A 56144-nucleotide genomic window follows, 5' to 3' on the forward strand; every position below is an offset into this window, starting at 1 on the left:
GTTCGTGGTCGACATGATCCAGGGTGGTGCCGGTACTTCCACCAACATGAACGCCAACGAAGTCATCGCCAACATCGCGCTGGAGGCCATGGGCCACCAGAAGGGTGAGTACCAGTACTTGCACCCGAACAACGATGTGAACATGGCACAGTCGACCAACGACGCCTACCCGACGGCCATCCGCCTGGGCCTGCTGCTGGGCCATGACGCCCTGCTGGCCAGCCTCGACAGCCTGATCCAGGCCTTCGCTGCCAAGGGTAAGGAATTCGACCACGTACTGAAGATGGGCCGTACCCAGCTGCAGGACGCCGTGCCGATGACCCTGGGCCAGGAATTCCGCGCCTTCGCCACCACCATGACCGAAGACCTCAACCGTCTGCGTTCGCTGGCGCCTGAGCTGCTGACCGAAATCAACCTGGGTGGTACTGCCATCGGTACCGGTATCAACGCCGACCCGGGTTACCAGATGCTCGCCGTACAGCGCTTGGCACTCATCAGCGGCCAGCCGCTGGTACCGGCTGCCGACCTGATCGAAGCCACCTCCGACATGGGCGCTTTCGTGCTGTTCTCCGGCATGCTCAAGCGTACCGCGGTCAAGCTGTCGAAGATCTGCAACGACCTGCGCCTGCTGTCCAGCGGCCCGCGCACCGGCATCAACGAGATCAACCTGCCAGCGCGTCAGCCAGGTAGCTCGATCATGCCAGGCAAGGTCAACCCGGTTATTCCGGAAGCCGTCAACCAGGTGGCCTTCGCCATCATGGGCAACGACCTGGCCCTGACCGTCGCCGCCGAGGGTGGCCAGCTGCAGCTGAACGTGATGGAGCCGCTGATCGCCTACAAGATCTTCGACTCGATCCGCCTGCTGCAACGCGCCATGGACATGCTGCGCGAGCACTGCATCGTCGGCATCACTGCCAACGAACAGCGCTGCCGTGAACTGGTCGAGCACTCGATCGGCCTGGTCACCGCCCTGAACCCGTACATCGGCTACGAAAACGCCACCCGTATCGCCCGTGTCGCCCTGGAAACCGGCCGCGGCGTGCTGGAACTGGTGCGCGAGGAACAGCTGCTGGACGAAGCGATGCTCAACGACATCCTGCGTCCGGAAAACATGATCGCTCCACGTCTGGTTCCGCTGAAGGCGTAACCAGGCTGCTGCAAACAGTCTCACCAGGTTAAGGGACTAGACACCTCTCAACCTTTCAAGGCCCGAGCCTATGCCTCGGGCCTTTTTTTGCCTGATGAATTTGTGGCCGCTTGCCAGCCCCGGGTATCGGCACACAACTTGCTCCATAATGCATCCCAGTCCAACGGGATTACCCAGCATGCTGCACAGCCACCTGACCACACTCAACGCAGTTTCGCTGATCCTCAACGTCTTCCAGGCAGACGGTTGCGAAGCTTCGGCGCTGCTGGCCGGCAGCGGCATAGGCCCGGCAGACCTTGGCCACGCCGATGCGCGCATCACCACCCAGCAAGAGCTGCAGGTGTGCGCCAACGCCGTGGCCCGGCGCGAGGACATCGGCCTGGAGCTGGGTCGGCGCATGCATGTGTCGTGCTATGGCATGCTCGGTTACGCCCTGCTCTCCAGTGCCACTTTGGGTGACGCCCTGCGCCTGGCGCTGCAGTATCCGGCACTGCTGGGAACAGTTTTCAAGCTGCGCTTGCTCGACGATGGCCAGCGCGTCTGGTTCAGCGCCAGCGATTACCACGACAGCGCAGCGCTTGGCGCTTTCAACGCCGAATTCTGCCTGGTGTCGCTGAAAATCATCTGCGACGACCTGCTTGGCTGCCCGCTGCCGCTGCTGGGTGCGCGTTTCGAACACGCGCGGCCCGGCTACCACGCGCTTTATGACGGTGCATTCCAGTGCGCGATCGGTTTCGACGCAGAGGACAATGCCTTCGCCTTCGAGCGGCGCTGGCTGGACATGCCGCTGCCACTGGCCGACCCGATTACCCACAAGGCCATGAGCGAACGTTGCCGGCGGCTGAACCTTGAGTTCACCGGCCGCCAGGCCTGGCTGGGGCGTATTCGTCAATTGCTGGCGCAGCAACTGGACGCCGCACCTGGGCTGGAAGGGTTGGCGCGGCAGATGAATTGTTCTTCCCGCACGCTGCGGCGGCATTTGCAGGCATTGGGCAGCAGTTATCAACAGCTGCTGGATGAACTGAGGTTCGAGCGGGCCAAGCAGTTGCTGGCCGATGAGCAGATGCCGATCTACCGGATTGCCGAGACTTTGGGGTTCAGCGAGACGGCCAGTTTCCGGCATGCCTTCCAGCGCTGGAGTGGTGTGGCACCCAGCCACTTCCGCGGTTGACCTGCCCCGCCCCTTCGCGGGTGAACCCGCTCCCACAGGTATTGCACCAGCCTTGGGTGCGGCACCAAACCGTGTGGGAGCGGGTTCACCCGCGAAGAGGCCAGTACAGGTCAACAACAATCCGGCCACAGCGCTTGGCCACATCGATCCCCTTTTGGCCGTTTGCGTCGTTCTCCATAACTGACCGGCACATGACAATGGGCCCACGCCAGTACCCACCGGAGAACAACAATGCTGACGATCTATTCCGATGACCATCGCCTGCACCACGGCCGCTGCGAGCTGATCGACGGCAAGCTGATGCCCTGTTTCGAAATGCCTTCGCGCGCCGACCATGTGCTGGAGCAGGTGAAACAGCGCAACCTTGGTGATATCCAGGGCCCCACCGACTTTGGCCGCTCGCCCTTGTTGCGGGTCCACAGCGCAGATTATCTGGACTTCTTCGAAGGCGCCTGGACACGCTGGGCCGCACTCGGCCACGAGGGCGACCTGTTGCCGTTCACCTGGCCAGCACGCACCCTGCGCCAGGTAAAACCTACCGGCCTGCACGGTGAACTGGGCTATTACAGCTTCGATGCCGGCGCGCCGATCACCGCCGGTACCTGGCGGGCCGCCTACAGCGCTGCTCAGGTAGCCCTCACTGCCCAGGCGGCCATCGAGCAAGGCGCGCATTCGGCCTTCGCCCTGTGCCGCCCGCCAGGGCACCACGCCGCTGGCGAAGTCATGGGCGGCTACTGCTACCTGAACAACGCCGCCATCGCCGCCCAGGCCTTCCTCGACCAGGGCCGGAACAAGGTCGCCATCCTCGACGTCGACTATCACCACGGCAACGGCACCCAAGACATCTTCTACCAGCGCAACGACGTGTTTTTCGCCTCGATCCATGGCGACCCGCAGGCCGAGTTCCCGTTTTTCCTGGGCTACGCCGACGAGACAGGCGAAGGCGCCGGCGAAGGTTTCAACATCAACTACCCCTTGCCCGCTGGCAGCGACTGGGCGGCCTGGAGCGCTGCGCTGGAGCAAGCCTGCCAACGCATCGCCAGCTATGACGCCGACGTGCTGGTGATCTCGCTGGGCGTGGACACCTTCAAGGACGACCCGATCTCGCAATTCAAGCTGGACAGCCCGGACTACCTGGAAATGGGCAAGCGCATCGCCGAGCTCGGCAAGCCGACCCTGTTCGTGATGGAAGGCGGCTACGCTGTGGAAGAAATCGGTATCAACGCGGTCAATGTGCTGGACGGTTTCCAGCGCGCCCAGCCAGGAGCCCGGTAATGGTCCGACTCAAGCGTCTGCTCACCCCGTTCATCGCTGCCACCCTGTTCACCGGTGCCCTGCACGCTCAGGCCGAGCAGCGCACCCTGCGTGTATATAACTGGTTCGATTACATCACCCCGCAGACCTTGACCGACTTCAAGAAGGACAGCGGCGTCAAGCTGGTGTACGACATCTTCGACACCAACGAAGCGCTGGAAGCCAAGCTGCTGACCGGCAACTCCGGTTATGACGTGGTGGTGCCGTCCAACGTGTTCCTGGCCAAGCAGATCGAAGCCGGGGTGTTCCAGCCGCTGGACCGCAGCAAGCTGCCCAACTGGCAACACCTGGACCCGGCACTGATGAAGCTGATCGAGGCCAACGACCCCGGCAACAAATTTGCGGTGCCCTACATGTATGGCACCGTGCTGATCGGCTTCAACCCGGCCAAGGTCAAGGCTGCGCTCGGCGACAACGCCCCGGTGGACAGCTGGGACCTGATCTTCAAGGAAGAGAACATCGCCAAGCTCAAGCAATGCGGTGTGGCACTGCTCGACTCACCCTCGGAGATTCTGCCACTGGCTTTGCAGTACCTGGGCTTGCCGCCCAACAGCGACAAACCGGCAGACTACAAGCAAGCCGAGGCGTTGATGCTGAAGATTCGCCCGCATATCACCTACTTCCACTCTTCCAAGTACATGGCAGACATCGCCAATGGCGATATTTGTGTAGCGGTGGGCTACAGCGGCAGCTTCTCCCAGGCCGCCAACCGTGCCCGCGAAGCCAAGAATGGCGTGGTAGTCGATATGCGCCTGCCAAAGGAAGGTGCACCGATCTGGTTCGACATGCTGGCGATTCCGAAGAACGCGGCCAACCCGGAAGATGCCCATGAATTCATCAATTACCTGCTGCGGCCCGAGGTGATTGCGCCGATCAGCGACTTTGTCGGGTATCCGAACCCCAACAAGGATGCGACCGACAAGGTGAGCCCGGCGATTCGCAACAACCCCAACCTGTATCCGACGGCAGAGGCGATGGCCAAGCTTTATACCCTCAAGCCTTTGGCGCGGGATGCAGAGCGGGCCAGGACTCGGGCTTGGACGCGGATCAAATCCGGGACCTGAGTTGGATCTTCGCCGGTGAACACGCTCCCACAGGATCTGCGTCGCGTCTGAGGCCGGCGCAGTACCTGTGGGAGCGGGTTCACCCGCGAAGAGGCCGCCAAGCCTTGCGCAATTTCATCATGGCCTCGGCAATTTCCCCCTCCGGTACCGCGGCAAACCCGAGCACCAGCCCCGCGCGCTTATCCACAGGCACATCGCTGTTCGCCAACCAGAAATTGCTCAGCGGCGTCACCTCCACCCCCATCGCTTCCGCCTGGGCCACCAACTCCTGCTCCCGCGCAAAGTTATCCACATCAACCTTTACATGTAGCCCGGCCGCCACTTCCGGCATGCCGCCCAACCCCGGAATATCCTCAGGCCAACCCGCCTTGAGCACATTGCGCCGGCTCAACGCCGCCTTGCGCATACGGCGGATATGCCTCTGGAAGTGCCCCCTGGCCATGAACTCGGCCATTACACACTGGCTGCTGACCTCCGAATGCCGCACCGCCAGCGCTTTGCCCTGGCTGAATGCCTGCACCAGGCGCGGCGGCAACACCAGATAGCCCAGTCGCAACGCCGGGAAGGCGATCTTGCCGAAGGTGCCAACATATAAAACACGCCCATGTCGGTCGAGAGCCGCCAGCGGGGCCAAGGGAGCGCCGCTGTAACGGTACTCGCCATCGTAGTCGTCTTCGATAATCCAGCCATCGCTTTGCTCGGCCCATGCCAGCAACTGAAGACGGCGCGCCAGACTCATGGTGACCCCGGTCGGATACTGGTGGGCCGGCGTGACATAGGCCAGCCGGCAATCTTCAAGCTGCGCGAGCTGGCGACAGTCCATGCCGTCTTCGTCCACCGCCACGCCATGCAACTTGCCACCGACCAGCGCAAAGGCGTGTCCGGCCGCGCGGTAGCCTGGGTTTTCCACAGCCACCCCGTCGCCAGGCTGCAGCAGCAGCTGTGCACAAAGGCTGATGGCCTGCTGCGCGCCACTGGTGATCACAATTTGCTCAGCCGTGCAGCTCAGCCCCCGCGAACGGCGCAGGTAAGCCGCGATCAGCTCGCGCAACGCAGGCTCACCTGCCGGGTCACCGTAGCCCAGCTGCGCTGGTGACGGATTACGCCAGAAACCCGCCTGCAGCTTGGCCCAGACATCGAACGGGAACAGGTCGAACGCGGGGATGCCGACGCGAAAAGCACGCGGGGCAGCGCTTTTTGGCGGAGGTAAATGATGATTTTTCAGACGCTGCAATGGCTCGCTGATGCGTCTATTGCTGGATAAATACTCAGTATTTTTCGGGTTAAATGTGGATAACCCTGTTGATAAACCCAGGGATAACCCTGTGGATAGTTGTGTGGATAGTTTCGGCAGGCGGCTGACGTAAGTGCCGTCACCTACCCGGCTTTCAATGTACCCCTCGGCATACAGCTGGTCATAGGCACGCACCACGCTGTTGCGTGACAGCGCCAGCATCGCGGCCAGGTCCCGGCTGGCCGGCAGCCGCGTGCCGCTGCTCAGCCGCCCGTCCAGTACCCGCGCACGCAGCGCCTGGTACAACTGCTGGCTTAGCCCGCGGCGGCGATCCAAGGCAATCCCGGCAGGGTCGAAAGGCAGTATGAGGGGGCGCTCGCTCATGGCATTGGACCTATCAAAACAGGCAGTAATGGCTCTTACCCAGAACCAATAGCCTGCCTAGGATAGAGCCATTGGACAAGGGACTCGACACATGTACAACAGCAAGCCGCACCAGGAACACGACCTCGGTCGCCTGCACCAGCACATGCTGGACACCCGCCTGGCGGTTCTGGTCAGCCAAGGCGAACAGGGCCTGCTGGCCACCCACCTGCCGGTGCTGGTCGACACCGCCGAAGGCGAATACGGCACCGTCTATGCCCACCTGGCGCGGGCCAACCGCCAGTGGCAGGACCTGGCGCAGGGTGGCGAAGCCCTGCTGGTGTTCCCCGGTGCCGATGCCTACGTCAGCCCCGGCTACTATCCGAGCAAGGCCGAGAACCCCAAAGTGGTGCCAACCTGGAACTACCTGGCCGTGCACGCCTATGGCCCGGCCGAAGTGATCCATGATGCCGCGCCGCTGCTGGCTATCGTCAGCCGCCTGACCGATCGCCACGAACAAGGCCGCAGCGCCCCGTGGAGCGTCACCGACGCCCCTGCTGATTATATTGACGGCATGCTTCGCGCCATCGTCGGCATCCGCCTGCCCATCACCCGCCTGCAAGGTGCACGCAAGCTCAGCCAGAACCGCGCCGGGCAAGACATCGCCGGTGTACGCGAAGGCCTCGGCGCCAGCCCCGATCCACTGGACAACCAACTCGCGGCGCACATGCGCCAGCTCTGAAGGAATAGCCCCATGCCCAGCGTTACCCTGCGCCCCGTTACCGCCCAAGACCATGCTGCCTGGCTCGGCTTGTGGCAGGCCTACCTGCATTTCTATGCAACCGAGCTGGCCGATGAGGTCAGCCTGAGCACCTGGCAACGCCTGCTCGACCCGAACGAACCAACCCATTCGACCCTGGCCTGGGTGGATGGCAAGGCGGTGGGGATGGTCAACTTCATCTACCATCGTTCCAACTGGAGCATCGAGAATTCCTGCTACCTGCAGGACCTGTACGTGGACGAGACGCAGCGCGGCCTGGGTATCGGCCGCCAGCTGATCGAGCACGTCTACGCCACTGCCAAGGCCGACAGTTGCATCAAGGTGCACTGGCTGACCCACGAGACCAACGCCACCGCCATCAGCCTGTATCAGCAGGTTGCCGAGCGATCGGGCTTCATCCAATTCCGCAAAGGGTTGTAAGCCGAACATGACTGACGCATTGCACTGGAAACCCGCTGCCGTACCTCGAGCCGAGCCCATCGAGGGCCGCTTCATTCGCCTGGAAAAGCTCGACCCTGTGCGCCATGGCGACGACCTCTGGGAGGCGCTGCAGGGGCCGGCATCCGACCCTGTGCTGTGGGACTACCTGCCCTATGGCCCATTCGCCGAGCGTGGCGCCTTCGACCGCTGGCTGGAAGGCAATGCCGCCGGCCTCGACCCGCTGTTCTATACCGTCATGGACCGCGCCACCGGCCAGGCCCAGGGCATTCTCAGCCTGATGTCGATTGTGCCCGACCATGGCCGCATCGAAATCGGCCACATCGCCTTCGGCGCCGCCATGCAACGTACGCCCAAGGGCACCGAGGCGGTGTACCTGCTGGGCAAGCTGGGTTTCGAACTGGGTAACCGCCGGCTGGAATGGAAGTGCAACAACGCCAACGCCCGCTCCAAGCGGGCGGCGGAGCGGTTTGGCTTCGAGTTCGAGGGCGTGTTCCGCAAGCACCTGGTGGTCAAGGACCATAACCGCGATACGGCGTGGTATTCGATTACCGATGATGAGTGGCCGCAGGTGGCGGCAGGGTTCGAGCGGTGGTTGAGCGATGCCAACCAGCGGCCTGAAGGTCAGGTACACACCCTTGAGGCATGCCGGATAGGCTGATATTGACCACGGATCACGGGCCAGCAGGCCTGTGATCCGTATGAAGATACTACCTGACCTTGGTGGCGCGCCTGACCACGCCCATCTGTAAACCGAATGGCTTGAATACAGCGTTCAATGACTTGAGCGTGGGGTTACCATCCCCCTGCTCGATCTGAATCAGCGTACGCACTGAAACCTTGCACATCCGCGCGAACTGAGTCTGCTGCATTTTCGCCACCTCCACGCGTAGCCGTCGCACGGCTGCCCCCAACTCAAGGCTCCCCTCGGCGATACCTTCGCGCACGCCATCGATCAGCAGCCCGCGGGCGTCGATGGAAACCGTCATGCCAACCCCCACTCCGCCATTCGGCGCTCAAGCTTGCCCAGCGCAATCGCCGGGTGATTCATCACTGCATCCGGGAAAATTTCTGCATTTTAATGCAGATGTAAACCAACCATCAGTATCAAATCTGCAATAAAATGCATCAGCACGAAAAAAAAGGGGAGCATTCGCTCCCCAGAGGTAAACCGCTTGTAGATGAAGGCTTCTGTCAGCCCTCGATCTCGATCAGGATCTCACCCGGCGTCACACGGTCGCCCTTGGCCACGTGGATGGCCACAACCTTGCCGGCAATGGCTGCCTGCACTTCGGTCTCCATCTTCATGGCTTCGGTAATCAGCACGGCCTGGCCGGCCTTGACCGAGTCGCCTTCCTTGACCAGGACATCGACGATGTTGCCTGGCATGTTGGTGGTCACATGGCCCGGGGCGCTGGCCTGCTTGCGCTTGCTGCCGCCGCCGCCGACGAATTCGTTGAGTGGCTCGAACACCACTTCCTCCGGCATGCCGTCGATCGACAGGTAGAAGTGACGCTTGCCTTCGGCCTTCACGCCCACACCGGTGATGTCGACGCGATAGGTTTCGCCGTGCACGTCGATGACGAATTCGGTCGGCACGCCTTCACCGCCCGGGGCAGCCACCGCGCCAGCTTCCGGAATCGGCAGCAGGGCTTCCGGGGTGAGGGTGCCGGCTTCGCGTTCTTCGAGGAACTTGCGGCCAATGTCAGGGAACATGGCGTAGGTCAGCACATCCTCTTCACAACGGGCCAAGGCGCCGATATCGCCGCGCAACTTGGTCATTTCCGGCTTCAGCAGGTCGGCCGGGCGCACATCGATCACTTCTTCGCTGCCGATCGCCTGACGACGCAGCTGTTCACTGACCACGCCAGGAGCCTTGCCGTAACCGCCTTGCAGGTACAGCTTCACCTCGTTGGTGATGGTCTTGTAGCGCTCGCCCGCCAGCACGTTGAAGAACGCCTGGGTACCGACGATCTGCGAAGTGGGGGTAACCAGCGGCGGGAAGCCGAGGTCTTCGCGAACGCGCGGGATCTCAGCCAGCACTTCGTTCATGCGGTTGAGGGCGCCCTGCTCCTTGAGCTGGTTGGCCAGGTTGGAAATCATCCCGCCCGGCACCTGGTTGACCTGCACACGGGTGTCGACAGTGGTGAATTCACTTTCGAACTGGTGGTACTTCTTGCGCACGGCATAGAAGTACAAGCCGATTTCCTGCAGCAGCTCCAGGTCCAGGCCGGTGTCGAACTCGCTGCCCTTGAGCGCGGCAACCATCGACTCGGTACCCGGGTGGCTGGTGCCCCAGGCGAAGCTGGAGATAGCGGTGTCGATGTGGTCGGCACCGTTTTCCACCGCTTTCAGCTGGCACATGGCAGCCAGGCCGGCGGTGTCGTGGGAGTGGATGAACACCGGCAACGATTGCTCGGCTTTCAGCGCCTTGACCAGTTCACCAGTGGCAAATGGTGTCAGCAGGCCGGCCATGTCCTTGATCGCGACCGAATCGCAACCCATGGCTTCCATCTGCTTGGCCTGGTTCACGAAGGCGTCGATTGTGTGCACGGGGCTGGTGGTGTAGGCGATGGTGCCCTGGGCGTGCTTGCCGGCAGCCTTGACGGCCTCGATGGCTACCCGCAGGTTACGCACGTCGTTCATGGCGTCGAAGATACGGAACACATCGATGCCGTTGACCGCAGCCTTGGCAACGAAGGCTTTGACCACGTCGTCGCTGTAGTGGCGGTAGCCCAGCAGGTTCTGGCCGCGCAGCAGCATTTGCAGGCGGGTGTTGGGCAGCGCCGCGCGCAGTTTGCGCAGGCGCTCCCATGGGTCTTCCTTGAGGAAGCGCACGCAGGCATCGAAGGTGGCGCCGCCCCAGACTTCCAGCGACCAGTAGCCGACCTTGTCGAGCTTTTCGCAGATCGGGAGCATGTCTTCGGTACGCATGCGGGTAGCCAGCAGGGACTGGTGGGCGTCGCGCAGGATCGTGTCGGTTACGTGAATTTTCTTGGACATTATGGGGTTCCTCACAGGCCTGCGTGGGCGGCGATGGCGGCGGCGATGGCCAGGGCCAGCTCTTCGGGTTTGCGCTTGATCGAGTAGTTGGTCAGTTCAGGGTGGCTTTCAACGAAGCTGGTGTTGAACTGGCCGCTACGGAATTCCGGATTGCGCAAGATTTCCTGGTAGTACGCGGCGGTGGTCTTCACCCCTTGCACGCGCATGTCGTCCAGGGCCCGCAGGCCGCGGTCCATGGCTTCTTCCCAGGTCAGCGCCCACACCACCAGCTTCAGGCACATGGAGTCGTAGAACGGCGGAATGGTGTAGCCGGTGTAGATCGCCGTATCGGTGCGCACGCCCGGGCCGCCGGGGGCGTAGTAACGGGTGATCTTGCCGAAGCTGGGCAGGAAGTTGTTTTTCGGGTCTTCGGCGTTGATGCGGAACTGCAGCGCATAGCCGCGGTGCTGGATGTCTTCCTGCTTCACCGACAGCGGCAGGCCCGAGGCAATGCGGATCTGCTCGCGGACGATGTCGATACCGGTGATTTCCTCGGTGATGGTGTGCTCCACCTGCACCCGGGTGTTCATTTCCATGAAGTACACCTCGCCATCGGCGAGCAGGAACTCCACGGTACCGGCGTTCTCGTAGTTGACCGCCTTGGCCGCACGCACCGCCAGGTCGCCGATGTAGGCGCGCTGCTCGGGGGTAAGCTGTGGGCTCGGAGCGATTTCGACGAGCTTCTGGTTACGGCGCTGGATCGAGCAGTCGCGCTCGAACAGGTGCACCACATTGCCGAAGCTGTCACCGAGGATCTGCGCCTCGATGTGTTTGGGGTTGACGATGCACTTTTCCAGGAACACTTCGGCCGAGCCAAAGGCCTTGGTGGCTTCGGATATCACCCGCGGGAAGTTCTGTTCCAGTTCTTCGCGGCTGTTGCAACGACGAATACCGCGGCCGCCACCCCCGGAGGTAGCTTTCAGCATCACCGGATAACCGATGCGCTCGCCTTCGCTGAGGGCTTCGTGGATGTCGGCAACGTTGCCTTCGGTACCTGGTGTAACCGGCACACCGGCGGCGATCATGGTGCGGCGTGCTTCGGTCTTGTCGCCCATGCGACGAATGACGTCGGCGGCCGGGCCGATGAACTTGATCCCGCGCTCGGCGCAAATCTCTGCCAGTTCAGCGTTTTCCGACAGGAAACCATAGCCAGGGTGCAGGGCATCACAGCCGGTTTCCACAGCCAGGTTCACCAGCTTGCGCGGGTTCAGGTAACCGGCCAGCGGTTCTTCACCAATGCTATGAGCTTCGTCGGCGCGCTTGACGTGCAGGGCGTGCCGGTCGGCGTCGGAATAGATCGCTACCGAGCGAATGCCCATCTCGGCGCAGGCACGCACGATCCGAACTGCAATTTCACCTCGGTTGGCGATCAGGATTTTTTTTATCACTGGAGTCTTCCCAAAGCCGTAGGAACAGTCGAGCCGGTTCTACCGGTCGGCGCGTGACCAAGCATTGCTGGCCAGTCGCGTATTCACCCTAGCGCTGTAGGTCGATAAACAAAAATCAATATTTGTTAGGGGCTGTATTAGCAAAAGCTTATAGTTCGGTAACAGGGTGTTGCCAATGAGCTGAAAAAAATGCGTAAGTCCTTGATGCGTATGACATTGCGTCAATTGCAGATCTTCAACGAGGTGTGCGATTTGCGCTCATACAGCCGCGCGGCGGAGGAAATGGCGCTGACACAACCCGCCGTCAGCCTGCAGATCCGCCAGCTTGAAGAGCTGATCGGCCAGCCGCTGTTCGAGTACATCGGTAAAAAGCTTTATCTGACGGAAGCGGCCGAGGCCCTGCAGCGCGCCAGCCGCGACATCTTCGGGCGCCTGGAGAGCCTGGACATGCAACTGTCGGACATGCAGGGCTCACTGCAAGGGCAGCTGAAGCTGGCGATCGAGTCCAGTGCCAAGTACTTCGTGCCACACCTGTTCGCCGCCTTCAAGCAACGTCACCCGGAGGTCAACCTGACCTTGACGGTGGTCAACCGCGCCCAGGCCATCCGCCGCCTGTCCGACAACCGCGACGACCTGATCATCATGTCCATGGTGCCGCAGGACATGGGTCTGGAATTTTTGCCGTTTCTGAATAACCCGATCATTGCCGTGGCCCCGCCCGAGCACCCGCTCTGCAAGCTGGAGCAGCTGCGCCTGCAGGACCTGGAGCCTCATACCCTGCTGGTCCGCGAGCAAGGCTCGGGCACACGCAAAGCCTGCGAAGAGTACTTCAAGGACAAGCGCGTGCACTTCACCCAGACTCTGGAAGTGGCCTCGGCCGATGCCCAGCGCGAGTGCGTGATCGCAGGCCTTGGTATCGCCCTGCTGACCCGCCATGCGGTCAACCTGGAACTGGCCACCGGGGCGCTGAAGGAGCTGCCGGTGGAAGAACTGCCGCTGTACCGCAGCTGGTGCGTGGTACAGGCCAAGGCCAAACGGCAGTCACCGGTGGCCTTGGCTTTCCTGGCATTCATCCGCGGCGAACGTGCATTGATCAGTGCGCTTGTTGAGCGTTTTTCGGGGAAGTTGCTGCCGACGCCTGCCACACAGTGAGCTCTTGCAGCTCAGGGTAGTCCACCAGGTCGCGCAGCAGTTGACGTTGGTCGCAATAGCTCTCGATCGCCCGGCGGTATTCCATGCGGCGCTGATCCTTTTCCTGCTGCTTGCGAGCCTTGGCGTTGGGTTGGTACGTACCGTCGAAGTCACGAGCCATTGCCTGTCTCCCAGATAGGGTGCGGAGGCTTCAGACTGGCAATGGAGGTTGACGTTTTGGCTGTGAAATGGTGACAAAACAGTGAAATCTGCCTTGCCGGGCCATTGATCAGTCGTCGGTAGCCTTGATCGACTTGGGCGACAAACGCAGGCTGCGCAAGCTGCGCTTCACGCTCTTCAGGTGGTTGACCAGGCTCGGCCCGCGCGCCATGGCCACGCCCATGGCCAGCACGTCGATTACCACAAGGTGGGCGATACGCGAGGTCAGCGGGGTATAGATTTCGGTGTCCTCGTGCACGTCGATTGCCAGATTGACGGTCGACAGCTCGGCTAGAGGCGTCTGGCTGGGGCAGAGGGTGATCAGGTTGGCGCCACTCTCACGTACCAGGTTGGCAGTGATCAACAGGTCCTTGGACCGCCCCGACTGGGAAATGCACACCGCTACATCGCCCGGTTTCAGGGTAACCGCCGACATCGCCTGCATGTGCGGGTCGGAGTACGCTGCCGCGCTGAGCAGCAAGCGGAAGAACTTGTGCTGGGCGTCGGCCGCCACCGCACCCGATGCGCCAAAACCATAGAATTCCACACGCTGTGCCTGGGCCATGGCACTCACCGCCAACTGCAGCGCCTGCGGGTCGAGGTGCTCGCGCACCTCCATCAGGGTGTGCAGGGTGGTGTCGAAAATCTTCAGGCTGTAGTCGGCGACCGAGTCGTCTTCATGGATGGCGAACTGGCCGAAACTGGCCCCGGCGGCCAGGCTTTGCGCCAGCTTCAGCTTGAGGTCCTGGAAGCCCGAGCAACCGATAGCCCGGCAGAAACGCACGATGGTCGGCTCGCTGATACCCACGTTGTGCGCCAGGTCGGCCATCGAGCTGTGCATGACGGCAGCCGGGTCCAGCAGCACGTGGTCGGCCACTTTCAGTTCCGATTTGCGCAGCAGGTGGCGCGATTGGGCGATATGTTGCAACAGATTCACGGGCTGGACTCGGTTATGATCGGCTGGCCGGGTTGTAGCTTTCTTGTAGTTATACTACATGGACGCCAACCCGCCCAGTTAAACGAACGTGGAGAGTGGCGGTTTGACTATTCCTTGCGACATTCTGGTCTTCGGCGGCACCGGCGATCTGGCCCTGCACAAACTGCTCCCGGCGCTCTACCACCTGTTTCGCGAGGCCCGTCTTGACCCTGCCGTACGCATCATCGCGCTGGCTCGGCGCAACCTGCCACGCAACGACTACCTGAAGCTGGCCGAGCGCCACTGCCGGGCGCAGATCGCCCGCAGTAACTTTGAAGAAGACGTCTGGCAACGGTTTTCCGCACGGCTCGACTATTTCCCCATGGATGCTTCGCAAAGTGCCGACTTCGGGCGCCTGGCACGCTACCTGGGCGAGCCCGGCGGGCTTACGCGCATCTTCTACCTTGCCACCGCCCCGAACTTGTTCGTCCCTATTGCCAACCACCTGCGTAACGCCGGCCTGGCCGATGCCGAGGCGCGCATCGTGCTGGAAAAGCCGATCGGCCACTCGCTTGAATCTGCCACTGCCATCAACGAAGCAATTGGCGCAGTATTCGAAGAAAATCAGGTGTTCCGCATCGATCATTACCTGGGCAAGGAGACCGTACAGAACCTGATGGCGCTGCGCTTTGCCAACGCCTTGCTGGAGCCGGTGTGGCGCAACAACCAGGTCGATCATGTGCAGATCAGCGTCTGCGAAACGCTCGGTGTAGAGAACCGCGGCGGCTACTACGACCGCGCCGGGGCGATCCGCGACATGCTGCAGAACCACCTGCTGCAGCTGCTGTGCCTGGTGGCCATGGAGCCACCCTCACAGTTCGAGGCCGAAGCGGTACGCGATGAAAAAGTAAAGATATTGCGGGCGCTCAAGCCGATCACTGGCCAGGACGTGCAGGACAAGACCGTGCGCGGCCAGTACGGCGCCGGGCGCATCGGTGGCCAGGAAGTGCCGGCGTATTACTTCGAAAAGGATGTCGACAACGACAGCGACACCGAAACCTTCGTCGCCGTCGAAGCGCACATCGACAACTGGCGCTGGGCGGGTGTGCCTTTCTACTTGCGCACCGGCAAGCGTATGGCGCGACGCTCGTCGCAAATCGTCATCCAGTTCAAGCCTGTGCCCCATGAACTGTTCAGCGGGGCACAGGTCAACCAGCTGCTGATCCAGCTGCAACCGGACGAACGCATCAGCCTGCGCATGATGACCAAAAGCCCAGGCAAGGGCATGCGCCTGGAGCCGGTGGACCTGGACCTGAACCTGGCCCAGGTCTTCAGCCAGACCCGTCGCTGGGAAGCCTACGAACGCCTGCTGCTGGATGTGCTGGATGGGGATTCGACACTGTTCATGCGTCGCGATGAAGTGGAGGCCGCCTGGGCCTGGGTCGATCCCATTATCAAGGGCTGGGAAGAACATTTCCAACCTCCACGTAACTATGGCGCGGGAAACAACGGACCTGAACAGGCCAGCGCGCTGCTCGCCCATCAAGGCAGACACTGGTACAGCTGAACCCTTTCTGACTGCATGGCCCTGGGTTACGCGCGCAATCATGTGCTCACGCGATATTCCGTCGCGCTAACCTGGAGAATGAGCAACATGTCTATCGAAACGAATGGTTGGGTAGCACAGCAGGACAGGATGCCGGGAAATGCAAATTTCCGTGTCTATGGCAATGTCATGGTCGGCCACCCCGGCATCAGTCCGCGACTGAGCATACGCAAGTTGCAGGACAAGTCTCACGCGCTGGCACTTGAGCTGACGCAGGAGACCGAGGGAGGTATCTACCCTCAGGTAGTTACCGAAAAGCCGGTGAGCTTCCGGATGCCGGGGGATCACAGCGCTATTCCGAAAGTGGACATCTTCCATGACGACAAGCTGATTGCCAGCATCACCGAGATCATGATCACAGACTGATCAGCTTTCCGCTAAAACAGCTTGGCCGACAATGTCCTGACTGCAATATTGTCAAAACCATTACAGCTCAGGACATCTGACCAGAAGTTCGGCCCCGTCCCACGCTCGTGGCACCCTGGCGATGAATGGTGCGAACCAGGTGAATATTCATACAGTAGGCGTTTGCCCGTTCCTGCGCGGCACCCTAGAATGGCCCGATGCGCACAGACGACCTCTCCTTCCTGCTGAATTCCCTCAACGATGCCCAACGTCAGGCCGTAGCGGCCACGCTCGGGCGTCAACTGGTGCTTGCCGGCGCCGGTTCCGGTAAAACCCGCGTGCTGGTGCACCGCATCGCCTGGCTTATCCAGGTGGAGCAGGCATCGCCGCACTCGATCCTGTCGGTGACGTTCACCAACAAGGCTGCGGCAGAAATGCGCCAGCGGATCGAGCAGCTGCTGGGGATCAACCCGGCGGGCATGTGGGTCGGGACCTTCCACGGCCTTGCCCATCGCCTGCTGCGGGCTCATTGGCAAGAAGCGCGACTGGTACAGAACTTCCAGATCCTCGACAGCGACGACCAGCAGCGCCTGATCAAACGGGTAATGCGCGAGTTGGGCCTGGACGAGCAGAAATGGCCGGCACGCCAGGCCCAGTGGTTTATCAACGGGCAGAAGGACGAGGGCCTGCGCCCGCAACATATCCAGGCCGGGGGCGACCTGTTCCTGTCCACCATGCGCGACGTGTATACCGCCTACGAGCAGGCCTGCGAGCGCGCCGGGGTCATCGACTTTTCCGAGCTGCTGCTGCGCGCCCTGGACCTGTGGCGCGACCACCCGGGCCTGCTGGAGCATTACCAGCGGCGCTTCCGCCACGTGCTGGTGGACGAGTTCCAGGACACCAACGCGGTGCAATACGCCTGGCTGCGCCTGCTGGCGCGCGGTGGCGACAGCCTGATGGCGGTGGGCGACGACGACCAGTCGATCTACGGCTGGCGCGGCGCCAAGATCGAGAACATCCACCAGTACACCGCCGATTTCCCGGACGCCGAAATGATTCGCCTGGAGCAGAACTACCGCTCCACCGGTGGCATCCTCAAGGCGGCCAACGCCCTGATCGCGAACAACAGCGGGCGCCTGGGCAAGGAGCTGTGGACCGACATGGGCGAAGGCGAACCGCTGACCCTGTACGCGGCCTACAACGAGCACGACGAAGCGCGCTACGTGGTGGAAACCATCGAAAGCCTGGTCAAGCAAGGCAATGCGCGTAACGAAATCGCCATCCTGTACCGTTCCAACGCCCAGTCGCGGGTACTGGAAGAAGCCCTGCTGCGCGAACGGATCCCGTACCGCATCTATGGTGGCCAGCGCTTCTTCGAACGCGCCGAGATCAAGAACGCCATGGCGTACCTGCGGCTGATCGAAGGCCGAGGCAACGATGCCGCCCTGGAGCGGGTGATAAACGTACCGCCGCGCGGTATTGGCGAAAAAACCGTCGAAGCCATTCGCGAGCACGCCCGCCACAGCCAGCTGTCGATGTGGCAGGCGATGTGCCAGCTGATCGCCGGCAAAGCCCTGAAAGGCCGCGCAGCCAGTGCCCTGGGGGCGTTCATCGAGTTGATCGAAGGGTTGGCAGCCAAGGTCGTGGACATGCCGCTGCATACCATGACCCAGACCACCATCGAGCAGTCAGGGCTGATCACTTATCACCAGGAAGAAAAGGGTGAAAAGGGCCAGGCACGGGTAGAAAACCTTGAGGAACTGGTGAGCGCGGCGCGCAACTTCGAATCCACCGACGAAGACGCCGAGCTCTCGCCACTGTCGGCCTTCCTCGGCCATGCCTCGCTCGAAGCCGGCGATACCCAGGCCGACGAACATGAAGACAGCATCCAGCTGATGACCTTGCACAGCGCCAAGGGCCTGGAGTTCCCGTATGTGTTCCTGGTGGGCATGGAAGAAGGCCTGTTCCCGCACAAGATGAGCCTGGAAGAACCCGGCCGCCTGGAAGAGGAACGCCGCCTGGCCTACGTGGGCATCACCCGCGCCATGCGCCAGCTGGTCATGACCTACGCTGAAACTCGTCGCCTGTATGGCAGCGAAACCTACAACAAGGTGTCGCGTTTCGTACGCGAAATTCCGCCGGGGCTGGTGCAGGAAGTGCGCCTGTCCAATAGCGTCAGCCGTCCGTTCGGCGGGGTGAAGACCGCCACCAACAGTAACCTGTTTGCCAATGCGAGCATCCCGCAGACCGCATTCAGCCTTGGCCAGCGTGTGCAGCATGCGGTGTTTGGCGAAGGTGTGATCCTGAACTTCGAGGGGTCCGGCGCCCAGGCGCGGGTCCAGGTGAATTTTGCCGAAGGCAGCAAATGGCTGATGTTGGGGTATGCCAAGCTCGAGGCCTTGTAACACTTGGGCAAAGCTTAGGCAAAAGCTCGAAACATTATGTCGCTGGTCATGTGCACGGGAACCTGTGCAACATGACGCGCGTGCAATCCACAACAGGGGATATCCCATTTATGCAACGTTTTCTTAGCATCGCACTGGCGCTCTGCGTCGGCCTGACGCTGAGCCTGGACGCCAACGCCAAGCGCTTCGGCGGTGGCAAGAGCTCGGGCTCCGCGCCTATCCACCAGACCCGCCAGGCTACGCCAACCACGCCTGCCGCCGCACCGACCGCACCTGGCCGTGCACCGGCTGCTGCCAGCGGTGCTTCGCGCTGGCTGGGCCCATTGGCCGGTCTCGCCGCCGGTGGCCTGCTGGCGTCCATGTTCATGGGCGACGGTTTCGAAGGCTTCCAGATCATGGACTTCCTGATCGTGGCGCTCATCGCCTTCCTGGTGTTCCGCTTCATCGCCGCGCGCCGTCGCCAGCAGCAGCCGCAAATGGCCGCGCCAGGCCATGCGCCGATGCAGCGTGAGGCTCACGGCCAGCCTGCCCAGCCGTCGATCTTCGGTGGTTCGGCCGCACCTGCTGCCGCAGCTGCTCCGGTGATCAACGCCCCGGCCTGGTTCAACGAGCAGAGCTTCCTGGCCGCCGCTCGCAACCACTTCCAGTCGCTGCAGCAGCACTGGGATGCCAACGAAATGGACAAGATCGCCGAGTTCGTCACCCCGCAAATGCTCGAGTTCCTCAAGCGCGAGCGCGCTGAGCTGGGTGATGGCTTCCAGGCCACCTACATCGACAACCTCGAAGTGCAACTGGACGGTCTCGACGACCGCGCCGACCGCACCGACGCCACCCTCACCTTCCGTGGCCTGTCGAAAAACTCGCGCTTCGACCAGGGCGAAGTGTTCAGCGAAAGCTGGCACATGGTTCGCGCCCAAGGCGAGAACCAGCCTTGGCTGGTTGCCGGTATCCGTCAGAACGGCTAACCGCTGCGTGCTGCACAAAAAACCCCGGGCCTTGCCCGGGGTTTTTGCTTTTGCCAAAGTGGGCTACTAGGGTATAACGCGCAGCGTTGTCATCTAGGTCAGAGGAAGTGAACCGTGGAAGAAGTGATCGAACAACTCCGTGAAGCCAATGAGCCGGTGCCGGTGCCCCTGGAGCTTCCCGACGAGGACCAGCTGGTAGAGATTGAAGAACAGCTGTTCATCAACATTCCGTTCGTGTTCAAAGAATTTCTGCTGACCGTCAGCGATGTGGTCTACGGCTCCCTGGAGCCGGTCACCGTCACTGATCCGCAGTCGCACACCTACCTGCCAGAGGTGGCCTCCAACGCCTGGGATGCCGGGGTGCCGCGTGATCTTATTCCACTGTGCCAGGACGGCGACAACTACTACTGCGTCGAAGAAGACGGCACCGTGGTGTTGTGGGATGCCGAAGAGGAAATCGCCGGCGAGGAGAGCTGGGAATCGGTGTGGCACTGGGCGCGGGATGTCTGGCTGGAAAGCTGATTAGCACCTGTGAATTGATGCAGCCGGTGCCGGCCCTGTGTGTGGGGGGTTTACCCACCAACAGGGCCGCACTGGAGCTTTCACCCTCAGTGGGTATTCTCGCGGCTGTTCTCCAACGTCTCCAGCAAGGCAATCTGCATGCGCGTATGCACGCGGATAAACCAGCGCCATAGCAACGCCACCACCACCGCAGCAACCACGGCAATCACCAGCAGCAGCTCATTGGTCGGCAGAATGCTCGCCGACAACGCAGACAGCAGCAGGAAGATTACCAGCAGCGACAGCAGCGGGATCACCTCGGCAATTACCCGACGCACGCGCTGGGTATGTCGCCCGGCCATTTCCGGCTTTACGCCCATCTCTGCCAGCAACATCGAAAGCGCCTTGAGCTTGCGGTAGGCGGCAATCAGAAATGGCAACGACAGCAACAGTGCAGCGCCCCATATCACGGCTTTCTGCTGGCTGGCATCGCTGACCCATTCACTGAGCCAGTTGCCGATACGCCCTGCAAAGTAACCACCGCTGAAGAAAATGGCGATGACCAGCGCCAGGTTCACCCCCACTTGCAACAGGATGCGCCGGATCATCGCCGCCAGCATCGCGCTCTCGCCCTGCGGCTGGATGTTGCGCAGCCACTCGCCATACAACGACAGCACCCGTGCCAGGCGGCCGGGTACCACCCTACCGAGCTTCTGCGACAACGGGTCGGCTGCCCGGATCAGGTAGGGCGTCAACAACGTGGTGATGGCCGATACGGCGACGGCCACCGGGTAGAGGAAGTCGCTGGTCACCTGCAAGGTCATGCCCAGCGCGGCGATGATGAAGGAGAACTCGCCGATTTGCGAAAGCCCCATGCCCACGCGCAACGACGTGCGCCCGTCATTGCCGGCGATGAACGCCCCCATGCCACAGGACAGCATCTTGCCCAGTACCACGGCCAGGGTGATGACCACGATCGGCCAGGCGTAATCGACCAGCACCTGGGGGTCGATCATCAGACCGATCGCCACGAAAAATATCGCGCTGAACAGGTCGCGCACAGGTTCGATAAGGCGCTCGATTTTCAGCAACTGGCGCGATTCGGCCATGATGGCGCCGATCAGGAACGCCCCCAGGACCATGCTGTATTCCAGCTTGACCACCAGCAGGCAGAAGCCAAAGCACAGGCCCAGCACGGTAATCAGCAGCATCTCGTTGCTTTCGAACTTGGCCACGTAGGCCAGCAGCCGCGGTATCAGCAGGATGCCGATGACCAGCGCAACGATCATGAACAGCGACAGCTTGCCGACGGTGGAGAACACCTCGCCGGAGCTGACCGTGCCGCTGACGGCAATGCCCGACAACAGGGCGATGATGCCGATACCAAGAATGTCCTCGACGATCAGCACGCCAAAGATCAGTTGGGCAAAGCGCTCGTTCTTCATCTTCAGGTCATTGAGCGCCTTGACGATGATGGTGGTCGAGGAAATGGCCAGGATGGCGCCGAGGAACAGCGAGTCCATGGTGTTCCAGCCGAACCAGCGGCCGATCTCGAAGCCGATCCAGATCATCAGCACGATTTCCAGGAAAGCCGCGATAAACGCCGTTGCACCCACCTTGAACAGCTTGCGCAGGCTGAACTCCAGCCCGAGGCAGAACATCAGGAAGATAACCCCCAGTTCAGCAAGGATCTTGATGGTGTCCTCGTCGTGAATCAGGCCAAACGGAGGGGTATGCGGGCCGATGATGAAGCCGGCGACGATGTAACCCAGCACCACGGGCTGCTTGAGACGGTGAAAGAGGATGGTCACCACGCCCGCGACCAGCATGATGACTGCCAGGTCCTGGATAAAGCTGATGGCATGCATGGCGTGATACTCCTTTTCTCGTCTTTGTCTGGATGCCTGGGCAGACCGCTCCTCTGCCAAGGCAACCCCGAGCGAGCAGCAAGTACACACGGTATTGAATGCGGGAAAGCCCATGTTGCATGGGCGTACTCAGGTTAACATCGCACCCCGCCGCAAAAAGCTGGTGCAATATGCAGAAACAGATCGGCCGTTAAAGCGCCTCCGATGGCATCATCAGCGTGACGACACGCCGCCTGCCAACGTCCCGTATCAGGAAGGCAAATTCAAAGAGGGGAAAGAAATGTCTGCAGAGTACAACCCCCACAAGCCCGATTCAGCGCAACCCGACCGTGAGCACACTATGGAACCTGGAAACGCCCAGCTGAGCATGACCGTCCTGATGACCCCGGACATGGCCAACTTTTCTGGCAACGTACATGGCGGCACCCTGCTCAAGTACCTCGACGAAGTGGCTTATGCGTGCGCCAGCCGCTATGCCGGCAGCTATGTGGTTACGCTGTCGGTCGACCAGGTGATCTTCCGCGAACCCGTGCATGTGGGCGAACTGGTGACCTTCCTGGCGTCGGTCAACTACACCGGCAACACATCGATGGAAGTCGGCATCAAAGTGGTGACCGAAAACATCCGCGAGCGCTCGGTGCGCCATTCCAATAGCTGCTTCTTCACCATGGTCGCGGTTGATGACAACCGTCGCCCGGTGCCGGTACCCCCGCGCCAGCCGCACAGCAGCGAGGAGAAGCGCCGGTTCCTGCAAGGCCAGCAGCGTCGGCAGATTCGCCAGGAGCTGGAAAAACGCTACCAGGACTTGAAAACCGACGGTATCTAAAGCGCCAGCGGTTGCGCCTCGAAGCGCACCCGTGGGTGCGCGATGCGGTCCTGGGCCCGCACCAGCTGCAATTCGTAGCTGGCGCAGGCCTGGGTTTCCAGCAGCACCTCGTGCACGGCCGCGGCGGTGAATTCAAACGCCTGCACCCAGCTATCGCCAAGCAGCACACGGGCCAGGAACAGGCCTGAGGTCAGGTCCCCCACCCCAACCGGCTGCCGCGGGAAGGCCAGCAGCGGACGGCGCAGATGCCAGCTGTGCTCGGCCGTTACCAGCAGCATCTCGAAGTGGTCTGCGGCACGCCCTGGGTAAGCCAGGTGCTTCACCAGCACAACCTGCGGCCCGCGCTGCAGCAGGCCGCGAGCCATGCTCACGCAATCTTCCAGCGATTGCGCACGGCGCCCACAGAAGCTGTCCAGCTCCAGCTGATTGGGGCACAGGATGTCCGCCCTCGCGACGGCCTCATCAAGCAGGAACTCGCTGACCTCCGGCGGCACGATGCAGCCCTTCTCAGGGTGCCCCATGACCGGGTCGCACATGTACAACGCCTTCGGGTTCACCGCCTTTATCCGTTCGAGGCCGGCCAGAATCGCCCGTCCTTGCTCGGCACTGCCCAGGTAGCCGGACAGTACCGCATCGCAGTGGCCCAGCTCGCCGATGTTGCAAATGCCTTGCACCAACGCAGGAATTTGCGCCGGGGCAAGCACTTCGCCCGCCCACTGGCCATACTGAGTGTGGTTGGAGAACTGCACGGTATTGAGCGGCCAGACATTGACCCCGATACGCTGCATGGGGAACACCGCGGCACTGTTGCCGGCGTGGCCGAACACCACATGGGACTGAATGGCGAGCAGGTGCGGGGTACGTTTCATGCGGAGATTTCCAAAACTGTTTCAAGAATTGTGCGCAACGCAGTATGAACTCGATTGCCACCTGTACGACAGGCCAGGGACGCAGTTAAGCTGGATCTACCTGTTTGGAGCATACGCAAATGTTGACCCTGGAGAACCTCTTCGTCCTGCTGCTGGTCGCGTCGGCAGGCGCCTGGTTATGGCACAACCACGGGTTGCGCGAAAAAGCCCTGGAGCGGGTCAAACAGCATTGCGCCAAGCTTGACCTCGAACTGCTCGACGATGCCGTCGCCCTCAAGCGCATCGGCTTAGTGCGTGATGCCAATGGCCGCAAGCGCCTGGCGCGTATCTACGCCTTCGAGTTCACCGTCACCGGCGAGCAACGCCACCCCGGTACCGTGACCCAGTTTGGCGCCCATAGCGTGCATATCGAACTGGCACCCTACCCGTTCGAAATCAAGACTCCACCGCGCACCGACAATGTCATCGAGATGCAGCAGTGGCGCCAGGAACACAACCGCTGGCGCAATTGATCAGCTGACGAGGCAATCGCTCAACCCCTTTTGTAATGCGGGTTGCGATTGCGGCTGAGCAAAAATCAGCTCGATACGAGTGTCCTTGCGCCAGTCACTGGGTTGCCATGCTGGCATATCCCCCGCCAAGCCATTGAACGACTGCCAACCGTCCACGCTGTGGATAACTCCTTTGGCGCGCATCCACGGCCAATTGCCCAGGAACGCCTGCAGCCGCTGTGGATAAAACTGCTGAGCCGGATGCCAGCGCCAACCAATACTCCATCCACCCTCTCCCTGCTGGGCAAGACAGATCGGCTGACTGGGATCAGTCCATAGCACCGCGGGCACTATTCCAAGATTGTCGACAATCCCATTATTCACAGAAGGGGTGTCGACAATCTTTGCAGAGCCCCCTGGAAGGGCCGAAAATGGGAGACGCCCCTGCACTACCCAATGAACGCTCTTGGTATGAAAATTATTAGTTATCAACAGCTTAGATCTTTCATCCACAAGCTCAGACTTGTTGAAAACTATACTTTCAGCCGCAGCAATAGCCTCCAGCTGCGGTTGCGGAATCGGTTCACTTCGAACGATGGACCGGGCATCCAAAACCACTAACAACGGCTGAATTGTCAGCACTCCGAGCCATGGAGCTTTATTCAGCTGAGCGAGTAATTGCACTGGATGACCCAGGCCTGAGGGCTCGATAAACAGCCGATCAGGGCGGGATTTGCGCAAGAGCCGGCCAAGGCCCACCTGGAACGGCATACCGTTGACGCAGCACAGGCAGCCCCCCGCGACCTCGCTCAGGGTGATGCCGTCCTCGTCACGGCTGAGCAGAGCTGCATCCAGGCCTATCTGGCCGAACTCATTGATCAATACCGCCCAACGCTCATTGGCCGGACGCTGGGCCAGCAGTTGACGGATAAGGGTGGTTTTGCCAGCCCCAAGGGGGCCGGCGATTACATGGGTGGGAATGTTCTGCAGCATGGGGTGGCTTCAAGGGAGTGATGCTTCACTATGCGCCGTCAGGCAAGCCAGTCAAGGCTGAGCAGCAGCCGCCCCTGCTGGCCCGGGGGTGAACGGTGCACCAGCCCCGAGCCCTCGTTGCCCTGCCATTTCTCGCCCTTGACCACGGCCACGTCGCCAGCATCCAGCTGCTGGATGTTATCCACAGGCACATCTTCTGTGTGTAACTTCCCACGCGGGGTCGCATGCTCAGGCAACCATTCGCTGCCCGGGCCCAGGTAAGTGGTGAGCAACCGCAACGGCACGTTATCCACATGGAAACGGGGGCACATCGGGCCGGCCAGCAGCCGAAGGCGCAAGCCGACCCGCTGCGCGCCCACCAGGCAGGTGTATGCCGCGACCAGCCAGGTCACATCGGCAACAAAAGCTTCATAGCCGTGCAGGTCCGCCGCTTCACGCAACAAATCGGGCATTACCGGCACGCGCTGCTCGTCTACATCGATTACGCGTTGGTCATCCAATGGATGACCAAGGCTGACCAACAATGCGGCAAAGTCCTCCAATTGCGGCGGCAGGCGCCGGCGCCACACCGCCAGGTTGATGCCATCCTGGAGCACTTCGGTGAGCACCTGTGGGGTATCACCGAACACCTGAAAGATATCCACAGGCTGCTTGTGCGGTTTCATGCTGCCGCCTCTTCGTGCCATGGGCCGAATGGATCGGGCAGACGCAGCCAAGCCATATGGCCCAAACGCATTTCTTCATCCGTCAACAAGCAGGCATCAAGGGCTGTGGATAATTTCTGGAAGTCGATATTTTGCCCAATGAACACAAGCTCCTGGCGGCAGTCACCGGTCTCGGCGACCCAGTGTTTCAAGATCGACGCAGTGTTATCCACATCCTGGGGCCACTGTTCGCGCGGCACGAATCGCCACCAACGGCCGGCCAGACCGTGGCGCATCATGCCTCCTGCCTGTGACCAGCTGCCGGCTTCCTGATACTTGCTGGCCAGCCAGAAAAACCCCTTGGAACGCAGTAGCCGGCCATTGCTCCAAGGCTTGTGGATAAAATCAAAAAAGCGTTGTGGATGAAGCGGTCGGCGGGCCTGCCAAGCTGTTGCTGCGATGCCGTACTCTTCACTTTCCGGCACATGCTCACCGCGCAATTCTTGCAGCCAGCCGGGCGCTTGCGCAGCCTGGTCGAAATCGAACAGACCGGTATCCAGGATCCGCGCCAGCGGCACCTGGCCCAGTACCATGGGTATGATCTGTGCCCGGGAATTCAGGCTGCGCAAAATTGCGACCAGCTCATCGCGGTCATGCTGGCTGATCAGATCAATTTTGCTCAACAGCAGCACATCGGCGAACTCCACCTGCTCGATCAACAGGTCACTGATCGACCGCTCATCTTCTTCGCCCAATGTTTCGCCATGGCTGGCCAGGCTTTCCGCCGCCTGGTAGTCGCGCATGAAATTGAGCCCATCGACCACGGTGACCATGGTGTCCAGCCGCGCCATGTCGGACAGGCTCCGACCCTGATCGTCACGAAAGGTGAAGGTCTCAGCCACGGGCAGTGGCTCCGAGATACCTGTGGACTCGATCAGCAGATAATCGAAACGCCCTTCTTCGGCCAGCTTCGCTACTTCTTCGAGCAAGTCCTCACGCAACGTGCAGCAGATACAGCCATTGCTCATCTCCACCAGTTTCTCTTCTGCACGATTGAGGCTGACATTGCGTTGCACCTCGCTTGCGTCGATGTTGATTTCGCTCATGTCGTTAACGATCACAGCCACCCTAAGGTTGTCGCGATTACGCAGTACGTGGTTGAGCAGAGTGCTCTTGCCGGCCCCAAGAAAGCCGGACAGAACAGTGACGGGGAGACGGTTGGGCATGGCGGAACCTCTTCAGGCGGGCGCATTCGAAATGATGCATTGCACAATGTTATAAAGTAACAATACAATTTCGCCAAGCCATTCGCGACGGACGAGTGCTCACAGGGGATGACAAATGAATGTGTCGCGCGCCGTGGTGCTGCTGCTGTTCAGCATGCCCACTTCGCTTTTAGCCATGCCACAGGGCAGCGCGTTGGCGCTGTGTACACGCAGCGCCACGCTGCTGGCCTGCCAGGATGGCAAGGGCAACTACTACAGCGTGCGCACCGAAGGCACCACGTTCTACCTGCGTGGCTACGACGTAAACAGCCGGCGCCTTTGGGCCCAAACCAACAACCGCTTCGGCATGTTCACCTTTTTCACCGGCGTTGCCACCGATGGCGAGGCATGGATGGGTTACAGCCGTCGCGTGGGCTGGACCACCCTCACCGTGTATCCAGTTCCACTGGGCAACGCTACAACCTGCATTGCAGTTTGATTGGCGGCTGCCGCTAATGCCTCTCTTCGTTTGGAAAGCCCGATGACCCAGCTCAAGCTCCCCGACATCGCTGCACAACATCAAGAACACGCCCTGCCATTGCACTGGGTGGGTATGTGCGGCATAGCGCTGCCAGTGCAATTCGATGGGCGCAGCACGGCGGCCAAAGCCGATGCTGGCGTAAACCTGATAGACGGCAGCTCACGTGGGATCCACATGTCGCGGCTGTACCTGGCTCTTGAGTCATTGGCGAATCAGCCACTGACGCCCCTCGCAATCCGCCAACTTCTGGCTGACTTCATGAGCAGCCATGAGGGCCTGTCTTCTGCCGCGTATCTACGCCTCAGCTTCGAGCATCTGTTGAAAAGGCCTGCATTGGTCAGCCCGCTTGCAGGCTGGAAAAGTTACGACGTAACCGTCGATGCGATGATCCAAAATGAAATGTTCCACGTGGAACTATTGGTTTCTGTTCCTTATTCATCGACCTGCCCGTGCTCGGCGGCGCTTGCGCGACAGCTGATTCAGCAACAGTTCCAAGCCAGTTTCAGCCAGCAGCAGATCAACAAAGCTTCGGTACTGGAGTGGCTAGGCAGCGCCCAAGGCATCCTGGCTACCCCCCATAGCCAGCGAAGTACTGCGAAAATTCAGGTGCGATTGCGGAGTAATCAGACAGTGCTGCCAATCACCGAATTGATTGATTGCGTGGAGGCGAGCCTGGGAACCGCGGTCCAAACTGCGGTGAAACGCGCTGACGAGCAAGCGTTCGCCTTGGCCAACGGCCAGAACCTGATGTTTTGTGAAGATGCCGCACGCCGCCTGCACAATGCGGTAAAGCAACTGGAATGGAGCACCGCTTTCAGGTTGCGTGTGGAACATGCAGAAAGCCTGCATGCCCACGACGCTGTCGCCACAAGTCAGTGGCAGTGGGATGTCAGCTGCGAGGCTTGACCGTACCGCAGTCGCTGCCCAGCCATACCGCACGGGTGTTCATGCTACCTTGCTGCTGCACACCCGACGCGTTGAACGTGCCATTGACCTGGGTAGTGAATTCTCGATCGCTGAGGAAGGTGGCCTGGCCGCTGCCCTGAGCCTTGGGGCAGCTGAACTCGAACTTCCAGACATTACCGGTACGGTCAGTGATTTTTTGCGTGCAACCTGACTTGGGGTCCTGCAGCGGAATATCGTTGGTTGCCACCTGCTCTGGGGTAAGGCACGAACGCACCCCGTTACCCCCGACGGTAACCCCCTGTTTTGCCAACACCCCCTCCATCATCGCACGCTGCTCCGGCGGCAAATTTTTTAACTGGCCGAGCATGAACCCCATGTCGGGTAACGGTTTGCCATCGACCTGCATGTTGCTGGTGGTCAGCTCCCACAAACCTGGCTGCAGCATCTGTGCATGCACAAGCGTGCTGCTCATGCCCAGGGCCAACGCCAACAGTGGCAGACGAATCTTCATGGACGAACGCTCCTGGAAAAAACCGGCGAAGTGCGCCGGGCTGAGGCTTAGACGCTAAATCCACCTGCGGGTTGCAAGGTGGCGGGGGAACGTGTTCTGTTACCTCAAGTGTACTCGGCCAAGCAGGATGCATATGGATTACCACAGCCCTTACTTCCTCGGTTACCTACTCGGCCTGATCCATCTGCTGGGTATGGTCGCCGCGCTGCACGCGCTGTTCACCGTGCGCACTGCCCAAGGCGCGATTGCCTGGGCCATGCCTTTGTTCTTCATTCCCTACCTTACCCTGATCCCCTACCTGGTCTTCGGTGCCCGGTCCTTCTATGCCTACATCAAGGCGCGGCGCCAGGCCAACCAGGAAATGCATGTAGCCATGGCCAACCTCAACTGGCGACCTTGGGTGGAAGAAGCCCTTACTGCCCGTGAGTCTGAGAGCTACGCGGCCCTGCGCGCCATGCCCAAGCTGGGGCGCATGCCGTGCCTGGCGAACAATCAGGTGAAGCTGCTGATCGACGGCAAGGCCACCTTCGACGCGATCTTTGCGGCGATCGAGAAAGCCCGCGAGGTGGTGATGGTGCAGTTCTTCATCATCCACGACGACACCCTCGGCAAGGCACTTCAGCAACTGCTGTTACGCAAAGCGGCCGAAGGGGTGCAGGTGTTCGTGCTCTACGACCGGGTGGGCAGCCATGCCTTGCCGGCAAGCTACAGCCAGGTATTGCGAGAAGGTGGCGTGCAGATCCATGCCTTCGCCACCCGTCGCGGCTGGTTCAATCGCTTCCAGGTGAACTTCCGCAACCATCGCAAGATCGTGGTGGTGGACGGCGTGCTGGGTTTCCTCGGCGGGCACAATGTGGGTGACGAATACCTGGGCGAACACCCACAGCTTTCGCCTTGGCGTGATACCCATGTACAGATCAGCGGGCCGGTCCTGGCTTGCCTGCAGGAGTCGTTCGCCGAAGACTGGTACTGGGCCGCGCGCCAGCTTCCACCGCTGATACTGCCCGATGCCTACCCGGACAATGGCGTGCTGTGCCAGGTGCTGGCCAGCGGCCCAGCCGACCCACAGGAAACCTGCGCGCTATTTTTCCTCGAAGCAATCCATTCCGCGACTCGAAGGGTATGGATAACCAGCCCCTACTTCATCCCGGACGAGGCTGTATTCGCCGCCCTGCGCCTGGCGGTTCTGCGTGGAGTAGATGTACGGGTGCTGATTCCGTCGCGGCCAGATCACCGCATCGTCTACGCCGCCTCCAGCCTGTTCGCCTTCGAAGCAGTGCGTGCAGGTGTGCGCATGTTCCGCTACCAGCCGGGGTTCCTGCACCAGAAAGTGGTGCTGGTGGATGATGATGTCAGCGCAATCGGCAGTGCCAACCTGGACAACCGTTCGTTCCGCCTGAACTTCGAGATCACCCTGCTGACAGTCGACCGCGGGTTCGCTGACCAGGTCGAGCACATGCTAGTCAATGACTTCGAACAGGCCAGGGAAATTACTGCGGAGGACAGCCTCGACACTCATCGGCTGCAGCAATTGGGGATGCGCATTGCCCGGTTGATTTCGCCGATTCTGTGACGGGCAAATCCACCCCGGGGTAGGCGCTGCAAGAGCGGGTTCACCCACTCCTGCAGGGGAGCCAGCTCGCTTCATGATTCAGCGATAGAGGTCCTCGCGGGTCCAAGGCAGGTCATGGTGTCCATCTGCGTATGGCTTCACGGCCAGGATCTGGTGGAGGTTGATCCAGCCCTTCTGGAACGCATAGGCACACCCAGCCAGGTACAGGCGCCAGATACGCAAGGTATGATCGGGCACCAGTTTCGCCGCCCTGTGCAGCTGGTTCTCCAGGTTCTCGCTCCAGTGGTGCAGGGTCTTTGCGTAGTGCAGACGCAGGCTTTCCACGTCCACGACCTCCAGCCCCGCTTCACAGATACTGGCGCTGATCATCGAAAGGTGAGGCAACTCGCCGTGGGGAAACACGTAGCGGTCGATGAACTCTCCTGCACCACGGCCGACAGGTCGGCCGTCGACATGCTTGGCGGTGATACCGTGGTTCATCACCAGCCCCCCTGCCCTCACCGCCCCGAACAGTTTCTGGCAGTACAGCGCCAGGTTGGCATGCCCGACATGTTCGAACATGCCGACACTGACCACCTTGTCGAAGCGCCCGTCCTGCGGCAGGTCGCGGTAGTCGAGAATCTGCAGGTCAACCTTGTCGCTCAGGCCCTCGGCCTTGACGCGCTGGCGACCGAGCTTCAGTTGCTCCTTGCTCAAGGTGATACCAAACACTTTGGCGCCATACTCCCTGGCGGCAAAACGCGACAGCCCGCCCCAGCCACAACCCACGTCGAGCAGGTAATCACCTGCGTCCAGGCGCAGTTTCCGACACAGGTGGTCAAACTTGTCCTGTTGCGCCTGATCGAGGGTATTGTCGGGCTCGCGGAAGTAGGCACACGAATACGCCATGTCCTGGTCCAGCCACAACTGGTAGAACGCATTGGAAACGTCATAGTGATAGGAGATGGCTTCGGCGTCTGTGCTCTTGTCGTGAGACACCCGCTGCGGCAGCGCTTCGGCTTCATCTGTCAGCAACGCTTCGCTCAGCTCATCGCACACGCGGATGGCCTCACCGATATCGCCTTCAAGGTCCAGTTTGCCTTCGACGAATGCCGCGCCCAGCTGGTCGAGGCTGGGGTGCGTCAACTGGCTGATCAGCTGAGGCTCTCTGACCAGAATCGTCACCTGCGGGCTGGGCCCTAGATCAAAGTGGTTACCGTCCCACAGTTTCAGGCGAAGCGGCAGATGCAAGCGCTGCAGTGCCGGTGGAAGTTGCCCAAGCATAACGACCCTCCTATCCGCAATTGGCCACGACGCCTGATATTTCGAACGTCGCCGGATCAGAGTAGTTCATTCGTGGGATGTTTCCTCTAAACCAGACCATGGTCTAGAACCAACTGATCTTATACGCGCAGCAGATTGTATACAATTTCAGCGTCTCAGCTTAACCTTATGCCCCTCTCGCGCTTCTACATCCTGGAGTTGAACCCATGAAATCCTATGACGTGGTGATCATCGGCGGTGGCCCTGGCGGCTACAACGCAGCCATCCGCGCTGGCCAGCTGGGCCTGAGCGTAGCCTGCGTGGAAGGCCGCTCGACGCTGGGCGGCACCTGCTTGAACGTGGGCTGCATGCCGTCCAAGGCACTGTTGCATGCTTCCGAGCTGTACGAGGCCGCCAGCGGTGACGAGTTCGCGCACCTCGGTATCGAAGTAAAGCCCAACCTCAACCTCGCCCAGATGATGAAGCAGAAGGACGAGAGCGTGACTGGCCTGACCAAGGGCATCGAGTACCTTTTTCGCAAGAACAAGGTCGACTGGATCAAGGGCTGGGGCCGCCTGGACGGCGTCGGCAAGGTCGTGGTGAAGGCAGACGACGGTAGCGAAAACGTGCTGCAGGCCAAAGACATCGTTATTGCCACCGGCTCCGAGCCCACCCCGCTGCCCGGGGTGACCATCGACAACCAGCGCATCATCGACTCGACCGGTGCGTTGTCCCTGCCACAAGTGCCCAAGCACCTGATCGTCATCGGTGCGGGTGTGATCGGCCTTGAGCTGGGTTCCGTGTGGCGTCGTCTGGGTAGCCAGGTCACGGTCATCGAGTACCTCGACCGCATTTGCCCGGGCACCGACGCAGAAACCGCAAAAACCCTGCAGAAGGCATTGGCCAAGCAAGGCATGGTGTTCAAGCTGGGCAGCAAGGTAACCCAGGCCAGCACCAGCGCCGAGGGCGTAAGCCTGACCCTGGAACCGGCCGCGGGCGGCAGCGCAGAAACACTGCAGGCCGACTACGTGCTGGTGGCGATCGGCCGTCGCCCCTACACCCAGGGCCTCAACCTTGAAAGCGTGGGCCTGGCAACCGACAAGCGCGGCATGCTCGACAACCAGCACCACCGCACTGCAGTGCCGGGTGTCTGGGTGATCGGCGACGTCACTTCCGGCCCGATGCTCGCGCACAAGGCGGAAGACGAAGCAGTGGCCTGCATCGAACGCATTGCCGGCAAGCCTCACGAGGTCAACTACAACCTCATCCCCGGCGTGATCTACACCCGCCCCGAGCTGGCAACCGTGGGCAAGACCGAAGAACAGCTCAAGGCCGAAGGGCGTGCCTACAAGGTGGGCAAGTTCCCGTTCACTGCCAACAGCCGGGCCAAGATCAACCACGAGACCGAAGGCTTCGCCAAGGTCCTGGCCGATGCCGAAACCGATGAAGTGCTGGGTGTGCACCTGGTGGGCCCAAGTGTCAGCGAGATGATTGGTGAGTTCTGCGTAGCCATGGAGTTCTCGGCTTCAGCGGAAGACATCGCCCTTACCTGCCACCCCCACCCTACTCGCTCCGAGGCGTTGCGCCAGGCAGCGATGAATGTGCACGGAATGGCGATGCAGATCTGATTCGGATCTGTCATGCGTTGGGTTCCAGCCCTTGACACGACACAAGGCCGCGCCTGCACGCAAATCACTTTCGCTTGCAGGCACGGCCTTGTGTGGGCACGGAGGCAATGGATTTAAAGAATTAAAACCGTCGCAACTCGCCTCCGGACTCCCTGGCCTTGAGCCTCCTTTGGATAAACCGCAAAACTGTCGCAACCTCCCCCAAAAAACCATTTACGCCCATGCTCTTGAGAATTGACTGTCGCCCCCAGAAACGACGCGCTTGCATGCCCAACCAGCGCTGAGGCCTTCGGCGTTTGCACTGGACATTGAGCAATCGTCTAGATTGGACAATGTACCCCCACACGAAGGAACGCTCCCATGTTCATTTTCCGCTCAATCACCGTCGGCGTTACCTGTCTCGCCCTGATCTGTGGCTCTCTGCCTGCAATGGCTGATCCCGGTAATGGCAATGGCAAGGGCCAGGGAAATGCCAAAGGGAACCAGTCGCATAACCAGGATCATGGCGGCAAAGGCAAAAAGTCAGGTGAGGGTGATTGGCACGGTGGCCCGAGTATCAATCATGCGAGCGTCCTGGGGATTGTCGATGGTTACCGGGATTACTGGAGCCCGGGGCCTGCGTTGCCGCCAGGGATTCAGAAGAACCTCGCTCGCGGCAAGCCGCTTCCGCCTGGTATCGCCAAGAAGCTCGATGGTCGACTGGTGGGCAGGTTGCCACACTATGACGGGTACGAGTGGCAGCAAGTTGGGACGGATTTGATCCTAGTGGCGCTGGCGACCGGGCTTATTTATGAAGTGCTGAATGGTGCGTTTGATTAGCTGTAAATCAGATTGATTTCCCATTGTGGGAACATGGCTTCGCCCCGTTCCCAGACTTGAACTGTGAGCCGGTGGGCCAGTTTAAACCATGGGATATAAGCCCCTTAGGCAAGCCACGAGTCTCGCTGCTGTCACGTCCTGTGCCCTAATGCTGGCAGCAGCTGGTCGGCTTAAGTACCGGCGGGGCGCTGCGCTTTTGAGTCTCTATTCGATACAAAGTGGATCGCGCAAAGCCCGCATGACCTCATCGTACATCGCATCCACAGCTCGAGAGCCCATTGAATCCCGGCTACGCATCAACACAACTTGAATCACCGGCAGCTCAGGCAACCCTTGCCGGGTATCCACCATCTTCAAGCTCGGTGGAAGGCTGCACCGGGTTAGTACCGCAATCGCCATGCCGCTTTGCGCGGCAGCGATCTGACCACAGACATTCGGGCTGTTATAGACGACACGGTACTCACGCTGCTGAGCGTCAAGCGCTGCCAGGATCTCGCTACGCAGGCGTCCGCCCAGTTCATGCACAGCAATAGGCAGGGGACTGCACTTCCAGATTTCGTGCTGCTCGGCCGCCCCCCATACCAGTGCCTCCTTGAACAACAGTTCTCCCCGCGAAGGTGCATCACGCGTGACCAGCGCCAGGTCGATCTCACCTCGATCAACCTTTGCCAGCAGCGCGGTAGACTCCTCGCACACCAACGTGACTTCGACCTCGCTGAAACGCGTAGCAAAGTGCCTGAGCACCGGCACCAGATAGGGCACGGCGTAGTCATCTGGAACGCCGAACGTCACTCGACCGGAAAGTGCCCCGCCATGCATCGCCAGCACCAGCGTTGAGTGGGATGCCAATAACTTGCGCGCGTGGCCCAACAGGTCGAAGCCAGCTGGCGTCAAGGACAGTTGCCGAGGCTCGCGGTTGAGCAGCGGGCGACCGATGCTGTCCTCAAGTTTCTTCAGCTGCATGCTAACGGCTGATTGCGAGCGCGATACCTGCCGCGCCGCCGCAGTCATCGAACCAGTATCGACCACTGCGACAAAAGTCCGCAGCCAGTCAATTTGCAGATCCTTGGAGTGCATAGCCAATCTTAAGCCATTCGACAATCGAATGGCCTTTATAACACTTATTCGCTTTTCTTGAGCGGGAGGAAGTCCTCAGAATGGCGCCTGAACAGCGGTACAAACCTGCGGTGGTGATGAGGTGTAATGGTGTTGAGTGTCGATGCAAGCTCGGTGGAGCTGAATAGAAACAAGATATGGAACGGCTTCAAACAACTGCTGCCCATCTCCATGTTCGTGATGGTGTTTGCCATCGCCTTCGGCCTAGCCGCCGCGCAAACAGGCCTGAGCGAAGCATCAACACTGCTGATGAGCAGTTTGGTTTTTGCCGGCGCTGCGCAATTTGCCGTACTCGACCTGTGGGGGCAGCACGTTCCGGTGGTGCCATTGATCGTAACGGTGTTCGCGATCAATGCCCGGCACCTGTTGATGGGCGCGACGCTGTATCCGTGGTTGCGCGAGCTGCCACGCGCCAAGCGCTATGGGGTGATGATGGTGGTTTCGGACGCCAACTGGGCGATGTCGATGCAGGCGTTCAGTAACGGCAAGGCCGGCATGGGTCTGCTGTTCGGTGGCGGCCTTGCGCTTTGGTCGGCCTGGACGCTTGGTAGTTGGCTGGGGCTGAAATTTGGCACGGTCATCCAGGACCCGGTCAGCCTGGGCCTGGACATGGTCATGGGCTGTTTCCTGCTGGCAATGGTGCTCGGCGGCCAGAAGAACCCACGCATGCTGATCATCTGGAGTGTGGCAGCCGCTGCATCGTTAATCGCGTATACATATCTGCCTGAAAACAGCCACGTCGTCACCGGAGCCTTGGCTGGTGGCCTGCTCGGCGCCGTTTGGACGGAGAAAAAAGCATGAGCATTGATATCTCGGGATTCGGCACGCTGTACATCATTCTGATCATGGCTGTGGTCACTCTTGTGACCCGCTGGGGTGGGGTGTTCGTGATGTCGTTCGTCCCAATCAACTACAGGGTGCAGCAATTCATAAATGCCATGTCGGGCTCAGTGTTGGTAGCGGTGCTGACACCGCTGGCGGTCACGGGGGATAACGGGGCACGTGTTGCCTTGTTGACGACCGCGATCGTGATGCTCGCGCTGCGCAAGCCACTTCCCGCAATCACCGCAGGGTTATTGATGGCGGCGCTGTTCAGGCAGTTCCACGTTTTCATTTAGTCTGTATTGAATCTTCACGCCGGTTCAATCTGCCTCTCCATGAATCCGACTCAACGTGAAAATTGAACAGTGAATCGCCCCTGGTTTCATAGACACCCTGAAGCCTCAATGAGGCCCAAATGGAGGTGCCATGATCCCTCAGCATTAGTGGTGAATATCCGCTATCGACCCATAGCTGCCCCGAAGGGCAGCAATCGGGCAGAAGCGGGTACTCGTCACCCGCTGGAGCCCTTGCGCTATTGGGCATATTTCCTGGCCCCGTAAACGCAGATCACCGCACACAACGTCACCACAAGCATGGTCCAGCTGACGTGCTCATGCAGCAGCAACGCTGCCAGCCCAAGCCCCATGAACGGCTGAAAGAGTTGCAGCTGGCTCACCGCCGCGACACCACCCTGGACGAGCCCCCGGTACCAGAACACAAAGCCGATCAGCATGCTGAACAGTGAAACGTAGCCCAGGCCGAGCCACCCAGGGGCACTTACCCTGGCGAACTCATCGGGGGCCGGAAGATTGACCACGGTCATCAGCAGCATCAACGGCAACGCAACCAGCAACGCCCAACTGATCACCTGCCAGCCCCCCAATGTCCGCGCCAGGCGCGCCCCTTCGGCATAACCCAAGCCACAGACCAGCACCGCCGCCAACATCAGCAGATCGCCCAGCGCCGACCCTTCGCCTGCGTTCATCCACGCATAGCCTGCCACCAGCCCGGCACCTGCCAGCGAAAACAGCCAGAACAAGGGCCGAGGCCGTTCACCACCGCGCAGCACGGCGAACCCTGCGGTACACAATGGCAAGAGCCCGACAAAAACAATGGAATGGGCCGAGGTGATGTGCTGCAGGGCCAGTGCGGTCAGTAGCGGGAAACCAATGACCACGCCGAGCGCGGTGATGGCCAAGGGCGACAGATCACCCCGCCTTGGCCGCGGCTGGCGCAGCACGATCAGAAAAAGCGCACCCAGCAGGGCGGCAATGGTGGCCCTGGCGCAGGTCAGGAACGTCGGTTCGAAATCGGCCACTGCCACTCGGGTTGCAGGCAGCGAGCCGGCAAAGATGGCGACGCCTATCAAGCCGTTGATCCACCCGCTTGTTGATTTTTTCATCGGTACGCCCTCGGTAAGCCAAGGGCCAGTACATCACCGACAGACCAGCCCGGGCCATGTACAATCCAGTACGCTTTTGCCGAACTGTTATGTATATGACTCCAGCACAGTTGAGGATGTGATGAAACGCAACGGAACCCGGATTCACGCTGTGATGGGTGAGGTCCAGTCGCGTATAGCCTCCCGAACCTACACCCCAGGGGCGAGAATCCCCTCGGTCCGCGCCATGGCCCAGGCCATGCAGGTGTCGGTGTCCACAGTGCTTGAGGCCTATGAAAGGCTGATGGCAGAAGGAGTACTCAATTCTCGCCCCGGCTCCGGCTTTTACGTAGCAGGGCCGGTGGCGCCGTTGGTGCTCACCGAACTCGGCCCCAGGCTTGATCGTGAAGTGGACCCGTTGTGGATCTCGCGCCAGTCACTTGTAACCGCCAGCGATGCCTTGAAACCGGGGTGTGGCTGGCTGCCCGCATCCTGGATGTACGAAGCGGGCATGCGCAAAGCGCTGCGAACCGTTGCCCGCGCCGAGACGCTGAAACTGACGGATTACGCCTCACCGCTCGGGCAACCGCCTCTGAGGCAATTCCTGTCAAGAAAGCTGGCCGGCGCCGGCATCGAAGCTCCGGTTGAACAGATCATGCTAACGGACTCCGGCACCCATGCCATCGACCTGATCTGCCGTTTTTTGCTGGAGCCGGGGGACACCGTGCTGGTCGACGACCCGTGCTATTTCAATTTTCACGCCCTGCTCAAAGCCCACCGGGTGAACATCGTAGGCATTCCCTACACAGCGACGGGCCCGGACATCGAGGCGTTTGGCGCGGCCCTGCTAGCGCATGCGCCGCGGTTGTACATCACTAATGCAGGCGTCCACAACCCGACCGGGGCCACCCTGTCTGCGGTCACCGCACACCGACTGCTGAAACTGGCCGACAGTTCCAGCCTGGTAATCGTGGAGGACGACATCTTCGCCGATTTCGAAAATACGCCCGCGCCACGGCTGTCGGCCTTCGATGGCCTCGCTCGGGTCATCCACATAGGCAGTTTTTCCAAAACCATCTCCGCTTCGATTCGCTGCGGCTACCTCGCGGCTCGCAGTGACTGGATCGAGAGCCTGGTCGATCTCAAGATCGCCACCACCTTCGGCGGTGGTCGCTTGGCAGCAGACATCATCCATCAGGCGATTACCGACGGCGGGTACAGAAAGCACATGGAGGGTGTTCGCCTCAGGCTGGCCGAGAGTATGGACAGCACGGTCGCCAGGCTTCGCGCCATTGGCATCACGCCCTGGATGACGCCGCGCTCAGGAATGTACGTCTGGTGCCAACTCCCGCAGGGCACGGATGCCGCAGCGCTGGCCCGGGCTTGCTTGCATGAAGGAGTGCTGCTGGCGCCGGGCAATGCGTTCAGCCAGTCCATGACGGCCGGTGATTTTCTGCGTTTCAACGTTGCCCAATCGGGTGATGCGAAAATCTACGAGGTGTTGAAACGGGCGTTGAATGCTTAGTGGCCACCGGGTCATGTATGGCGGGATCGACATCGACCTGTACGAGGGGCATGACCCCGTGCACCAGCCTCGACAACCAGAACACAACGCCGATGGCTCATCTTACGGTCATATCCCGCTGCGCTGTTCGACATCGAGCAGCACAACAGCGCTGCGGCCGTCGGTACCGAGCCCTGCGGCCACCCGATGGCTGCTGCAAGCCTTCTGACTTCGGCCGTCTTTATTACATGACGGCTACGCAGGGCTTCGAAGATCTCTGCGTAGGGCTCGGCCCAATAGAGCAGCAGGTTCCTTCTCACGTATGACGGAAGAGTTTCATCAGGCAGAATCGAGAGGGGCATGTGAAAACGCCAGTACCAGGTAGGGAGGGGTCACGCCGGGAGGCTGGTGAAGCCGCCCGATGAAGGGAAGCAATAGCCTCCCCTCCACCGGCGACAGTTTTAATTGTTCAACGACAGCTTTAATTCAACAAAACCAAAAACGCCCCCGGCTCTCGCCTTACTCGACAGTAACCGACTTGGCCAGGTTACGCGGCTGATCCACGTCGGTGCCTTTCAGCACAGCGACGTAGTAAGACAGCAGCTGCAACGGAATGGTGTACAGGATCGGCGCCAGGGCATCGGCGATGTGCGGCACCTTGATCACGTGCGTACCTTCACCATTGGTCATACCAGCGTGCTCGTCGGCAAACACTACCAACTCGCCACCACGGGCACGTACTTCCTGCAGGTTGGATTTCAGCTTTTCCAGCAGTTCGTTGTTCGGGGCCACGGTAACCACCGGCATGTCGTTATCCACCAGTGCCAGCGGGCCATGCTTCAGCTCGCCTGCCGGGTAGGCTTCGGCGTGGATGTAGGAGATTTCCTTGAGCTTGAGCGCACCCTCCATCGCGACCGGGTACTGCGCACCACGGCCAAGGAACAGGGTGTGGTGCTTGTCGGCAAACAGCTCGGCAATTTTCTCGACGGTGGCGTCCATGGCCAGGGCTTCGCCCAGACGGGTCGGCAGGCGGCGCAGTTCTTCCACCAGCTCGGCTTCGACGCCGGCATCCAGGGTACCGCGCACCCGGCCAAGGGCCAGCGTCAGCAGCATCAGCGAAACCAGCTGGGTGGTGAAGGCTTTGGTGGAAGCCACGCCGATTTCCGGGCCGGCCAGGGTCAGCAGGGTCAGGTCCGACTCACGTACCAACGAGCTGATGCCCACGTTGCAGATTGCCAGGCTGCCCAGGAAACCCAGCTCCTTGGCGTTACGCAAAGCGGCCAGGGTGTCGGCGGTTTCGCCGGACTGCGAGATGGAGACGAACAGGGTGTCCGGCTGCACCACCACCTTGCGGTAGCGGAACTCGCTGGCTACCTCGACCTGGCATGGGATACCCGCCAGGCTTTCCAGCCAGTAGCGAGCTACCATGCCCGCGTGGTAGCTGGTGCCGCACGCAACGATCTGTACATTCCGTACCTTGCCAAACAGCTCGGCGGCCTGCGGTCCGAAGGCCTGGACCAAGACGTGGTCAGTGCCCAGACGGCCTTCCAGGGTGCGCTGCACCACGCTTGGCTGCTCATGGATTTCCTTGAGCATGAAGTGACGGTAAGTGCCCTTGTCAGCAGCTTCGGCACCTTCGTGGTACTGCACGGTTTCGCGCTGAACCTTGTCGCCCTGCACGTCCCAGATGGAAACCTGGTCACGGCGGATTTCGGCGATGTCGCCTTCTTCCAGGTACATGAAGCGGTCGGTGACCTGGCGCAGGGCCAGTTGGTCGGAGGCCAGGAAGTTCTCGCCCAGGCCCAGGCCGATGACCAGCGGGCTGCCGCTGCGGGCTGCAACAAGGCGGTCAGGCTGCTTGGCGCTGATCAGCGCCAGGCCGTAGGCACCATGCAGGCGCTTGACCGCAGCCTTCAGGGCATCGGTCAGGTCAGGGATGGTTTTCAGGGTGTGGTGAATCAGGTGGACGATCACTTCGGTATCGGTCTGCGAGGTGAAGGCGTAGCCCAGCGCCTTCAGCTCTTCGCGCAGCTCCTCGTGGTTCTCGATGATGCCATTGTGCACAACGGCCACTTCACTCGCCGAGAAGTGCGGGTGTGCATTGCCTTCGGTTGGCGCACCGTGGGTAGCCCAACGGGTGTGGGCGATGCCCAGCTGGCCTGCCAACGGGTCTGCTGCAACAGCTGCTTCCAGCTCGCTGACCTTGCCGATGCGGCGGCGGCGCTGCAGTTCACCGTTCTGGGTGAGCACTGCCAGGCCAGCGCTGTCGTACCCGCGGTACTCGAGACGCTTGAGGCCTTCGATCAGGATGGCTGTGATATTACGCTCGGCGACGGCGCCAACGATTCCACACATGTTTATTGCTCCTGGCTGATCGCGGCGCAGATCAGGTTGACGCCACGGGCTTGAATTTGTTCGCGTGCCGCTGCGGGCAGGCGTTCGTCTGTAATCAGAGTGTGCACGCTGCTCCACGGCAGCTCGAGGTTGGGGATCTTGCGCCCTACCTTGTCGGACTCCACCATCACGATCACTTCACGGGCTACCTCGGCCATGACCCGACTGAGCCCAAGCAGCTCGTTGAAGGTGGTGGTACCGCGGCCGAGGTCGATGCCATCGGCACCGATGAACAGCTGGTCGAAATCGTAAGAGCGTAATACCTGCTCGGCCACCTGGCCCTGGAACGACTCGGAATGCGGGTCCCAGGTACCGCCGGTCATCAGCAGCACCGGTTCGTGTTCCAGGTCGCAGATGGCACGGGCCACGTTAAGCGAATTGGTCATCACCACCAGGCCGGGCTGGCGCCCCAGCTCCGGGATCATGGCCGCCGTGGTACTGCCGCTGTCGATGATGATCCGTGCATGTTCGCGGATGCGCCCGACAGCTGCCCGGGCGATGGCCTTTTTATAGGAAGAGACAGGCTGAGCGGGCTCACCGAGCAGCTCTTGCGGGACAGGCACCGCACCACCATAGCGCCTCAGCAGCAGGCCGTTGGTTTCCAGGGCGGCGAGGTCTTTGCGGATGGTCACTTCCGACGTTTCGAAACGCTTGGCCAACGCGTCCACGCTCACCTCGCCCTGCTCGCTGAGCAAAGCCAGAATGTTGTGCCGTCGTTGTGGGGTGTTTCGTTTCGACATGAGCGCTTAAGTTTCGTTTCGAAAGATAATGGTTGCAATCAAAACCTAAGATGAGCGTTTCGTCAAGCTGTGGATAAATCTTTCAGCTGCTCGGAATTACACCAGGAATCTCTACCCACAAAAAAGCCGACCTATTCTCATAGGTCGGCTTTGAGTAGAAACAGCTGTGTATAACTCAGCTCTTCTTGAGCTTCTCCGGCCGCTTCCAGCCTTCGATATTGCGCTGGCGCGCACGACCTACAGCCAACTCCCCGGCTTTCACTGTCTGGGTGATGGTCGAACCGGCAGCGGTAGTCGCCCCCGCCTGGATATCCACAGGCGCCACCAGGGAATTGTTCGAGCCGATGAACACATCTTCGCCCATCACGGTCTTGAACTTGTTGGCACCATCGTAATTGCAGGTGATGGTGCCGGCACCGATATTGGTGCGCGCACCGATTTCTGCATCGCCCAGATAGCTCAGGTGACCAGCCTTGGCCCCCTCACCCAGGTGCGCATTCTTCAGTTCGACAAAGTTACCCACATGGGCCTTGGCGTCCAGTACGCTGCCCGGGCGCAAGCGGGCGAACGGCCCCGCATCGCTGCCCTCGCCCATCACCGCGCCTTCGAGGTGGCTGTTGGCCTTGACCACCGCCCCTTTGCGCAGGGTGGTGTTCTTGATCACGCAGTTAGGGCCGATCTGGACACCGTCCTCGATGACCACTTTGCCTTCGAGGATAACGTTGATGTCGATCAGCACATCGCGACCAACGGTGACTTCACCGCGCACATCGAAGCGTGCAGGGTCGCGCAGGGTGACACCTTGCGCCATCAGTCGACGGCCTTCGCGCAGCTGGTAATGGCGCTCCAGCTCGGAAAGCTGGCGCCGGTCATTGGCGCCCTGCACTTCCATCGCATCATGTGGCTGCTCGGTGGCAACCACCAGGCCATCGGCTACAGCCATGGCAATGATGTCAGTCAGGTAATACTCGCCCTGGGCATTGTTGTTCGACAGGCGACTCATCCAATCGGCAAGGCGTGCGGCCGGGAGGGCGAGAATACCGGTGTTGCCTTCCTTGATGGCTTTCTGCGCGTCGGTGGCGTCCTTGTGCTCGACGATTGCAGTCACCATGCCTTGCTCGTCACGGACGATACGGCCATAACCGGTCGGGTCATCGAGGGTCACCGTGAGCAGGCCCAGCTGCTTGTCGTTGGCCTTGGCCAGCAGACGCTGCAGTGTTTCCACTTCAATCAACGGCACATCGCCGTACAGTACCAGCACGGTGTCCGCGGAGATTGCCGGCAGCGCCTGGGCAACTGCGTGGCCGGTGCCCAGCTGCTTGTCCTGCATGACGAAATTCAGGTCGTCAGCAGTCAGGCGCTCGCGAACCAGCTCGGCACCGTGGCCAATCACCACATGAATACCTTGCGGCTGCAGTTGGCGCGCGCTGTGGATAACATGGCCAAGCATCGAGTTGCCGGCTACCGGATGCAGCACTTTGGGCAGCGCCGAACGCATGCGAGTGCCTTGGCCGGCGGCGAGAATAACGATATCGAGTGACATTACTGGCTACCAATCCTGGGCGGTCAGTGAAATGACCGGGGGGAAAACGGAAAAAGAAAAAGGGTAGCCGAGGCTACCCTTTTACTCAATCACAACAGCAGTCATCAGCCCTGGGCCGATTACTTGCCTTTGCGCATTTGCTGGACAGTACGCAGCTGGGCTGCGGCCTCGGCCAGACGTGCGGCGGCGGCGCTGTAGTCGAAGTCCGCACCTTTCAGATTCAGGGCGTTCTCGGCAGCCTTGAGGGCTTCCTGAGCCTGCGCTTCATCCAGGTCTGCAGCACGTTGCACGGTATCGGCAAGCACCTTGACCATGTTCGGCTGAACCTCGAGGAAACCACCAGAGATGTAGAACACCTCTTGGGCGCCACCCTGCTTGGTCAGCGTGATCGGACCTGGCTTCAGATTGGTGATCAGCGGCGCGTGGCCTGGAGCGATACCAAGATCACCCAGGTTACCGTGCGCAACCACCATCTCGACCAGACCGGAGAAAATTTCTCCTTCCGCGCTGACGATATCGCAATGGACTGTCATAGCCATCTGCTTGCCTCAACCTGATAGCGCCCCTTGCGGGGCGCAGGAATTACAGTTTCTTGGCTTTCTCGATCGCTTCGTCGATGCTGCCGACCATGTAGAACGCTTGTTCTGGCAGGTGGTCGTAGTCACCTTTGAGGATGCCGCTGAAGCCAGCGATGGTGTCTTTCAGGGAAACGTACTTGCCTGGCGAACCGGTGAAGACTTCGGCCACGAAGAACGGCTGCGACAGGAAGCGCTGGATCTTACGAGCGCGGGCTACCAGTTGCTTGTCGGTCTCGGACAGTTCGTCCATACCCAGGATCGCAATGATGTCCTTCAGCTCTTTATAGCGCTGCAGAACATACTGAACGCCACGAGCGGTGTCGTAGTGCTCATTGCCGATCACGTTCGGGTCCAGCTGGCGCGAAGTCGAGTCCAGTGGATCGACCGCTGGGTAGATACCCAGGGAGGCGATGTCACGAGACAGAACGACGGTGGCGTCCAAGTGGGCGAAGGTGGTCGCTGGCGACGGGTCGGTCAAGTCGTCCGCAGGAACGTATACGGCCTGAACGGAGGTGATCGAACCTTCCTTGGTGGAGGTGATGCGCTCTTGCAGAACGCCCATCTCTTCAGCCAGGGTCGGCTGGTAACCTACTGCCGAAGGCATACGGCCCAGCAGTGCGGATACTTCGGTACCGGCCAGGGTGTAACGATAGATGTTGTCGACGAACAGCAGAACGTCGTTACCTTCGTCACGGAACTTCTCGGCCATGGTCAGGCCGGTCAGCGCTACGCGCAGACGGTTTCCTGGTGGCTCGTTCATCTGACCGTAGACCAGCGCTACCTTGTCGAGAACGTTGGAGTCCTTCATCTCGTGGTAGAAGTCGTTACCCTCACGAGTACGCTCACCCACACCAGCGAACACGGAGTAACCGCTGTGTTCCATGGCGATGTTACGGATCAGTTCCATCATGTTTACGGTCTTGCCGACACCGGCACCACCGAACAGGCCAACCTTACCACCCTTGGCGAACGGGCAAACCAGGTCGATAACCTTGATGCCGGTTTCCAGCAGGTCGTTGCCGCCTGCCTGGTCAGCGAACGAAGGCGCTGGCTGGTGGATACCGCGACGCTCTTCTTCACCGATCGGGCCGGCTTCGTCGATCGGGTTGCCCAGTACGTCCATGATACGGCCCAGGGTGGCCTTACCAACAGGAACGGAAATGGCAGCACCGGTGTCGACGACATCCAGACCGCGCTTCAGGCCTTCGGTCGAGCCCATGGCAATGGTACGAACCACGCCGTCGCCCAGCTGCTGCTGAACTTCGAGGGTGGTTTCCGCGCCTTGTACTTTCAGCGCGTTGTATACACTCGGTACGCCGTCACGTGGGAATTCCACGTCGATGACGGCGCCGATGATTTGAACGATACGTCCGCTACTCATAGCTGGATCCTCTGAATATGTGAACCGTTAAACCGCGGCAGCGCCGCCGACGATTTCCGAGATCTCCTGGGTGATCGCAGCCTGACGCGCCTTGTTGTAGATCAATTGCAGCTCTTTGATCAAATCACCGGCGTTGTCTGTGGCGTTTTTCATGGCGATCATCCGGGCCGCTTGTTCAGCAGCGTTGTTCTCGACCACCGCCTGGTACACCTGCGACTCCACGTAACGCACCATCAAGCCGTCCAGCAGCTCTTTTGCGTCGGGTTCGTACAGGTAGTCCCAGTGGTGCTTGAGTTCCTGATCCGGGGTTGCCACCAACGGTACCAATTGCTCGACCGTCGGTTGTTGGGTCATGGTGTTGATGAACTTGTTCGAAACCACCGAGAGGCGATCGATACGGCCATCGAGGTAGGCGTCCAGCATCACTTTGACGGAGCCGATCAGATCATTGATCGATGGCTCTTCGCCCAAGTGGCTGATCGCGGCTACGACGTTGCCGCCAAAGATGCGGAAGAAAGTCGCACCCTTGCTGCCGATCACGCACAGGTCGATTTCAACGCCCTGTTCGCGGTTTGCGCTCATGTCCTTGACCAAGGCCTTGAACAGGTTGGTATTCAAGCCACCGCACAGACCACGGTCACTGCTCACCACGATATAACCGGCGCGCTTTACAGGGCGCTCGATCATGAATGGGTGGCGGTATTCCGGGTTGGCGTTGGCCAGATGACCGATCACCTGGCGGATACGCTCCGCGTAAGGACGGCTAGCAGCCATGCGCATTTGTGCCCTGCGCATCTTGCTGACCGCCACTTTCTCCATGGCGCTGGTAATTTTTTGCGTGCTTTTGATGCTCGCAATCTTACTGCGAATCTCTTTTGCGCCTGCCATGTATCACCTATCAGGTTAGCAAGCGGGGGCCAGGGCCCCCGCTGCGGCTTACCAGGTCTGGGTGGCCTTGAACTTCTCGATGCCGGCTTTCAGGCCTGCGTCGATTTCGTCGTTGAAGTCACCCTTCACGTTGATCTTCGCCATCAGTTCAGCGTGATCACGGTTGAAGAAGGCGATCAGTGCTTGCTCGAAGCTGCCGATCTTGGAGACTTCTACGTCAGTCAGGAAGCCACGCTCAGCGGCGTACAGCGACAGGGCCATGTCCGCGATGGACATCGGCGCGTACTGCTTCTGCTTCATCAGCTCGGTAACGCGCTGACCATGCTCCAGCTGCTTGCGGGTCGCTTCGTCCAGATCGGAAGCGAACTGGGCGAATGCAGCCAGCTCACGGTACTGAGCCAGAGCGGTACGAATACCACCGGACAGCTTCTTGATGATCTTGGTCTGAGCGGCACCACCTACGCGGGATACCGAAACACCGGCGTTCACTGCAGGGCGGATGCCCGAGTTGAACATGGCCGATTCCAGGAAGATCTGACCGTCGGTGATGGAAATCACGTTGGTCGGAACGAACGCGGAAACGTCGCCAGCCTGGGTTTCGATGATCGGCAGAGCGGTCAGGGAACCGGTTTTGCCAGTGACAGCACCGTTGGTGAACTTCTCGACGTACTCTTCCGAAACGCGCGATGCACGCTCCAGCAGACGGGAGTGGAGATAGAACACGTCGCCTGGGTACGCTTCACGTCCTGGTGGACGGCGCAGCAGCAGGGAGATCTGACGGTACGCAACGGCCTGCTTGGACAGGTCATCGTAAACGATCAGCGCGTCTTCACCGCGGTCACGGAAGAACTCGCCCATGGTGCAACCGGCGTATGGCGCCAGGAATTGCAGTGCAGCGGATTCCGAGGCACTGGCAACAACCACGATGGTGTTGGCCAGGGCGCCGTTTTCTTCCAGCTTGCGAACGATGTTGGCAACGGTGGAACGCTTCTGGCCGACAGCAACATAAACGCAGAAAATACCGGAATCTTTCTGGTTGATGATGGCGTCGATGGCCATGGCGGTCTTGCCGATCTGACGGTCGCCAATGATCAGCTCGCGCTGGCCACGGCCGACAGGGATCATGGCGTCGACGGATTTGTAGCCAGTCTGTACAGGCTGGTCTACCGACTTACGCCAGATCACGCCTGGAGCCACTTTCTCGACCGCGTCGGTCTGGGTGTTGCCCAGAGGACCTTTGCCGTCGATCGGGTTACCCAGTGCGTCGACAACGCGGCCCAGCAGTTCCTTACCAACCGGAACTTCCAGGATGCGGCCGGTGCACTTGGCGCTCATGCCTTCGGCGAGGGTGTCATAGGCACCCAGGATCACTGCACCTACGGAGTCTTGCTCCAGGTTCAGGGCCATGCCGTAGACGCCGCCAGGGAACTCGATCATTTCGCCGTACATGACGTCGGCCAGACCGTGGATCCGCACGATACCGTCGGATACCGAAACAACGGTACCTTCGTTACGGGCTTGGGAGCTCACATCGAGGTTGTCGATGCGGCCCTTGATGATTTCACTAATTTCGGAAGGATTGAGTTGCTGCATTGCTCTGCTGCCCCTTCAAACTCAAGATTTCAATGCTTCGGCCAGTTTCGCGATTTTGCCGCGAACAGAGCCATCGATTACCAGGTCACCAGCGCGGATGACGACGCCGCCAATCAGGCTGGCATCCTCCGACGCGTGCAGGCGCACTTCCTGGCCTAGCCGTGCACTGAGAACCTTGGCGAGTTTGTCTTGCTGTTCTTGGTTCAACGCGAAGGCACTGGTGACTTCCACGTCCACGGACTTCTCTTGCTCGGCCTTGTACAGGTCGAACAGAGCGGCAATCTCCGGCAGAAGCAGGAGACGGTCGTTTTCCGCGGCAACATGAATGAAATTCTGTGCCTGTGCATTGAACTTGTCACCGCACACGTCAATGAACGTGGCGGCCTTTTCTGCGCTCGTCAGTCGCGGGGCCTTGAGCAGGCGCTGCATGGTGTCGTCTTGCGACACCGCAGCAGCCAGGCCGAGCATGGCTGACCAATTGGCCAGTTGCTGATGGGCCTGGGCATGCTCAAAGGCAGCCTTAGCGTAAGGTCGGGCCAACGTGGTCAGTTCTGCCATGATCGCCCTCGCTTAAATTTCAGCGGCCAGTTTGTTAACCAGCTCCGCATGCGCGTTTTGATCGATTGTGGCGCCAAGGATCTTTTCAGCACCGCCAACAGCCAGAGCACCCACTTGGGCACGCAGGGCGTCTTTGGCACCGTTCAGTTCCTGTTCGATCTCGGCCAGAGCCTGAGCTTTCACACGGTCAGCTTCGACGCGGGCCTGTTCACGGGCTTCCTCGACAAGCTGAGCAGCGCGTTTCTTGCTTTGCTCAATGATTTCGGCTGCCTGTGCTTTAGCTTCACGCAGTTGCTGGCCCGCTTTCTCTTGGGCCAGCTCCAGGTCGCGAGCTGCGCGGTTGGCAGCGTCCAAACCGTCGGCAATCTTCTTTTGGCGCTCTTGCAGAGCAGTGATGACCGGAGGCCATACATACTTCATGCAGAAGAGTACAAAAATCAGGAAGGCAACGGATTGGCCAATCAGGGTTGCATTAATGTTCACGCCAACACCTCGCTCGGTCTTAATTCATCACAGCCATCAACTCGTGGTTACGAGTGATTAGCCGGCGATCTGACCAACGAACGGATTCGCGAAGGTGAAGAACAGAGCGATACCAACACCGATCATGGTTACGGCGTCGAGCAGACCGGCAACGATGAACATTTTGACCTGCAGCATTGGAACCATTTCTGGCTGGCGAGCAGCGCCTTCCAGGAATTTGCCGCCCAGCAGGCCGAAACCAATGGCGGTACCCAGAGCACCCAGGCCGATCAGCAGAGCAACAGCGATAGCGGTCAGACCAACTACAGTTTCCATCTTTCCTCCCGACTTTTACGTCGTATTGGTTAGGTTTTTAGTTTGAAGCGGTAAAACAAATCGTTAGGTACAGCATGCCCTTGCGGACTTTTTAAGCCCTCCCCCCAAACCGGCGGGGAAGGCTATCAGACACGCCAGGCGGTCTTAATGGTTATCTTCGTGAGCCATCGACAGGTAGACGATGGTAAGCATCATGAAGATGAAAGCTTGCAGGGTGATGATCAGGATGTGGAACACAGCCCACGCCCACTGCAGCACCACGCCCAGGCCGCTGAGCCAGAGCAGGCCGGAGCCGAACATCACCGCGATCAGGATGAACACCAGCTCGCCGGCGTACATGTTGCCGAACAGACGCAGTGCCAGCGAGATCGGCTTGGCGATCAGGGTGACGAATTCCAGCAGGAAGTTGACCGGAATCAGCAGGATCTGCAGGAAGATGTTCTTGCTGCCGAACGGGTGCAGGGTCAGCTCTCCGAGGAAACCGCCCAGGCCCTTGACCTTGATGCTGTAGAAAATGATCAGGGCGAACACGCAGAAGGCCATTGCCAGGGTCGCGTTCGGGTCGGTGGTCGACACGGCGCGGAACGGAATGTGCGGGTCACCGGAAATCAGGATGGCCAGCTGAGGAATCCAGTCGACCGGTATCAGGTCGACGGCGTTCATCAGGAATACCCAGACGAAAATCGTCAGTGCCAGGGGTGCAATCACCGGGCTGCGGCCGTGGAAGGAGTCCTTCACGCTGCCATGGACGAAGTCGACCATCACTTCAACGAAGTTCTGCAGGCCGCCGGGTTGGCCGGAAGTCGCCTTCTTGGCCGCCATGCGGAAGATGAACAGGAAGATCAGACCCAGCGCGACGGACCAACCCAGGGTGTCCACGTGGAACGCCCAGAAGCCCATTGCCTTGGCTTCTGCAGCCGAATGGGCAAAGCCCCAGCTGCCGTCTGGTAATTGACCATAGGTCAGGTTCTGCAAGTGGTGCTGGATATAACCCGAAGCGGTTTCTTCTGCCATGGTTGCCTCAAACGCCCTAAGGTCTCGAAAGTCTTTTATTCATCAGCAGGGGCGCGAACCAGCTGACCCAAAGGGTCAACACGAAGACGCCGAATACTGCTAGCGGCGCCAGTGGCTTCACTCCTGCGAAGGTCAGTGCAAAAAGCACTGCCGTCAAAATCATCTTGCCTGCCTCGCCAGCGTAAAACGACTTGACGATAGCTTGTGCCGCCCGTGCCCCGCTGAAGCGAAAAGCCTTCCAGGCGAAATACACATTGGGCAGCCAGGCAATCAAACCTCCGCAAAGGCCTGAATATCCACTGACCACCCCTTTCCACTGCCACAACACCAATGTTGCCAGCAGCAGTACGACAAATTGAGCCAGCAGTACCGGAAAAACCGCCCAGCGATGGAAAGGCAGGCGGTTTGGCGTGCGGATTTCCATCAACCTGCTCCTCGGAAGTCGACCAACAAGTCAGTTATGACTTGGCATAATTTGTGCCGACAAAATGCGCGCAGAGTATAGGGGTGGATTAACCCCTATTCAACTCTTCGGTAGTGATTTCCGACTGCGCGCTACAACAGGAATTGTTTCAGCGGATGTGAGCAAGCACGCCTTGCAACTCGTCAAGCGAGTTGTAACGGATAACCAACTGGCCTTTACCCTTGTTGCCATGACGGATCTGCACGGCCGAGCCCAGGCGCTCTGCGAGCCGCTGTTCAAGGCGTGCGATATCCGGATCAGGTTTGCTTGGTTCGACCGGATCAGGTTTGTCGCTGAGCCACTGGCGCACCAGTGCCTCGGTCTGGCGCACGGTGAGGCCACGTGCGACAACATGACGCGCCCCCTCCTCCTGACGGCTTTCGTCCAGGCCGAGCAATGCACGTGCGTGGCCCATCTCCAGATCACCGTGGGCGAGCATGGTCTTGATCGCTTCCGGCAGGGTGATCAGGCGCAGCAAGTTGGCCACGGTTACCCGTGACTTGCCCACGGCGTCGGCCACCTGCTGCTGGGTGAGCTCGAACTCCTGCTGCAGGCGCTGCAGCGCCATGGCCTCTTCCAGCGGGTTGAGGTCTTCGCGCTGGATATTCTCGATCAGCGCCATGGCGATGGCAGCCTCGTCGGGCACTTCGCGGACCATGGCCGGGATCGTGTCCAGGCCGGCCTGCTGGGTAGCGCGCCAGCGGCGCTCACCGGCGATGATCTCGTAGCGGTTGTCGCCGATGGGGCGCACCACAATCGGCTGCATCACGCCGTGGCTGCGAATCGAGTGCGCCAGCTCTTCCAGCGCCTGCGGGTCCATGTCCCGTCGTGGCTGGTACTTGCCACGCTGGATCAGCTCGACCGGCAGGTGTTGCAGTTCTTTCTGGTCGATCTTCACAGCCTGCTCTTCGAGCGCGCTGACGGAAGGACCACTGAGCAGTGCATCCAACCCACGTCCGAGACCCCGTTTCTTGACGGCCATACGGATTCCTTAAGTTGTTTGTGCAGTGCGGGATTGACGACGTTGACGGCGGACCAGTTCCCCAGCCAAGGCCAGATACGCCAGCGCGCCACGCGACTGCTTGTCGTAGGCCAGGGCCGGCATGCCGAAGCTGGGGGCCTCGGCCAGGCGGATGTTGCGCGGGATCACCGTGTCGTACAGCTGCGGACCGAAGTGCTCCTTGAGCTGCGCCGAGACATCGTTGTTCAGGCTCAGGCGCGGATCGTACATCGTCCGCAACAAGCCCTCGATCTTCAGCTCCGGGTTCAACCGGGCGGCGATGCGCTTGATGTTATCCACAAGGTCGCTGAGCCCTTCCAGCGCGTAGTACTCGCACTGCATCGGGATGATCACGCCATCGGAAGCGACCAGGGCGTTGAGGGTGAGCATCGACAGCGACGGCGGGCAGTCGATGAGGATGTAGTCGTAGTTCTCGCGGATTGGCGCCAGCGCATTGCGCAGACGGCTTTCCTTGACCTGCATTTCCAGCAACACCACTTCGGCGGCGGTCAGGTCACGGTTGGCCGGCAGCAACTGGAAACCACCGTGTTCGGAGTAATGCATGGCCTGAGCCAGGTCGCATTCCCCGATCAGCAGGTCGTAGACCGAGTGCTCGAGCTCGTGCTTGTCCACACCGCTGCCCATGGTGGCGTTGCCTTGCGGATCGAGGTCGATCAGCAGCACACGACGTTTGGTCGCGGCCAGCGAAGCAGCGAGATTGATACAGGTGGTGGTCTTGCCCACACCACCTTTCTGGTTCGCGATTGCGAATACCTTAGCCATTGATGCGCGTGTTCCCAGTCATGCCTTGCGGCGCAGTATCAGCAGATGGCGCTGGCCCTGGCAACCCGGAACGGTCAGGGCCTGTTCGCTTTCCACTGTGAAGTCTGCGGGCAATGCTACCAGTTCATCGGCAGGATGCAGCCCCTTCATTGCAAGCCATTGCGTCCCGGTGTCGCCCAGATGGCGTGTCCAGTTGGTGAAGTTCTCCATGCTGCTGAAGGCACGGGAAATGATTCCGTCGAACGGTTGCGTCGGTTTGAACGCTTCGACCCGGCTGTGGATAACCGTCAGGTTGTCCAGCTTGAGCTCCATTTTCACCTGGGTCAGGAAGCGGGTTTTCTTGCCGTTGGAGTCCAGCACTGTCACGCGCTTGTGCGGGTGCAGGATAGCCAACGGAATACCGGGCATGCCACCGCCGCTGCCGACATCCAGCCAGTTGTCGCGCTCGCTGTGGATAAACGGCATGACACTGAGGCTGTCGAGCAGATGGCGCGAGACCATCTCGTCCGGGTCGCGCACGGCGGTCAGGTTGTAGGCCTGGTTCCATTTGATCAACAGGGCCAGGTAGCCAAGCAGCTGCTGGTGATTCGCTTCGCTCAGGTCGATACCGAGTTGGTTCGCACCTGTGGACAACTCTTCGGCGTGTTGCGGGGTGACCAGGGAACTCAAGCGCTTTGCTCCAATTCGCGGCCAGCGCCGCGTTTTTTCAAGTGAATCAGCAACAGGGAAATCGCCGCCGGCGTGACGCCCGGGATACGCGATGCCTGGCCCAGCGTCTCTGGGCGGGTCTGGCCGAGCTTGCCCTGGATTTCCTTGGACAGGCCGGAAATCGTCGTGTAGTCGATATCCACAGGCAAGCGGGTGTCTTCACTGGCGCGTAGACGGGCGATCTCGTCCTGCTGACGGTCGATGTAGCCGGCGTACTTGGTCTTGATCTCGACCTGTTCGGCAACCTGTGGATCAATCGGTTCCCCGCCGGTCGCTTGCATCAACCCGGCGTAGTCGATTTCCGGACGGGCCAGCAGGTTGAGCAGGCTGTACTCGTGGCTCAGCGGCGTGCCGAACTTATCCACAATGGCCTGGCCTTGCTCGGTGTTGGGCCGCACCCAGGTAGTTTTCAAGCGCTGTTCCTCACGCTCGATGCCGTCGCGCTTGGCGCAGAAGGCAGCCCAGCGCTGGTCGTCGATCAGGCCCAGTTCACGGCCCTTTTCGGTCAGGCGCAGGTCGGCGTTGTCTTCGCGCAGGATCAGCCGGTACTCGGCTCGCGAGGTGAACATGCGGTACGGCTCCTGGGTACCCAGTGTGATAAGGTCGTCGACCAGCACCCCGATGTACGCCTCGTCGCGGCGTGGGCACCAGCTTTCGCGGCCCTGGGCACGCAACGCAGCGTTGGTCCCGGCCAGCAGGCCTTGGGCCCCGGCCTCTTCGTAACCGGTAGTGCCGTTGATCTGGCCGGCGAAGAACAGGCCGCCGATGACCTTGGTCTCGAGGCTGTACTTGAGGTCACGCGGGTCGAAATAGTCGTACTCGATCGCATAGCCCGGGCGCACGATGTGGGCGTTTTCCATGCCGCGGATCGAACGCACCAGCTCCAGCTGCACGTCGAACGGCAGCGAAGTGGAGATACCGTTCGGGTACAGCTCATGGGTGGTCAGGCCTTCCGGCTCGATGAACACCTGGTGGCTTTCCTTGTCGGCGAAGCGGTGGATCTTGTCTTCGATCGACGGGCAATAGCGTGGCCCGACCCCTTCGATCACACCGGAGTACATCGGCGAACGGTCGAGGTTCGAGGCAATGATCTCGTGGGTGCGGGCGTTGGTGTGGGTAATCCAGCAACTCACCTGCCGCGGGTGCATTTCGGCATTGCCCATGAACGACATCACCGGGATCGGCGTATCGCCGGGCTGCTCGGTCATTACCGAGAAGTCCACCGAACGGCCATCGATGCGTGGCGGGGTACCGGTTTTCAGGCGGCCGACGCGCAGCGGCAGTTCACGCATGCGGTGGGCAAGGGCGATCGAAGGTGGATCGCCGGCGCGGCCGCCTGAGTGGTTTTGCAGACCAATGTGGATAAGGCCGCCGAGGAAAGTACCGGTGGTGAGGACCACCGAGTCGGCGAAGAAACGCAGGCCCATCTGGGTGACCACGCCCTTGACCTGGTCCTGCTCGACGATCAGGTCGTCGCAGGACTGCTGGAATATCCACAGGTTCGGCTGGTTTTCCAGGATCTCGCGCACCACTGCCTTGTAGATGGCGCGGTCGGCCTGTGCTCGGGTGGCGCGTACCGCCGGGCCCTTGCGGTTGTTCAGAACGCGGAACTGGATGCCGCTCTTGTCGGTGGCCAACGCCATGGCACCACCGAGGGCATCGATCTCTTTGACCAGATGGCTTTTGCCAATACCGCCGATGGCGGGGTTGCAGCTCATGTGACCGAGGGTTTCCACGTTATGGGTCAGCAGCAGGGTTTTAACACCCATGCGTGCAGACGCAAGCGCAGCCTCGGTACCGGCATGGCCGCCGCCGATGACGATCACTTCAAAACGGGAAGGGAAATCCACCACGCACCTCGTGCCTGTTTTTGCGAATAGAGAAGGTAAGCCGACAAGTATAGGGACTTCAGCCCCTTTAAAGAAACCGTCTGAGCAAATTTTGACCAGGCTGTGGATGAGTGGCGCACAACAGAAATCAACAGAACAGATTTATAAAAGCTTTGTTTTTATGTTTATTCTTATACACATGCATATCTGTGGATAAAGTCCTGTATCCCTTTATTCTCGCCATGTAGAGAGAAATTAAACCCTGTGGTTGGAGTACCCTGAGGGCTCTGGATAAGCGGATTTAGCCTGTGGATTAAATGGCTATTTATGCACAGGCCGTTTTACCCTCAGAAAAAAAGCCCGCTTATCAACGGGGCTGAGGTAAGGTTTTCCACAGGGCTCCCGCGCTAAAATTCCGGCTTGTGAATAAAAAACGTGCCCGTATAGCGTCCTGTCCAAGGTGATAATCACGCTCGAAGACAGCTCGAGTGACCCGGCGCCGATCGGCCAGGACGGAAAATGGATAAATTTCAGGCAAAAAAAAGCCGCTCCTCCGGGAGCGGCTGATGGTTTTGCGGGGTTGTGGATTACTTACCGATACAAAAACTGGAGAAAATCCGCCCCAGCAGGTCGTCGGAGCTGAATGCCCCGGTAATTTCACCCAAGGCATGTTGTGCCTGGCGCAGGTCCTCGGCCAGCAGCTCGCCAGCGCCCGCCAGGGTCAGTTGTGCACGGCCATGCTCCAGGTGCCCACTGGCCTGGCGCAAGGCGTCCAGATGGCGCCTGCGGGCGCTGAATCCACTCTCTGCAGTCTGTTCGTAGCCCATGCAGGCCTTGAGGTGATCACGCAGTAGCTGCAGCCCTGCGTCGTCCCCTTTGGCGCTGAGGGTAATCGTCACGTGGCC

Annotated in this window: 54 protein-coding genes and 1 pseudogene (2 of these 55 running past the window's edge); 23 read left to right on the forward strand and 32 right to left on the reverse strand. The window is 60.4% G+C overall.

The genetic code is table 11. The features are described 5' to 3' along the window. The 4 genes from aspA to AC5O5R_RS26845 all read left to right on the forward strand — a co-directional run. Positions 1–1147: the 3' portion of an aspartate ammonia-lyase gene (gene aspA / locus AC5O5R_RS26830; RefSeq protein WP_172226009.1), read on the forward strand. 278 nt of this gene lie to the left of the window's left edge; the window shows 1147 of its 1425 coding nt (coding positions 279–1425); its start codon lies off the left edge, out of view; the stop codon is at positions 1145–1147. 178 nt (positions 1148–1325) lie between these two features. Beyond that, on the forward strand, positions 1326–2318 hold the full coding sequence (locus AC5O5R_RS26835; RefSeq protein ID WP_172226006.1) for an AraC family transcriptional regulator: 993 nt from the start codon (positions 1326–1328) through the stop codon (positions 2316–2318). A 231-nt stretch (positions 2319–2549) separates the two neighbouring features. Continuing rightward, on the forward strand, positions 2550–3593 hold the full coding sequence (locus AC5O5R_RS26840; protein ID WP_494514870.1) for a histone deacetylase family protein: 1044 nt from the start codon (positions 2550–2552) through the stop codon (positions 3591–3593). Then, positions 3593–4696, forward strand: a complete 1104-nt coding sequence (locus tag AC5O5R_RS26845; RefSeq protein ID WP_172226000.1) for a polyamine ABC transporter substrate-binding protein — start codon at positions 3593–3595, stop codon at positions 4694–4696. The genes AC5O5R_RS26840 and AC5O5R_RS26845 overlap by 1 nt, the downstream gene beginning before the upstream one ends. A gap of 79 nt (positions 4697–4775) precedes the next feature. Here AC5O5R_RS26845 and pdxR read toward each other — a convergent pair whose 3' ends face one another. Continuing rightward, entirely contained in the window at positions 4776–6314 is a 1539-nt protein-coding gene (pdxR, locus tag AC5O5R_RS26850; protein WP_494514871.1) for a MocR-like pyridoxine biosynthesis transcription factor PdxR, read from the reverse strand. A 91-nt stretch (positions 6315–6405) separates the two neighbouring features. Here pdxR and AC5O5R_RS26855 point away from each other — a divergent pair, with 91 nt between their 5' ends. The 3 genes from AC5O5R_RS26855 to AC5O5R_RS26865 are packed head-to-tail and all read left to right on the forward strand — an operon-like array spanning position 6406 to position 8173. Next, positions 6406–7035: an FMN-binding negative transcriptional regulator gene (locus AC5O5R_RS26855; RefSeq protein WP_172225995.1), complete on the forward strand. Its 630-nt coding sequence runs from the start codon at positions 6406–6408 to the stop codon at positions 7033–7035. A 12-nt stretch (positions 7036–7047) separates the two neighbouring features. Then, complete coding sequence (locus AC5O5R_RS26860; protein ID WP_172225992.1) at positions 7048–7494, forward strand: GNAT family N-acetyltransferase; 447 nt, start codon at positions 7048–7050, stop codon at positions 7492–7494. A 7-nt stretch (positions 7495–7501) separates the two neighbouring features. Next, positions 7502–8173, forward strand: coding sequence for a GNAT family N-acetyltransferase (locus AC5O5R_RS26865; RefSeq protein ID WP_494514872.1), 672 nt, complete (start codon positions 7502–7504; stop codon positions 8171–8173). A gap of 49 nt (positions 8174–8222) precedes the next feature. Here AC5O5R_RS26865 and AC5O5R_RS26870 read toward each other — a convergent pair whose 3' ends face one another. The 3 genes from AC5O5R_RS26870 to AC5O5R_RS26880 all read right to left on the reverse strand — a co-directional run bounded on the left by AC5O5R_RS26870 (position 8223) and on the right by AC5O5R_RS26880 (position 11942). Continuing rightward, positions 8223–8501: a helix-turn-helix transcriptional regulator gene (locus AC5O5R_RS26870; RefSeq protein ID WP_172226018.1), complete on the reverse strand. Its 279-nt coding sequence runs from the start codon at positions 8499–8501 to the stop codon at positions 8223–8225. 205 nt (positions 8502–8706) lie between these two features. Beyond that, a complete protein-coding gene (gene oadA / locus AC5O5R_RS26875) occupies positions 8707–10515 on the reverse strand; it encodes a sodium-extruding oxaloacetate decarboxylase subunit alpha (RefSeq protein ID WP_172225986.1) in 1809 nt (602 codons plus the stop codon). A gap of 11 nt (positions 10516–10526) precedes the next feature. After that, positions 10527–11942 (reverse strand): acetyl-CoA carboxylase biotin carboxylase subunit, encoded by a 1416-nt coding sequence (locus tag AC5O5R_RS26880; RefSeq protein ID WP_172225984.1) that lies wholly within the window; start codon positions 11940–11942, stop codon positions 10527–10529. 189 nt (positions 11943–12131) lie between these two features. Between AC5O5R_RS26880 and AC5O5R_RS26885 the strand changes: the two genes are divergently transcribed. Beyond that, positions 12132–13094 carry a LysR family transcriptional regulator gene (locus AC5O5R_RS26885; protein ID WP_172225981.1) on the forward strand — a complete coding sequence of 321 codons (963 nt, stop codon included), beginning with the start codon at positions 12132–12134 and terminating at the stop codon, positions 13092–13094. Here AC5O5R_RS26885 and AC5O5R_RS26890 read toward each other — a convergent pair. Both AC5O5R_RS26890 and hexR read right to left on the reverse strand, forming a co-directional pair. After that, complete coding sequence (locus AC5O5R_RS26890) at positions 13036–13254, reverse strand: PA3496 family putative envelope integrity protein (protein WP_172225978.1); 219 nt, start codon at positions 13252–13254, stop codon at positions 13036–13038. The genes AC5O5R_RS26885 and AC5O5R_RS26890 overlap by 59 nt on opposite strands. 108 nt (positions 13255–13362) lie before the next feature. After that, positions 13363–14229, reverse strand: coding sequence for a transcriptional regulator HexR (gene hexR, locus AC5O5R_RS26895; RefSeq protein WP_494511864.1), 867 nt, complete (start codon positions 14227–14229; stop codon positions 13363–13365). Between the two features lie 103 nt (positions 14230–14332). On the opposite strand from hexR, the gene zwf reads away from it, so the two are divergent. The 5 genes from zwf to AC5O5R_RS26920 all read left to right on the forward strand — a co-directional run bounded on the left by zwf (position 14333) and on the right by AC5O5R_RS26920 (position 20051). Further along, a complete protein-coding gene (gene zwf, locus AC5O5R_RS26900) occupies positions 14333–15775 on the forward strand; it encodes a glucose-6-phosphate dehydrogenase (protein WP_172287849.1) in 1443 nt (480 codons plus the stop codon). Positions 15776–15862: 87 nt separating this feature from the next. Beyond that, positions 15863–16180, forward strand: coding sequence for a hypothetical protein (locus AC5O5R_RS26905; protein ID WP_172224855.1), 318 nt, complete (start codon positions 15863–15865; stop codon positions 16178–16180). 197 nt (positions 16181–16377) lie between these two features. Further along, a complete protein-coding gene (gene uvrD / locus AC5O5R_RS26910; protein ID WP_172224853.1) occupies positions 16378–18564 on the forward strand; it encodes a DNA helicase II in 2187 nt (728 codons plus the stop codon). 110 nt (positions 18565–18674) lie between these two features. Next, a complete protein-coding gene (locus AC5O5R_RS26915; RefSeq protein ID WP_172224851.1) occupies positions 18675–19529 on the forward strand; it encodes a Tim44 domain-containing protein in 855 nt (284 codons plus the stop codon). Between the two features lie 114 nt (positions 19530–19643). Further along, on the forward strand, positions 19644–20051 hold the full coding sequence (locus AC5O5R_RS26920; RefSeq protein WP_172224841.1) for an SMI1/KNR4 family protein: 408 nt from the start codon (positions 19644–19646) through the stop codon (positions 20049–20051). Between the two features lie 86 nt (positions 20052–20137). Here the strand turns inward: AC5O5R_RS26920 and AC5O5R_RS26925 are convergent, their stop codons facing one another. Next, positions 20138–21898 (reverse strand): cation:proton antiporter, encoded by a 1761-nt coding sequence (locus tag AC5O5R_RS26925; protein ID WP_172224839.1) that lies wholly within the window; start codon positions 21896–21898, stop codon positions 20138–20140. Between the two features lie 340 nt (positions 21899–22238). Between AC5O5R_RS26925 and AC5O5R_RS26930 the strand changes: the two genes are divergently transcribed. Beyond that, a complete protein-coding gene (locus tag AC5O5R_RS26930) occupies positions 22239–22724 on the forward strand; it encodes an acyl-CoA thioesterase (RefSeq protein ID WP_218583495.1) in 486 nt (161 codons plus the stop codon). On the opposite strand, the gene pdxY is transcribed toward AC5O5R_RS26930, so the two are convergent. After that, positions 22721–23593: a pyridoxal kinase PdxY gene (gene pdxY, locus AC5O5R_RS26935; protein WP_494511867.1), complete on the reverse strand. Its 873-nt coding sequence runs from the start codon at positions 23591–23593 to the stop codon at positions 22721–22723. The two genes, AC5O5R_RS26930 and pdxY, sit on opposite strands and share 4 nt — an antisense overlap. Positions 23594–23712: 119 nt before the next feature. Between pdxY and AC5O5R_RS26940 the strand changes: the two genes are divergently transcribed. Beyond that, a complete protein-coding gene (locus tag AC5O5R_RS26940; RefSeq protein ID WP_494514873.1) occupies positions 23713–24105 on the forward strand; it encodes a DUF3301 domain-containing protein in 393 nt (130 codons plus the stop codon). On the opposite strand, the gene AC5O5R_RS26945 is transcribed toward AC5O5R_RS26940, so the two are convergent. The 3 genes from AC5O5R_RS26945 to zigA are packed head-to-tail and all read right to left on the reverse strand — an operon-like array spanning position 24106 to position 26947. After that, positions 24106–25077 (reverse strand): CobW family GTP-binding protein, encoded by a 972-nt coding sequence (locus AC5O5R_RS26945; RefSeq protein ID WP_494514874.1) that lies wholly within the window; start codon positions 25075–25077, stop codon positions 24106–24108. It abuts the gene before it with no gap. A gap of 38 nt (positions 25078–25115) precedes the next feature. Next, complete coding sequence (locus tag AC5O5R_RS26950; RefSeq protein WP_494511869.1) at positions 25116–25742, reverse strand: DUF1826 domain-containing protein; 627 nt, start codon at positions 25740–25742, stop codon at positions 25116–25118. Then, entirely contained in the window at positions 25739–26947 is a 1209-nt protein-coding gene (zigA, locus tag AC5O5R_RS26955) for a zinc metallochaperone GTPase ZigA (RefSeq protein WP_172287761.1), read from the reverse strand. Before zigA ends, AC5O5R_RS26950 begins: the two co-directional genes overlap by 4 nt. A gap of 115 nt (positions 26948–27062) precedes the next feature. Between zigA and AC5O5R_RS26960 the strand changes: the two are divergent. Then, positions 27063–27442 (forward strand): annotated as a pseudogene (locus tag AC5O5R_RS26960) (glutamine synthetase). Positions 27443–27467: 25 nt separating this feature from the next. Then, positions 27468–28373: a GTP cyclohydrolase FolE2 gene (gene folE2, locus AC5O5R_RS26965; protein WP_494514875.1), complete on the forward strand. Its 906-nt coding sequence runs from the start codon at positions 27468–27470 to the stop codon at positions 28371–28373. Here folE2 and AC5O5R_RS26970 read toward each other — a convergent pair. After that, positions 28357–28884 carry a DUF3617 domain-containing protein gene (locus AC5O5R_RS26970; RefSeq protein WP_172224815.1) on the reverse strand — a complete coding sequence of 176 codons (528 nt, stop codon included), beginning with the start codon at positions 28882–28884 and terminating at the stop codon, positions 28357–28359. The genes folE2 and AC5O5R_RS26970 overlap by 17 nt on opposite strands. A 133-nt stretch (positions 28885–29017) precedes the next feature. On the opposite strand from AC5O5R_RS26970, the gene cls reads away from it, so the two are divergent. Then, the gene (cls, locus tag AC5O5R_RS26975; RefSeq protein ID WP_172224812.1) at positions 29018–30457 is read left to right on the forward strand and encodes a cardiolipin synthase; all 1440 of its coding nucleotides are present in this window, start codon (positions 29018–29020) and stop codon (positions 30455–30457) included. A 78-nt stretch (positions 30458–30535) separates the two neighbouring features. Here cls and cfaB read toward each other — a convergent pair whose 3' ends face one another. Beyond that, positions 30536–31720 (reverse strand): C17 cyclopropane fatty acid synthase CfaB, encoded by a 1185-nt coding sequence (gene cfaB / locus AC5O5R_RS26980; protein ID WP_494511871.1) that lies wholly within the window; start codon positions 31718–31720, stop codon positions 30536–30538. Between the two features lie 206 nt (positions 31721–31926). On the opposite strand from cfaB, the gene lpdA reads away from it, so the two are divergent. Further along, positions 31927–33327 carry a dihydrolipoyl dehydrogenase gene (lpdA, locus tag AC5O5R_RS26985; protein WP_494514876.1) on the forward strand — a complete coding sequence of 467 codons (1401 nt, stop codon included), beginning with the start codon at positions 31927–31929 and terminating at the stop codon, positions 33325–33327. 360 nt (positions 33328–33687) lie between these two features. Continuing rightward, positions 33688–34146 (forward strand): anti-virulence regulator CigR family protein, encoded by a 459-nt coding sequence (locus AC5O5R_RS26990; RefSeq protein WP_172286583.1) that lies wholly within the window; start codon positions 33688–33690, stop codon positions 34144–34146. Between the two features lie 204 nt (positions 34147–34350). Here AC5O5R_RS26990 and AC5O5R_RS26995 read toward each other — a convergent pair whose 3' ends face one another. After that, positions 34351–35223 carry a LysR family transcriptional regulator gene (locus AC5O5R_RS26995; RefSeq protein ID WP_494514877.1) on the reverse strand — a complete coding sequence of 291 codons (873 nt, stop codon included), beginning with the start codon at positions 35221–35223 and terminating at the stop codon, positions 34351–34353. A 126-nt stretch (positions 35224–35349) separates the two neighbouring features. Here AC5O5R_RS26995 and AC5O5R_RS27000 point away from each other — a divergent pair, with 126 nt between their 5' ends. Both AC5O5R_RS27000 and AC5O5R_RS27005 read left to right on the forward strand, forming a co-directional pair. Further along, entirely contained in the window at positions 35350–36063 is a 714-nt protein-coding gene (locus AC5O5R_RS27000; protein WP_172227326.1) for an AzlC family ABC transporter permease, read from the forward strand. Then, positions 36060–36380, forward strand: coding sequence for an AzlD family protein (locus AC5O5R_RS27005; protein ID WP_494511875.1), 321 nt, complete (start codon positions 36060–36062; stop codon positions 36378–36380). Before AC5O5R_RS27000 ends, AC5O5R_RS27005 begins: the two co-directional genes overlap by 4 nt. 236 nt (positions 36381–36616) lie before the next feature. Here the strand turns inward: AC5O5R_RS27005 and AC5O5R_RS27010 are convergent, their stop codons facing one another. Beyond that, positions 36617–37486, reverse strand: coding sequence for a DMT family transporter (locus AC5O5R_RS27010; RefSeq protein WP_172227322.1), 870 nt, complete (start codon positions 37484–37486; stop codon positions 36617–36619). 121 nt (positions 37487–37607) lie between these two features. Between AC5O5R_RS27010 and AC5O5R_RS27015 the strand changes: the two genes are divergently transcribed. After that, entirely contained in the window at positions 37608–38990 is a 1383-nt protein-coding gene (locus AC5O5R_RS27015; protein ID WP_494514878.1) for an aminotransferase-like domain-containing protein, read from the forward strand. Positions 38991–39488: 498 nt separating this feature from the next. Here the strand turns inward: AC5O5R_RS27015 and glmS are convergent, their stop codons facing one another. From glmS to mnmE, 17 genes are all read right to left on the reverse strand, one after another. Then, entirely contained in the window at positions 39489–41324 is a 1836-nt protein-coding gene (gene glmS / locus AC5O5R_RS27020; RefSeq protein WP_172227318.1) for a glutamine--fructose-6-phosphate transaminase (isomerizing), read from the reverse strand. A 2-nt stretch (positions 41325–41326) separates the two neighbouring features. Then, positions 41327–42103: a DeoR/GlpR family DNA-binding transcription regulator gene (locus AC5O5R_RS27025; RefSeq protein ID WP_172227316.1), complete on the reverse strand. Its 777-nt coding sequence runs from the start codon at positions 42101–42103 to the stop codon at positions 41327–41329. 175 nt (positions 42104–42278) lie between these two features. Continuing rightward, entirely contained in the window at positions 42279–43646 is a 1368-nt protein-coding gene (glmU, locus tag AC5O5R_RS27030) for a bifunctional UDP-N-acetylglucosamine diphosphorylase/glucosamine-1-phosphate N-acetyltransferase GlmU (protein WP_494514879.1), read from the reverse strand. 119 nt (positions 43647–43765) lie between these two features. Then, positions 43766–44185 (reverse strand): F0F1 ATP synthase subunit epsilon, encoded by a 420-nt coding sequence (locus AC5O5R_RS27035; RefSeq protein WP_041167946.1) that lies wholly within the window; start codon positions 44183–44185, stop codon positions 43766–43768. 43 nt (positions 44186–44228) lie between these two features. Then, complete coding sequence (gene atpD, locus AC5O5R_RS27040; RefSeq protein WP_043199911.1) at positions 44229–45605, reverse strand: F0F1 ATP synthase subunit beta; 1377 nt, start codon at positions 45603–45605, stop codon at positions 44229–44231. A 27-nt stretch (positions 45606–45632) separates the two neighbouring features. Then, positions 45633–46493 carry a F0F1 ATP synthase subunit gamma gene (gene atpG, locus AC5O5R_RS27045; RefSeq protein ID WP_172287441.1) on the reverse strand — a complete coding sequence of 287 codons (861 nt, stop codon included), beginning with the start codon at positions 46491–46493 and terminating at the stop codon, positions 45633–45635. Between the two features lie 48 nt (positions 46494–46541). Further along, positions 46542–48086, reverse strand: a complete 1545-nt coding sequence (gene atpA, locus AC5O5R_RS27050) for a F0F1 ATP synthase subunit alpha (RefSeq protein WP_012274911.1) — start codon at positions 48084–48086, stop codon at positions 46542–46544. A 21-nt stretch (positions 48087–48107) separates the two neighbouring features. Continuing rightward, positions 48108–48644 (reverse strand): F0F1 ATP synthase subunit delta, encoded by a 537-nt coding sequence (locus AC5O5R_RS27055; protein WP_003253191.1) that lies wholly within the window; start codon positions 48642–48644, stop codon positions 48108–48110. Between the two features lie 12 nt (positions 48645–48656). Then, on the reverse strand, positions 48657–49127 hold the full coding sequence (locus tag AC5O5R_RS27060; RefSeq protein ID WP_172225118.1) for a F0F1 ATP synthase subunit B: 471 nt from the start codon (positions 49125–49127) through the stop codon (positions 48657–48659). Positions 49128–49184: 57 nt separating this feature from the next. Beyond that, positions 49185–49442: a F0F1 ATP synthase subunit C gene (gene atpE / locus AC5O5R_RS27065; RefSeq protein ID WP_003097235.1), complete on the reverse strand. Its 258-nt coding sequence runs from the start codon at positions 49440–49442 to the stop codon at positions 49185–49187. 144 nt (positions 49443–49586) lie between these two features. Further along, positions 49587–50456 (reverse strand): F0F1 ATP synthase subunit A, encoded by an 870-nt coding sequence (atpB, locus tag AC5O5R_RS27070; RefSeq protein WP_172225115.1) that lies wholly within the window; start codon positions 50454–50456, stop codon positions 49587–49589. A 16-nt stretch (positions 50457–50472) separates the two neighbouring features. Next, positions 50473–50880 (reverse strand): F0F1 ATP synthase subunit I, encoded by a 408-nt coding sequence (locus AC5O5R_RS27075; protein ID WP_172225112.1) that lies wholly within the window; start codon positions 50878–50880, stop codon positions 50473–50475. 148 nt (positions 50881–51028) lie between these two features. Further along, positions 51029–51901, reverse strand: a complete 873-nt coding sequence (locus tag AC5O5R_RS27080; protein WP_172225109.1) for a ParB/RepB/Spo0J family partition protein — start codon at positions 51899–51901, stop codon at positions 51029–51031. Between the two features lie 9 nt (positions 51902–51910). Next, positions 51911–52702, reverse strand: coding sequence for a ParA family protein (locus AC5O5R_RS27085; RefSeq protein WP_012274913.1), 792 nt, complete (start codon positions 52700–52702; stop codon positions 51911–51913). A gap of 18 nt (positions 52703–52720) precedes the next feature. Further along, positions 52721–53371: a 16S rRNA (guanine(527)-N(7))-methyltransferase RsmG gene (gene rsmG, locus AC5O5R_RS27090; RefSeq protein ID WP_172225106.1), complete on the reverse strand. Its 651-nt coding sequence runs from the start codon at positions 53369–53371 to the stop codon at positions 52721–52723. Then, positions 53368–55260 (reverse strand): tRNA uridine-5-carboxymethylaminomethyl(34) synthesis enzyme MnmG, encoded by a 1893-nt coding sequence (gene mnmG, locus AC5O5R_RS27095; protein WP_172225103.1) that lies wholly within the window; start codon positions 55258–55260, stop codon positions 53368–53370. Before mnmG ends, rsmG begins: the two co-directional genes overlap by 4 nt. A 566-nt stretch (positions 55261–55826) precedes the next feature. Beyond that, positions 55827–56144, reverse strand: the end of a protein-coding gene (gene mnmE, locus AC5O5R_RS27100) for a tRNA uridine-5-carboxymethylaminomethyl(34) synthesis GTPase MnmE (protein WP_494514880.1). The gene runs 1053 nt beyond the window's last position; the window shows 318 of its 1371 coding nt (coding positions 1054–1371); its start codon lies off the right edge, out of view — the gene reads right to left on this strand; it ends in the stop codon at positions 55827–55829.

It is taken from the genome of Pseudomonas sp. 8_5_2 (genome assembly GCF_059295255.1).

What these genes read in the sequence shown, in the direction of transcription:
- AC5O5R_RS26835 (WP_172226006.1), top strand. Translation starts at nt 1,326, where the DNA reads ATGCTGCACAGCCACCTGACCACACTCAACGCAGTTTCGCTGATCCTC.
- AC5O5R_RS26840 (WP_494514870.1), top strand. Translation starts at nt 2,550, where the DNA reads ATGCTGACGATCTATTCCGATGACCATCGCCTGCACCACGGCCGCTGC.
- AC5O5R_RS26845 (WP_172226000.1), top strand. Translation starts at nt 3,593, where the DNA reads ATGGTCCGACTCAAGCGTCTGCTCACCCCGTTCATCGCTGCCACCCTG.
- pdxR (WP_494514871.1), bottom strand. Translation starts at nt 6,314, where the DNA reads ATGAGCGAGCGCCCCCTCATACTGCCTTTCGACCCTGCCGGGATTGCC.
- AC5O5R_RS26855 (WP_172225995.1), top strand. Translation starts at nt 6,406, where the DNA reads ATGTACAACAGCAAGCCGCACCAGGAACACGACCTCGGTCGCCTGCAC.
- AC5O5R_RS26860 (WP_172225992.1), top strand. Translation starts at nt 7,048, where the DNA reads ATGCCCAGCGTTACCCTGCGCCCCGTTACCGCCCAAGACCATGCTGCC.
- AC5O5R_RS26865 (WP_494514872.1), top strand. Translation starts at nt 7,502, where the DNA reads ATGACTGACGCATTGCACTGGAAACCCGCTGCCGTACCTCGAGCCGAG.
- AC5O5R_RS26870 (WP_172226018.1), bottom strand. Translation starts at nt 8,501, where the DNA reads ATGACGGTTTCCATCGACGCCCGCGGGCTGCTGATCGATGGCGTGCGC.
- oadA (WP_172225986.1), bottom strand. Translation starts at nt 10,515, where the DNA reads ATGTCCAAGAAAATTCACGTAACCGACACGATCCTGCGCGACGCCCAC.
- AC5O5R_RS26885 (WP_172225981.1), top strand. Translation starts at nt 12,132, where the DNA reads ATGCGTAAGTCCTTGATGCGTATGACATTGCGTCAATTGCAGATCTTC.
- AC5O5R_RS26890 (WP_172225978.1), bottom strand. Translation starts at nt 13,254, where the DNA reads ATGGCTCGTGACTTCGACGGTACGTACCAACCCAACGCCAAGGCTCGC.
- AC5O5R_RS26905 (WP_172224855.1), top strand. Translation starts at nt 15,863, where the DNA reads ATGTCTATCGAAACGAATGGTTGGGTAGCACAGCAGGACAGGATGCCG.
- uvrD (WP_172224853.1), top strand. Translation starts at nt 16,378, where the DNA reads ATGCGCACAGACGACCTCTCCTTCCTGCTGAATTCCCTCAACGATGCC.
- AC5O5R_RS26915 (WP_172224851.1), top strand. Translation starts at nt 18,675, where the DNA reads ATGCAACGTTTTCTTAGCATCGCACTGGCGCTCTGCGTCGGCCTGACG.
- AC5O5R_RS26925 (WP_172224839.1), bottom strand. Translation starts at nt 21,898, where the DNA reads ATGCATGCCATCAGCTTTATCCAGGACCTGGCAGTCATCATGCTGGTC.
- AC5O5R_RS26930 (WP_218583495.1), top strand. Translation starts at nt 22,239, where the DNA reads ATGGAACCTGGAAACGCCCAGCTGAGCATGACCGTCCTGATGACCCCG.
- pdxY (WP_494511867.1), bottom strand. Translation starts at nt 23,593, where the DNA reads ATGAAACGTACCCCGCACCTGCTCGCCATTCAGTCCCATGTGGTGTTC.
- AC5O5R_RS26940 (WP_494514873.1), top strand. Translation starts at nt 23,713, where the DNA reads ATGTTGACCCTGGAGAACCTCTTCGTCCTGCTGCTGGTCGCGTCGGCA.
- AC5O5R_RS26945 (WP_494514874.1), bottom strand. Translation starts at nt 25,077, where the DNA reads ATGCTGCAGAACATTCCCACCCATGTAATCGCCGGCCCCCTTGGGGCT.
- AC5O5R_RS26950 (WP_494511869.1), bottom strand. Translation starts at nt 25,742, where the DNA reads ATGAAACCGCACAAGCAGCCTGTGGATATCTTTCAGGTGTTCGGTGAT.
- zigA (WP_172287761.1), bottom strand. Translation starts at nt 26,947, where the DNA reads ATGCCCAACCGTCTCCCCGTCACTGTTCTGTCCGGCTTTCTTGGGGCC.
- folE2 (WP_494514875.1), top strand. Translation starts at nt 27,468, where the DNA reads ATGACCCAGCTCAAGCTCCCCGACATCGCTGCACAACATCAAGAACAC.
- AC5O5R_RS26970 (WP_172224815.1), bottom strand. Translation starts at nt 28,884, where the DNA reads ATGAAGATTCGTCTGCCACTGTTGGCGTTGGCCCTGGGCATGAGCAGC.
- cls (WP_172224812.1), top strand. Translation starts at nt 29,018, where the DNA reads ATGGATTACCACAGCCCTTACTTCCTCGGTTACCTACTCGGCCTGATC.
- cfaB (WP_494511871.1), bottom strand. Translation starts at nt 31,720, where the DNA reads ATGCTTGGGCAACTTCCACCGGCACTGCAGCGCTTGCATCTGCCGCTT.
- lpdA (WP_494514876.1), top strand. Translation starts at nt 31,927, where the DNA reads ATGAAATCCTATGACGTGGTGATCATCGGCGGTGGCCCTGGCGGCTAC.
- AC5O5R_RS26990 (WP_172286583.1), top strand. Translation starts at nt 33,688, where the DNA reads ATGTTCATTTTCCGCTCAATCACCGTCGGCGTTACCTGTCTCGCCCTG.
- AC5O5R_RS26995 (WP_494514877.1), bottom strand. Translation starts at nt 35,223, where the DNA reads ATGCACTCCAAGGATCTGCAAATTGACTGGCTGCGGACTTTTGTCGCA.
- AC5O5R_RS27000 (WP_172227326.1), top strand. Translation starts at nt 35,350, where the DNA reads ATGGTGTTGAGTGTCGATGCAAGCTCGGTGGAGCTGAATAGAAACAAG.
- AC5O5R_RS27005 (WP_494511875.1), top strand. Translation starts at nt 36,060, where the DNA reads ATGAGCATTGATATCTCGGGATTCGGCACGCTGTACATCATTCTGATC.
- AC5O5R_RS27010 (WP_172227322.1), bottom strand. Translation starts at nt 37,486, where the DNA reads ATGAAAAAATCAACAAGCGGGTGGATCAACGGCTTGATAGGCGTCGCC.
- AC5O5R_RS27015 (WP_494514878.1), top strand. Translation starts at nt 37,608, where the DNA reads ATGAAACGCAACGGAACCCGGATTCACGCTGTGATGGGTGAGGTCCAG.
- glmS (WP_172227318.1), bottom strand. Translation starts at nt 41,324, where the DNA reads ATGTGTGGAATCGTTGGCGCCGTCGCCGAGCGTAATATCACAGCCATC.
- AC5O5R_RS27025 (WP_172227316.1), bottom strand. Translation starts at nt 42,103, where the DNA reads ATGTCGAAACGAAACACCCCACAACGACGGCACAACATTCTGGCTTTG.
- glmU (WP_494514879.1), bottom strand. Translation starts at nt 43,646, where the DNA reads ATGTCACTCGATATCGTTATTCTCGCCGCCGGCCAAGGCACTCGCATG.
- AC5O5R_RS27035 (WP_041167946.1), bottom strand. Translation starts at nt 44,185, where the DNA reads ATGGCTATGACAGTCCATTGCGATATCGTCAGCGCGGAAGGAGAAATT.
- atpD (WP_043199911.1), bottom strand. Translation starts at nt 45,605, where the DNA reads ATGAGTAGCGGACGTATCGTTCAAATCATCGGCGCCGTCATCGACGTG.
- atpG (WP_172287441.1), bottom strand. Translation starts at nt 46,493, where the DNA reads ATGGCAGGCGCAAAAGAGATTCGCAGTAAGATTGCGAGCATCAAAAGC.
- atpA (WP_012274911.1), bottom strand. Translation starts at nt 48,086, where the DNA reads ATGCAGCAACTCAATCCTTCCGAAATTAGTGAAATCATCAAGGGCCGC.
- AC5O5R_RS27055 (WP_003253191.1), bottom strand. Translation starts at nt 48,644, where the DNA reads ATGGCAGAACTGACCACGTTGGCCCGACCTTACGCTAAGGCTGCCTTT.
- atpE (WP_003097235.1), bottom strand. Translation starts at nt 49,442, where the DNA reads ATGGAAACTGTAGTTGGTCTGACCGCTATCGCTGTTGCTCTGCTGATC.
- atpB (WP_172225115.1), bottom strand. Translation starts at nt 50,456, where the DNA reads ATGGCAGAAGAAACCGCTTCGGGTTATATCCAGCACCACTTGCAGAAC.
- AC5O5R_RS27075 (WP_172225112.1), bottom strand. Translation starts at nt 50,880, where the DNA reads ATGGAAATCCGCACGCCAAACCGCCTGCCTTTCCATCGCTGGGCGGTT.
- AC5O5R_RS27080 (WP_172225109.1), bottom strand. Translation starts at nt 51,901, where the DNA reads ATGGCCGTCAAGAAACGGGGTCTCGGACGTGGGTTGGATGCACTGCTC.
- AC5O5R_RS27085 (WP_012274913.1), bottom strand. Translation starts at nt 52,702, where the DNA reads ATGGCTAAGGTATTCGCAATCGCGAACCAGAAAGGTGGTGTGGGCAAG.